Source organism: Desulfosporosinus hippei DSM 8344 (assembly GCF_900100785.1).
Classification (GTDB): Bacteria; Bacillota; Desulfitobacteriia; order Desulfitobacteriales; family Desulfitobacteriaceae; genus Desulfosporosinus; species Desulfosporosinus hippei.
Genome location: NZ_FNCP01000031.1, coordinates 1 through 49846, shown reverse-complemented (window position 1 = coordinate 49846; position 49846 = coordinate 1). Strand labels below are relative to the sequence as shown.

General features: G+C 40.1%; 37 protein-coding genes and 1 pseudogene. 28 read left to right on the top strand and 10 right to left on the bottom strand.

Going from position 1 to position 49846, the window contains the following annotated elements:
- Nucleotides 1-52: 52 nt before the first annotated feature.
- Nucleotides 53-355: pseudogene (locus tag BLS16_RS19950) on the bottom strand (class I SAM-dependent methyltransferase); the annotation flags it as partial.
- A 243-nt stretch (nucleotides 356-598) separates the two neighbouring features.
- Between BLS16_RS19950 and ligD the strand changes: the two are divergent.
- From ligD to BLS16_RS19850, 21 genes are all read left to right on the top strand, one after another.
- On the top strand, nucleotides 599-3055 hold the full coding sequence (gene ligD, locus BLS16_RS19945) for a DNA ligase D (protein WP_092335408.1): 2457 nt from the start codon (nucleotides 599-601) through the stop codon (nucleotides 3053-3055).
- Nucleotides 3056-3134: 79 nt separating this feature from the next.
- Entirely contained in the window at nucleotides 3135-4163 is a 1029-nt protein-coding gene (locus BLS16_RS19940) for a 3-deoxy-7-phosphoheptulonate synthase (protein ID WP_092335407.1), read from the top strand.
- Between the two features lie 67 nt (nucleotides 4164-4230).
- Nucleotides 4231-4806, top strand: a complete 576-nt coding sequence (locus tag BLS16_RS19935) for a GNAT family N-acetyltransferase (protein WP_176786243.1) — start codon at nucleotides 4231-4233, stop codon at nucleotides 4804-4806.
- A gap of 434 nt (nucleotides 4807-5240) precedes the next feature.
- The gene (locus BLS16_RS19930) at nucleotides 5241-5876 is read left to right on the top strand and encodes a hypothetical protein (RefSeq protein WP_092335406.1); all 636 of its coding nucleotides are present in this window, start codon (nucleotides 5241-5243) and stop codon (nucleotides 5874-5876) included.
- A 10-nt stretch (nucleotides 5877-5886) separates the two neighbouring features.
- Nucleotides 5887-7746 carry a sensor domain-containing diguanylate cyclase gene (locus tag BLS16_RS19925; RefSeq protein ID WP_092335405.1) on the top strand — a complete coding sequence of 620 codons (1860 nt, stop codon included), beginning with the start codon at nucleotides 5887-5889 and terminating at the stop codon, nucleotides 7744-7746.
- Nucleotides 7747-7999: 253 nt separating this feature from the next.
- Nucleotides 8000-10648: a translation factor GTPase family protein gene (locus BLS16_RS19920; protein WP_092335404.1), complete on the top strand. Its 2649-nt coding sequence runs from the start codon at nucleotides 8000-8002 to the stop codon at nucleotides 10646-10648.
- A 323-nt stretch (nucleotides 10649-10971) separates the two neighbouring features.
- Entirely contained in the window at nucleotides 10972-11262 is a 291-nt protein-coding gene (locus tag BLS16_RS19915) for a TM1266 family iron-only hydrogenase system putative regulator (protein ID WP_014903740.1), read from the top strand.
- A complete protein-coding gene (gene hydE, locus BLS16_RS19910; RefSeq protein ID WP_176786242.1) occupies nucleotides 11243-12286 on the top strand; it encodes a [FeFe] hydrogenase H-cluster radical SAM maturase HydE in 1044 nt (347 codons plus the stop codon). The genes BLS16_RS19915 and hydE overlap by 20 nt, the downstream gene beginning before the upstream one ends.
- Nucleotides 12287-12344: 58 nt before the next feature.
- Complete coding sequence (gene hydG, locus BLS16_RS19905) at nucleotides 12345-13763, top strand: [FeFe] hydrogenase H-cluster radical SAM maturase HydG (RefSeq protein WP_092335402.1); 1419 nt, start codon at nucleotides 12345-12347, stop codon at nucleotides 13761-13763.
- Between the two features lie 12 nt (nucleotides 13764-13775).
- Nucleotides 13776-14981, top strand: a complete 1206-nt coding sequence (gene hydF, locus BLS16_RS19900) for a [FeFe] hydrogenase H-cluster maturation GTPase HydF (RefSeq protein ID WP_092335401.1) — start codon at nucleotides 13776-13778, stop codon at nucleotides 14979-14981.
- A gap of 4 nt (nucleotides 14982-14985) precedes the next feature.
- The gene (locus tag BLS16_RS19895) at nucleotides 14986-16299 is read left to right on the top strand and encodes an aspartate ammonia-lyase (protein ID WP_092335400.1); all 1314 of its coding nucleotides are present in this window, start codon (nucleotides 14986-14988) and stop codon (nucleotides 16297-16299) included.
- Between the two features lie 716 nt (nucleotides 16300-17015).
- Nucleotides 17016-17588 (top strand): LysM peptidoglycan-binding domain-containing protein, encoded by a 573-nt coding sequence (locus tag BLS16_RS19890; protein ID WP_092335399.1) that lies wholly within the window; start codon nucleotides 17016-17018, stop codon nucleotides 17586-17588.
- 765 nt (nucleotides 17589-18353) lie between these two features.
- Nucleotides 18354-19274, top strand: a complete 921-nt coding sequence (locus BLS16_RS19885; protein WP_092335398.1) for a DUF2935 domain-containing protein — start codon at nucleotides 18354-18356, stop codon at nucleotides 19272-19274.
- A gap of 229 nt (nucleotides 19275-19503) precedes the next feature.
- Nucleotides 19504-20085, top strand: a complete 582-nt coding sequence (locus BLS16_RS19880) for an NAD(P)H-dependent oxidoreductase (RefSeq protein ID WP_092335397.1) — start codon at nucleotides 19504-19506, stop codon at nucleotides 20083-20085.
- 204 nt (nucleotides 20086-20289) lie between these two features.
- A complete protein-coding gene (locus tag BLS16_RS24710) occupies nucleotides 20290-20424 on the top strand; it encodes a hypothetical protein (RefSeq protein ID WP_282433776.1) in 135 nt (44 codons plus the stop codon).
- 118 nt (nucleotides 20425-20542) lie between these two features.
- Nucleotides 20543-21316, top strand: a complete 774-nt coding sequence (locus BLS16_RS19875) for a DUF5714 domain-containing protein (protein ID WP_427846389.1) — start codon at nucleotides 20543-20545, stop codon at nucleotides 21314-21316.
- 97 nt (nucleotides 21317-21413) lie between these two features.
- Nucleotides 21414-23909, top strand: a complete 2496-nt coding sequence (locus BLS16_RS19870; protein ID WP_092335395.1) for an HD domain-containing phosphohydrolase — start codon at nucleotides 21414-21416, stop codon at nucleotides 23907-23909.
- Nucleotides 23910-24015: 106 nt separating this feature from the next.
- Nucleotides 24016-24513, top strand: coding sequence for a CBO0543 family protein (locus BLS16_RS19865; protein ID WP_092335394.1), 498 nt, complete (start codon nucleotides 24016-24018; stop codon nucleotides 24511-24513).
- A 201-nt stretch (nucleotides 24514-24714) separates the two neighbouring features.
- Nucleotides 24715-25563 carry a hypothetical protein gene (locus BLS16_RS19860; RefSeq protein WP_092335393.1) on the top strand — a complete coding sequence of 283 codons (849 nt, stop codon included), beginning with the start codon at nucleotides 24715-24717 and terminating at the stop codon, nucleotides 25561-25563.
- Nucleotides 25564-25642: 79 nt separating this feature from the next.
- Nucleotides 25643-26392 carry an N-acetylmuramoyl-L-alanine amidase gene (locus tag BLS16_RS19855; protein WP_092335392.1) on the top strand — a complete coding sequence of 250 codons (750 nt, stop codon included), beginning with the start codon at nucleotides 25643-25645 and terminating at the stop codon, nucleotides 26390-26392.
- Between the two features lie 204 nt (nucleotides 26393-26596).
- Nucleotides 26597-27361, top strand: coding sequence for a sporulation protein (locus BLS16_RS19850; protein WP_092335391.1), 765 nt, complete (start codon nucleotides 26597-26599; stop codon nucleotides 27359-27361).
- Between the two features lie 165 nt (nucleotides 27362-27526).
- On the opposite strand, the gene BLS16_RS19845 is transcribed toward BLS16_RS19850, so the two are convergent.
- The 4 genes from BLS16_RS19845 to BLS16_RS19830 form a co-directional block, all read right to left on the bottom strand.
- Entirely contained in the window at nucleotides 27527-28492 is a 966-nt protein-coding gene (locus BLS16_RS19845) for an ABC transporter permease (protein ID WP_092335390.1), read from the bottom strand.
- A 3-nt stretch (nucleotides 28493-28495) separates the two neighbouring features.
- The gene (locus BLS16_RS19840; protein WP_092335389.1) at nucleotides 28496-29653 is read right to left on the bottom strand and encodes an ABC transporter permease; all 1158 of its coding nucleotides are present in this window, start codon (nucleotides 29651-29653) and stop codon (nucleotides 28496-28498) included.
- Entirely contained in the window at nucleotides 29643-31190 is a 1548-nt protein-coding gene (locus tag BLS16_RS19835; RefSeq protein ID WP_092335388.1) for an ABC transporter ATP-binding protein, read from the bottom strand. Before BLS16_RS19835 ends, BLS16_RS19840 begins: the two co-directional genes overlap by 11 nt.
- Nucleotides 31191-31325: 135 nt before the next feature.
- Nucleotides 31326-32468, bottom strand: a complete 1143-nt coding sequence (locus BLS16_RS19830) for a BMP family lipoprotein (protein WP_427846388.1) — start codon at nucleotides 32466-32468, stop codon at nucleotides 31326-31328.
- A 281-nt stretch (nucleotides 32469-32749) separates the two neighbouring features.
- Here BLS16_RS19830 and BLS16_RS19825 point away from each other — a divergent pair, with 281 nt between their 5' ends.
- Together BLS16_RS19825 and BLS16_RS19820 are read left to right on the top strand one after the other, a co-directional pair.
- Nucleotides 32750-33481 (top strand): YkgJ family cysteine cluster protein, encoded by a 732-nt coding sequence (locus BLS16_RS19825; RefSeq protein WP_092335386.1) that lies wholly within the window; start codon nucleotides 32750-32752, stop codon nucleotides 33479-33481.
- Between the two features lie 442 nt (nucleotides 33482-33923).
- Entirely contained in the window at nucleotides 33924-36704 is a 2781-nt protein-coding gene (locus BLS16_RS19820; protein WP_092335385.1) for a PAS domain-containing protein, read from the top strand.
- Between the two features lie 151 nt (nucleotides 36705-36855).
- Here BLS16_RS19820 and BLS16_RS19815 read toward each other — a convergent pair whose 3' ends face one another.
- Nucleotides 36856-37311, bottom strand: coding sequence for a hypothetical protein (locus BLS16_RS19815; RefSeq protein WP_092335384.1), 456 nt, complete (start codon nucleotides 37309-37311; stop codon nucleotides 36856-36858).
- A gap of 498 nt (nucleotides 37312-37809) precedes the next feature.
- Between BLS16_RS19815 and BLS16_RS19810 the strand changes: the two genes are divergently transcribed.
- Nucleotides 37810-39195, top strand: coding sequence for an ATP-binding protein (locus BLS16_RS19810; RefSeq protein ID WP_092335383.1), 1386 nt, complete (start codon nucleotides 37810-37812; stop codon nucleotides 39193-39195).
- 191 nt (nucleotides 39196-39386) lie between these two features.
- Nucleotides 39387-42353 (top strand): FAD-binding and (Fe-S)-binding domain-containing protein, encoded by a 2967-nt coding sequence (locus BLS16_RS19805; protein ID WP_092335382.1) that lies wholly within the window; start codon nucleotides 39387-39389, stop codon nucleotides 42351-42353.
- Between the two features lie 153 nt (nucleotides 42354-42506).
- Here BLS16_RS19805 and BLS16_RS19800 read toward each other — a convergent pair whose 3' ends face one another.
- The 3 genes from BLS16_RS19800 to BLS16_RS19790 all read right to left on the bottom strand — a co-directional run bounded on the left by BLS16_RS19800 (nucleotide 42507) and on the right by BLS16_RS19790 (nucleotide 44776).
- Entirely contained in the window at nucleotides 42507-42779 is a 273-nt protein-coding gene (locus BLS16_RS19800; protein ID WP_092335381.1) for a hypothetical protein, read from the bottom strand.
- 184 nt (nucleotides 42780-42963) lie between these two features.
- Nucleotides 42964-43317, bottom strand: coding sequence for a CGGC domain-containing protein (locus tag BLS16_RS19795; RefSeq protein WP_092335380.1), 354 nt, complete (start codon nucleotides 43315-43317; stop codon nucleotides 42964-42966).
- A gap of 205 nt (nucleotides 43318-43522) precedes the next feature.
- The gene (locus BLS16_RS19790; RefSeq protein WP_092335379.1) at nucleotides 43523-44776 is read right to left on the bottom strand and encodes a hypothetical protein; all 1254 of its coding nucleotides are present in this window, start codon (nucleotides 44774-44776) and stop codon (nucleotides 43523-43525) included.
- Between the two features lie 255 nt (nucleotides 44777-45031).
- On the opposite strand from BLS16_RS19790, the gene BLS16_RS19785 reads away from it, so the two are divergent.
- Entirely contained in the window at nucleotides 45032-46438 is a 1407-nt protein-coding gene (locus BLS16_RS19785) for an MFS transporter (protein WP_092335378.1), read from the top strand.
- 87 nt (nucleotides 46439-46525) lie between these two features.
- Here BLS16_RS19785 and BLS16_RS19780 read toward each other — a convergent pair whose 3' ends face one another.
- On the bottom strand, nucleotides 46526-47422 hold the full coding sequence (locus BLS16_RS19780) for a metallophosphoesterase (RefSeq protein WP_092335377.1): 897 nt from the start codon (nucleotides 47420-47422) through the stop codon (nucleotides 46526-46528).
- 607 nt (nucleotides 47423-48029) lie between these two features.
- Here BLS16_RS19780 and BLS16_RS19775 point away from each other — a divergent pair.
- Nucleotides 48030-48248: a hypothetical protein gene (locus BLS16_RS19775; protein ID WP_092335376.1), complete on the top strand. Its 219-nt coding sequence runs from the start codon at nucleotides 48030-48032 to the stop codon at nucleotides 48246-48248.
- Between the two features lie 234 nt (nucleotides 48249-48482).
- The gene (locus BLS16_RS19770; protein WP_242876383.1) at nucleotides 48483-49394 is read left to right on the top strand and encodes an alpha/beta fold hydrolase; all 912 of its coding nucleotides are present in this window, start codon (nucleotides 48483-48485) and stop codon (nucleotides 49392-49394) included.
- The last annotated feature ends 452 nt before the right edge of the window (nucleotides 49395-49846 follow it).

The following is a 49846-nucleotide window of genomic DNA, read 5'->3' as shown; positions in this document are numbered from 1 at the left end:
TGATAAATTTTATATGCCCACCTGTATGTATAAGAAAAACACAACCATCTTAATCTGGATGGTTGTGTTTTTCAGGCCTTAACTTAATGACATTGCCCTCAAGGGATGCTAGTTTCTTTTGGGCCAGAGCCATCATTTCAGCGGAAATATCCACAGCAGTGACTTCATATCCCTCTTGCACAAGCCAGTTGGTATATTGTCCGGTTCCACAGCCGATCTCCAGAACCTTGGTACCCGGTGTCTTAAACATGGACTGGGCCAAGTGACGTTCAACTTGATCAGAGACTGATCCAAGTTCAGTATCATACCAGGAATCATAATGTGCAGCTACCTGGTCAAAAAGTGCTTCCTTCATTAGTAATCACCCTCATATTCAATTTCCTATTCTATATGTAACTTTCGACTTTCTACATTTTGCTCTTTAATTCCTTCTTCACCTTCCTGATATCAATGAATCATTGGACCAGTTTTTATCAAAACTTGAAAAACAGTTCTAGCGGAAAATGTGAAGGAAACAAGGGGATACTTATAATTCAATTGGAAACAATAGCTTGGAGGCTTTTTAAAATCCTAGATGAGAAGGAACCGGCGTGATTAGATGACTGAAAAACTCGACGAGTACAATCAAAAAAGAAATTTCACCAGAACCTCAGAACCGGAAGGGATAACAGAAGTTGCCCAAGAGGGTCTGAGGTATGTGGTTCAGCACCATTTGGCTCGCAGAGATCACTACGACTTCCGACTGGAATGGGAGGGAGCTTTATTGAGCTGGGCGGTGCCCAGGGGCCCTTCCTATGATACCCGTGACAAGAGGCTGGCCATAAAGGTGGAGGAGCATCCCTTGGAATATAGAAACTTTGAGGGGACGATTCCCCAAGGGGAATATGGCGGCGGTGTGGTTATGCTCTGGGATGAAGGGTACTGGGAACCCTCTGGGGATGTGGGTGAGGGACTCCGTGCAGGTGTGCTGAAGTTTGTTCTGAAAGGACGCAGGCTTAAGGGCAAGTGGGCTCTGGTGCGCTTGAAAGGGAATGCGGGAGAGAAGCAGGATAACTGGCTGTTGCTTAAAGAGAAAGATGAGTATGCTAATAATGCCCAGGGGATTTCCGAATTTACCACCAGCATCAGAACCGGACGCACCATGACGGAAATTGAAGAAGGGGAAGAGGAAAAGATCACCAAAAACCCCTTCAGCAGTACCGGTGTACAGTTGGCCCAAATAGTCCACACGCCTCCTAAGGGTGAGGATTGGCTCTATGAGTTGAAATACGATGGCTACAGAATACTGGCCTATATTGAAGGTAACAGTGTCCGGCTGATTACCAGGAACGGCCATGATTATACAAAGAGGTTCCAGGATGTCTCCACTTCCCTTACGGAATGGGCGGTGGGCCGGGCGATGATTCTGGACGGCGAAATGGCCATCACGGATCCAGCTGGTAAGACGGACTTTCAGGCACTGCAGAACTATCTGAAAAATCCCCAGGCCAAAAACCTGACCTATATCGTCTTTGACCTCCTGGCCTTGGATGGAACGGACCTCAGGGGACAACGACTGATTGACAGGAAGGAAAGGTTGGAAGGATTGCTGCAGGATGCCCCTGAAAACCTCCATTACAGCCGGCATGTGAGAGGAAACGGCAAAGAGAGTTTTCGGGCGGCCTGTGAAGGGGATATGGAAGGGATAATCGGAAAAAAAGCCGATTCCGTCTACAGCGGAGGGAGAAACGGCGACTGGATCAAGCTTAAATGCGATAAAAGGCAGGAATTTGTCATCGGAGGCTATACCCTTTCTGATAAAAAAACCAGCGGAATAAGTTCCCTGCTCCTAGGCGTTTATGCAAGGGGGGTATTAGTCTATGCCGGACGGGCCGGCACCGGCTTGAGCGAATCGGATATAAAAAAGCTGGAGGGCGAATTTGCTGGCCTACAGAGAGGAGGGTCCCCTTTCCAATTTGCACCCAAGCCCAGGTCCAATGAAAAAATTACCTGGCTTGAACCTGAATTGGTGGCGGAAATTAAATTTGCCGAGTGGACCGCAGATCATCAGTTAAGACAGGCCAGCTTCAAAGGCCTGCGGAGGGATATGAATCCTAAGGATATTAGAAAAGAAACAGCGGATGAGGATAGAGAGGATGACGAAACACAGTCCCCATCAGCTGTTAAAAAAACGGAGAGCCTTGTGGAAGTAAACACCAATGGGATCATCATCGAAGGAATCAAGATCAGCAACCCGGACAAAGTGATCTTTGCCGACTCGGAAATCACCAAAGTAGATGTGATTCGGTATTACGCTCAGGTGGCAGAGCGTATGCTGCCCTATGTGAGCCATAGGGTTCTCAGCATTGTCCGCTGTCCCAAAGGCATAGCCCAGACTTGCTTTTATAAGAAGCATCCCATTCCGGGAAGCAAAGGAATTGTCACTATCCCTATTTCTACCGGCAGCGGTGAACAAGAGGACTACTTCTATATTGAGACCCCAGCCGGGCTGATCGCCGAAGCACAAATGGGCACCCTGGAGTTTCATATCTGGGGGAGCCGGGTGGACTATCTGGAAAAACCTGACATGATGGTATTTGATCTGGATCCTGACGAAGGGATGGATCTGAGCAGGGTGCGTCAAGGTGTGCTGGATGTGAAAAATATTCTGGCCCAGCTTTCCCTGAACTCCTACCTCAAGACCAGCGGCGGCAAAGGGTACCATGTAGTCGTCCCCTTAAAACCGGCCGTAACCTGGGAGAGGTTTCACGATTTTGCCAGGCGCGTTGCCGAAGTGATGGAACAGAAGTGGCCTGATCGTTATACAAGCAATGTGAGAAAGGCTAAGCGTACCAACAAAATCTTCATCGACTGGATTCGCAACGGCAGAGGTGCTACCAGCATTGCCCCCTATTCTCTGAGAGCTAGGAAGGGAGCCGGAGTGTCTATGCCCATCCCCTGGGCTGAACTGGACACGGTGGCTCCTGACGGGGTCAATATGGCGGAGGCCCTCCGGAGGATCGGCGGCAATGACCCTTGGCAAGATTTTTTCCGGAATAATCAGCAGCTTAAATGAATGCAGGGAGTCCTTTGCAGTTGTGTTTTTCTAGATTTGATTTATACTTTAAGTATTAAATGGGGCGAGGAGCACTGGTATGAGCATGAAATTTATTAAACGAATACCGACTGCTGAAGAAATCATTGAGCAGTTACCGTTAGCTAAAGATATAAGTAGTCTGCGCGACAAACGAGTTGACGAAATGAGAAATGTTTTTGCTAATCAAGATGATCGGTTTATCCTGATTATCGGACCTTGCTCGGCGGATAATGAGGATTCCGTCTGTGATTATATCGAGAAATTGGCTGAAGTTCAGGAAAAGGTGAAAGACCGACTATTAATCATTCCCAGAATTTATACAAACAAGCCTCGTACTACAGGTGAGGGTTATAAAGGTATGGTTCACCAACCCGACCCCGGGAAAAAGCCTGATTTATGTGAGGGTATTAAAGCCATTCGCAGACTGCATATCAGAGCGTTGGCGGAATTTGGTATGCCGGCTGCAGATGAAATGTTATATCCGGAAAACTATAGTTATCTTGCAGATGTTTTAGGTTATATCGCTATAGGGGCACGGTCGGTGGAAAATCAGCAGCATCGCCTGACTGTCAGTGGAATTGACTTGCCGATTGGTATGAAAAACCCAACCAGCGGAGATCTAACTGTTATGTTAAACTCAATTATTGCTGCTCAGAGCAGCCATACCTTTATCTATAACGGCTGGGAAGTCGATACCCAAGGGAATCCATACGCCCATGCCATTTTAAGAGGTGCCGTCGACTTCACTGGACGAAATATCCCCAACTATCACTTTGAAGATCTGATTCATACTGCTGCCGAGTATGAAAAACTAGACCTTAAAAATCCGGCTATTATCGTCGATGTCAACCATGCTAATTCAATGAAACGTTTTTATGAACAGCCGAGAATCGCTCGAGAAGTTTTATTAAGTAGAAAGTACGATGGCTTACTTAAGAAAATGATTAAAGGTTTGATGATTGAAAGCTATTTGGTTGAAGGCAGACAAGGTATCGATGAAAATATCTACGGAAAATCCATTACAGATTCATGCTTGGGTTGGGAGAGTACAGAAAAGCTTATTTACTATATTGCAGAGAACAGTTAAGTTATTCAAAGGCCAAGGTTTGGCCTTTTGTTTTTGGTAGTTTAATTTGTGAAAGGAAGGGCAAAAATTGGAGTCAGACATCACATGGCGTATGGCAACTAAAGAAGATGCCGAAGAAATTTTGGAATTATACGCACCTTATGTTACAGATACCGCTATTACTTTTGAATATGAGGTTCCTTCTGTTCAAGAGTTTGCAGAAAGAATCAGTAATATAACCAAGAAATACCCTTACCTAGTTGCAATAGAAAACAAGCGGATTATTGGTTATGCCTATGCGTCAGCATTTAAAGAGCGGGCAGCATACGATTGGGCAGTGGAGACCAGCGTATATCTAAGGCAGGATTGCCGAGGTAAAGGTGTTGGTAAGAAATTGTATTTAGCTTTGGAAGAAATATTAAGGCAGCAAAATATTCTTAACCTCAATGCTTGCATCGCATATACCACCACCGAGGATGGTTATCTTACCAATGGAAGTACATATTTTCATAATCAATTAGGGTATAAGAAGGTAGGACATTTTACAAAGTGCGGATACAAGTTTAATACTTGGTACGATATGATTTGGATGGAGAAAATGATTGGAGAACATTCTTGCAATCCAGAACCGGTAATTCCAATTACAGATTTGCACGGATTATAAAATGAGGTTTAGCATTCTGATAAAACATTTTCAAAGACCAACTGCATGACGGCGGAACAGGAGTTGGATAGATAAAAGAGGGAAAATCAATTTATCTAAATGAAAATACCCCTCGATTTTTGATATTGAAAATCGGGGGATATCTGTATCTTTAGTCAATCTATTAATTCTGCCGCTATTCACCATTTAGGTTTGGCTCGGAGGTTTTGCCGTTTTATCAATTGAAAAAAAGAATCGAGGTTCCAGGTATAGACCTGATCTTAAATTTTTTTACTTTTTTTCCTATGACTTGGAAGGGAATAACCAAATCATGCGGAAATATTAATGGATAACTCGAGAAATAATGATTGGTGTCTAAAATGAAAGGTAAATTTAACAAAGGGTTGGAGCGGGGCAAAGGTATTTCCAAATAAATTCAAAGGGTGATTAAGATTATGATTAGAGAGATAGCTTACAATGATGTAAAAGACAACCTCAAAACCGGGGATCTGATTTTATTCCATGGTGTTCAAACGACAAGTAAGCTGATTGAATTGATTGAATGGTCATTCTGGTCACACGTTGGTATGGTTGTTTTACCCAAAGACATCGGCATGACCGGCAAAGAACCTCTTTTTTGGGAGTCGACAGCCTCTGGTGACGGCCTGACGGATTACCTGATAGGCAAACCAAAAGAAAACGGCCCCATGCTCGTATCACTGCATGATCGTATCCAGGTAGATGTCAATCAACATTATGATACGCATTTTTTGGTGAAATATTTAAATCGTTCGTTGAAGCAACCGGAGCTGGAACAACTTAAGGATTTCATGTACAAAGTTCATGATTGTGGATTTCCAAATGCTGAAAATGCCTTGAAATACTACATAGAAGGTAGGTCTTTAAATAAACCAGCGCCCGATAAGGAAGTGTTTTGCAGCGAATTAACGGCAGAGACCTTCATGGCGATGGGATTCATCTCTAAACAATACGTAGCAAACGGGTATTGTCCGGATGACTTTAACAAAGGTGACAACATGCCCTCCCTGCAGCCTTTTCACTTTAATGGCGGGGCCAGATTGAATAAGTAGAGATGATATTATGAGAAATAAAATTACTCCTATATTTGTAATTATAGCCCTAATCATCCTTTCAGCAACTACATTTTTTGTAAATAAACGAACTGCCGAGAAACCACCAACGGCAATAAACGGTGTCTTGGATTTAAGCAACTGGTCATTTGAGAAAAATGGAATTATTAGTTTAGAAGGCACGTGGTCATTCTACTTCAATCGGTTTCTGACTCATGAAGACTTTGTGAAGGGTGTTGACGTTATGCCAACACCTATTGAAATACCCAGCACCAAAGAAAGCATGGCACGCTTCAAACCCTTTGCGGAAAACAAATTCTACGGTACGGTGAGGCTCGTTATAAAACTTCCTGAAGGTAGGTCAACATATGGACTAAGGTCAGATATTATACTGACATCCTTTAAACTCTACATTGACGGTAATCTACAGGGTGAAGTGGGAAAAGTCGGAACGAGCCGGGAGAATAGCGTACCTTACTACAATATACTCACCACCTACTTTAACCCGGAAAGTAATGAAGTGGAGCTGATTTATAATACAGCAGATTTTACGGCGGAAGATTGTACCATCGTGGCGCCCAAAATCGGATTAGCCTCCCAGATTTCTCAAGAAGTACAGTTGGGTTTAGGCAGAGATTTGTTCCTTTTTGGTATGCTGCTCATTATGGGAATCTATCATTTTGGTCTGTATATTATGAGGACAAAGGATCGAGCACCACTCTATTTCGGAGTTTTTTGCCTCCTGTTTGCACTTCGTATGTTATTGGTAGGAGAACGTTTTTTACCAAGTCATTTGAATCTCAGTTTTTTTGTTTACGGACGAATGGCTTATCTATCTGTGTTTATTGGTTTTGCAGCTTTGTGTGGATTCTTATACTATACCTTGGATGGCCTATTCCCCAAATGGTTCGTCAGGGTCAGTATCACTCTGGGATCATTGTTTGGTTTGCTCATTCTCTGGATTCCCTATAGTTCAGCTGACAGACTACTGATGATATATGCTGTATTTGGATTTGCCTTATTAGGCTATGCCATGATTCGCCTGGTTATTGGCATATGGCAAAGTGTTCCTTTTGCTAATATTGTATTTCTGGGTTTCGCTTTTTTGGGGATAACCTTTATCAATGATTTTATTTATCAAATCACACTTCGCAATACACCTTCCCTAATTCCCTTCGGCGTTGCTGTATTTACCCTTACCCAGGCCTATACCTTGTCTGCCAGATTCTCCAATGCCTTTACAAGAGCTGAGCAGCTCTCGGCAGAAAATAAGGCTATTTTGTCAGAGCTTAAGCTTTTGAACAGTAATCTTGAATCTTTGGTTAAGGAACGGACTTCCGATTTGCAGAAGGCCTTGGAGGAAATGGAAGTCATGTCTAAAACGGATTACCTTACAAAATTACCTAACAGGAGGTTGGTCTTTGCCAAAATCAAGGAACTTATTGAGCAGAAAAGGAGCTTTTATATTGGCTTAGCTGATATTGATCATTTTAAAGAGATTAACGATCACTACGGGCATGTTATGGGTGACGAAATCCTTGTGCTTTTATCTTCAATCATAAGTACTGCCATTGGCGGCTGTGGTTTTGTTGGTCGATGGGGTGGTGAGGAATTCTTAATAGTACTGGAGATGGATGAGTTTGATTCGATTTTAAAAAAGGCCAATGAGATACGTAGGGCAGTAGCGGAATACCGGCACGGAGACATCGGCAAAAGCATTTCAATAACCATTGGATTATGTCAATACCGGGAAAACACCTCTCTGGACATTTTAATAGCCAGAGCAGATGAGGCTCTTTATCAGGGCAAATTAGCCGGAAGAAACCAGTGTATCTTCAAAGCAGATGAAAAGAGCGAAAACGTGGTATAACTTTGTCTCAAGCATCGTTTATGAAAGCGATGCTTTTTGTATGTATGGTTTAATTATCGATAAAGATTCTCGAGAAAATGTAATTTTTTTTGGGGAAAACACCTTCCATACCATAATCTTTCCCGTTCCCATTCTCTCTATTTCAATTGTTAAACGCTAGGCTTACTGGTATCATAATAAAAGAAGAATCGACATAAACGCCGATACTGCTGTGCTTATTGAAGCAGCTAAACAGAAGGATTTGAAATAGATTATGAGAAAATTAGTTATTGGCATATTGGCACATGTGGATGCGGGCAAGACGACACTATCTGAGAGTCTGCTTTATTTGAGCGGTAAAATTGGCAGATTGGGAAGGGTGGACAATAAGGATGCTTATTTAGATAACTATGAGCTGGAGAGAGCAAGAGGAATCACCATTTTTTCCAAGCAGGCAATGTTTGAAATAGGCGAGACTCAGATTATCTTACTGGATACCCCGGGACATGTAGATTTCTCCGCTGAAATGGAAAGAACACTTCAGGTGCTGGATTATGCAATTTTAGTGATAAGCGGTGCGGACGGTGTGCAAGGGCATACCAAAACATTATGGCGGCTCCTGCACACCTATCGGATACCGGTTTTTCTTTTTATCAATAAAATGGATCAGATTGGGACTGATAAAGACAAGTTGATGAAAGAATTGAAAAAGCAGCTGGATGATGGGTGTATTGAATTCGGGCAAGTACCCACGGAGGATTTCTACGATCAACTGGCCATGTGTGAAGAAATGATGATGGAAACCTTTCTGGTAACGGGGAAGATTGAAACATCACAGATTAAAGGATCTGTCACAGAGCGGAAAGTTTTTCCGTGCTTTTTTGGTTCCGCCTTAAAATTAGAGGGTGTTGAGCAATTTATGCAGGGTATTGTGCAGTATGCCCTGATACCAGCCTACCCCGAGGAATTCGGGGCTAAAATATTTAAAATAGCAAGAGATGAGCAAGGGAACCGCCTTACCTACCTGAAGATTACCGGCGGAAGACTTAAAGTGAAAGATGTCTTAACCAATAGCCTTTGGAGTGAGAAAGTTAATCAAATTCGGGTTTATTCCGGACAGAAATTCGAGCAAGTGAACGAGGTAGAGGCGGGTTCTGTCTGTGCAGTAACAGGGCTTAGCCAAACCAGACCGGGAGAAGGCTTAGGGATAGAGGCAGCTTCAGATACACCGGTCTTGGAACCCGTTCTGTCTTATCAGATTATTCTGCCGGAAGGCTGTGACCCAAGGGTAATTCTCCCTAAGTTGCGCCAAATTGAAGAAGAAGAGCCGGAACTTCAGATTGTCTGGGATGAGCTGTTACAGGAAATTCAGGCGCAAATTATGGGGGAGGTGCAGATTGAAATCCTCCAGAGCCTTATCCAAAGTCGTTTTGGTGTGGCTGTAGACTTCGACGCAGGAAGGATTGTCTATAAGGAGACCATAACTAATGTAGTAGAAGGGGTAGGGCACTTTGAGCCACTCAGACATTATGCGGAGGTACACCTGTTACTCACGCCGGGAGAGCCGGGAAGCGGTCTGCAGTTGGGGGCAGAATGCAGTGAGGATAGCTTAAGTAAAAGCTGGCAAAGACTTATATTATCTCATCTGGAAGAAAAAGCTCATAAAGGAGTCCTGACCGGGTCAGCCATTACAGATCTGAAAATCACTTTAGTCTCAGGTCGGGTCCACAATAAACATACCCAAGGCGGTGACTTTAGAGAGGCTACCTTTCGTGCAGTCCGTCAGGGTCTAAAGGAAGCAGAATCCATAGTGCTGGAGCCTTATTATGCCTTTCAGCTGGAACTGCCTGAGAAAATGGTAGGCAGAGCCATGACAGATATAGAGAAGATGCATGGCACCTGCGCGATATCCGAGACCAATGGCGAGACGGCAGTTCTGGTGGGGAGCGCCCCTGTTGTTACCATGAGGAATTATCAGCAAGAAGTAATGGCCTACACCAAAGGACTCGGCAGGCTGTTTTGCAGCCTGAAAGGGTACGAGCCGTGCCACAATTCCGAAGAGGTTATACAAAATAGCGGCTATGATTCGGAAAGAGACCTGGTAAATCCGACGGGTTCGGTATTCTGCGCTCATGGTACGGGTTTTTTGGTGGAATGGTATGCCGTCAAGGATTACATGCATGTTGAAAGCTATCTTCAGCAAAAAAGCTCGATGAGAGAAGCAGTCCCCAATCAGGCCTCATACTCAGAGGAGCGTTCCATCAGTTTAGAGGAGATTGACCAAATTATTAACAACACCTTTTATGCCAACCAAGGGAAAAAGTCCGTCTGGAAAAGACGCAAAACAGCCAGGGACAGTTATTATGAACTAGATTCCTATGGGGACAGACAGAAGGAAAACAAAGAAGAGTACCTCCTGGTGGACGGTTATAATATCATCCATGCCTGGCCTGAACTGAAAGAGCTTACCGAGGACAATATGGATGGGGCCAGAATGAAATTGCTGGATACTCTAAGCAATTATCAGGGGATACGGAGATGTCAGATCATTGTTGTTTTTGATGCATACCGTGTTCAAGGGCATTTTGAAGAAGTTATTGACTATCATAATATTCATACGGTCTTTACCAGGGAGGCTCAAACAGCGGATCAGTATATTGAAAAATTCGCCCATGACAATCAGAAAAAATATGATATCACCGTGGCAACTTCAGACGGACTGCAGCAGCTCATTATCAGAGGAGCAGGAGCTGCTTTATTATCTGCTAGGGAACTGAAGGTTGAGATCGAAAGGGCTAACGAAAGAATTAGAAAAGAATATCAGGAATTAAAGGGAATAAATCGTAATTACCTAGTCGATGTATTGTCTCCTGGGGCGAAACAGCAGATGAAAGAAATAGTTATCAAAGATAAAGAACAATAAAAAACAAAAAATATATTCTGGAGGGATTTTCAAATGGAAAAGGAAAAAATGGAATCTTTAAGCTGCTGTGATTGTGGAACAGCAAACTATTTTCATAAGGGATTGCCCAAGAGATTTTATTACGAATATTGAAAAAAATATAAAAACGTATTACAATGTACCTAACTAAGTCAAAGGGATGTCCCGATGACAAAGTGAAAACAATAATTTGTTACTGACGCCAAATACAAGTTATAAGGCGAAAGGCATTGCAACGCTTCATATTATCATGAAATTTTTGCGCCTTTCCGGCGCATTTTTTATTTTACAAGGGAGGTACTTATATGGAGACAAGAGTTGCGATTATTGGAATCATCGTCGAGGATGTTGAGTCTGTTGATAAACTAAATAATATTTTACATAATTACGGGCAGTACATTATTGGCAGAATGGGTATTCCCTATCGTGAAAAAGGTATCAATATAATTAGCCTGGCAGTGGATGCACCCCAAGATATCATCAGTGCACTTTCGGGAAAGCTGGGTAAACTCCCCGGGGTCAGCACTAAGGCGGTCTATTCAAAGTTAAAAGATAAGGCAGAAAATGAGGGATCTAATGAAACAACTGATCGATAAGCTTCATAAGACCAGGGAGCTGGAACCTGCAGAATTTAAAGAACTCATCGAAAACCGCTGCGCTGAGCTTTCGGAATACCTTTTTGCCAAAGCAAGGGCAGTACAAATTGAAAACTACGGGAACAATGTATATATTAGGGGTCTCATTGAATTCACGAATTATTGCAAGAATGATTGTTACTATTGCGGGATCCGGAAAAGCAACTCCACAGCGGAGCGGTACCGTTTAACCAAGGAGCAGATTCTCCAATGTTGTGATACGGGGTATGAACTGGGTTTTCGTACCTATGTGTTGCAGGGTGGCGAAGACGGGTACTACACCGATGAAAAGATGGTCGATATTATCCAGTCCATTAAAAACAATTATCCCGACTGTGCTGTTACACTTTCCATGGGCGAAAAAAGCTTTGAAACCTACCAAGCTTTTTTTGAGGCTGGAGCTGACCGCTATCTGCTGCGGCATGAAACTGCCAACGAGGAACATTATGGCCGACTGCACCCCCATAATCTGCTTCTCAAAAACAGAATACAGTGCTTATCTGACTTGAAGAAGATAGGCTATCAGGTGGGATGCGGTTTTATGGTGGGTTCGCCCTTTCAGAATACCGATTGTCTGGTTGAGGACTTGTTGTTTATCAAAGAATTTAATCCTCATATGGTTGGGATCGGTCCCTTTATTCCTCATCATGAGACGCCCTTTGCTAAAGAGAAAGCAGGAGAGCTGGAACTGGTCTTGTTTTTGCTGGGAATTGTCCGTTTGATGCTTCCTGCGGTACTGATGCCGGCTACCACAGCCTTGGGTACAATCCACCCTCAAGGGCGGGAACTGGGGATACTTTCTGGGGCAAATGTAGTGATGCCCAATCTCTCACCCACTGATGTAAGAGGGAAATATCTGCTCTATGACAATAAAATTTGCACCGGAGATGAAGCTGCGGAATGTCGGAATTGTCTGCAAGGCCGAATAGAAAAAATCGGCTACAAAATCGCTGTCACCCGCGGTGATCATAAATCCAAACTTTGAAAAAATATTAATACTGAAGGGAAAGACATGTCTGACCCGCTAAGAAAGGAATTTTGTTATGTATAATGCAAAATCAGCTAAAGCAGAGGAATTTATTGCCCATGAAGAAGTTCTTAGCACCCTGGAGTATGCTGAAAAGAACAAAAATAATCTCGAATTGATCGACAGCATCATCCAAAAAGCAAAATTACGCCAAGGACTTTCTCACAGAGAGGCTGCAGTCTTGTTGGACTGTGATATCGAAGAAAAAAACCAAGAAATTTATGCCTTGGCCGAGCAAATTAAAAAAGATTTTTATGGCAATCGTATTGTAATGTTTGCCCCCCTCTATCTGTCCAATTACTGTGTCAATGGCTGTCTGTACTGTCCTTATCATTTGAAAAATAAGCATATCGCCAGGAAGAAAATGACCCAGGAGGAAGTCCGCAGAGAAGTTATAGCTCTTCAAGATATGGGTCATAAGCGCTTGGCCCTGGAAGCAGGGGAAGACCCTGTGAACAATCCCATTGAATACATACTGGAATGTATTGATACCATTTATAGCATCAAACATAAAAATGGCGCTATCCGTCGGGTTAATGTAAATATCGCGGCAACCACGGTTGAAAATTATCAAAAACTGAAGGATGCCGGGATTGGAACCTATATTCTATTTCAGGAAACCTACCATAAGGACAGCTATGAAAAATTACATCCCACCGGGCCCAAGCACAACTATGCCTATCATACTGAAGCCATGGATAGGGCTATGCAGGGAGGTATCGATGATGTTGGCTTGGGAGTATTGTTTGGACTTGAATTATATCGCTACGAATTTGCGGGCTTACTGATGCATGCGGAGCACCTGGAGGAAGTATTTGGTGTAGGTCCTCATACCATCAGTGTCCCCAGAATACGTCAGGCTGATGATATTGATCCCTCGACCTTTGCTAATGGAATCAATGATGATATTTTTGCTAAAATTGTGGCCTGTATTCGCGTAGCTGTCCCCTACACAGGGATGATTGTCTCGACGAGAGAAAGCAAGGAATGTCGGGAACGGGTGCTTCATTTAGGAGTTTCGCAAATCAGCGGAGGTTCCAAGACAAGTGTCGGGGGATATGCCCAGCCTGAAGCGGAAGAGGACAATTCCCAACAATTTGAGGTCAGCGACACCAGAACCCTGGATGAAGTGGTTAAATGGCTCATGGACTTAGGCTTTATTCCCAGCTTTTGCACTGCCTGCTATAGGGAAGGGAGAACCGGTGACAGGTTTATGACTCTTTTGAAGAGCGGACAGATTCAGAACTGCTGCCACCCTAATGCCCTGATGACCCTTAAGGAATATCTGGAGGATTACGCTTTGCCAGAAACAAAAAACGCCGGTGAAGCTGTTATTCAAAAGGAAATCGGAAATATTCCCAAGGAAAAAGTAAGAGAGATTGCTAAGGAGAATCTGATAAAAATAAGTAATGGCAGCCGGGATTTCAGGTTTTAGGAGGGGATGAACATGGGATTGAATGAAACACCATCTGCAAACCGGGTTCACATTGGATTTTTCGGCAAGAGAAACGCCGGAAAATCCAGCCTCGTCAATGCTGTTACAGGACAAGATCTGGCTGTTGTATCCAATGTAAAAGGTACAACGACAGATCCCGTCTCTAAAGCCATGGAACTGCTTCCTTTGGGTCCGGTCATGATCATTGATACCCCCGGAATTGATGATGAAGGCGACCTGGGAGAACTGCGGGTTAGGAAAAGCCGCCAGGTGCTTAACAAAACTGATGTTGCTGTCTTGGTCATCGATTCAACCGGTGGCAAAACCTCGGAGGATGAAGAACTAATTGCGCTATTCGCTGAGAAGAAGATCAACTATGTTGTTGCCTACAATAAAGCGGATCTGGCCGGAGAGGAAATACCGGAATCGGAGCATGAACTATCTGTCAGCGCAGAAACCGGGCATAATATTGAAAAGCTGAAGGAAAAAATTGCGGCTTTGGCTGTTACTGAGGAACCCAAGCTAAAAATTGTGGGAGACCTGATTAATCCCTCAGATTTTGTGGTACTGGTAACCCCTATTGACAAGGCCGCTCCTAAGGGCAGGCTGATTCTGCCCCAGCAGCAGACTATCCGAGATATTCTGGAAGCCGATGCCACGGCTATTGTCGTTAAAGAATTCGAGCTGCGGGAAACCCTGGAAAGTCTCGGAAAAAAGCCGAAACTTGTAATTACCGACAGTCAAGTCTTTGCCAAGGTGTCGGCAGATACACCTCAGGATATTTTTCTAACCTCATTTTCCATTCTTTTTGCCAGATACAAAGGCACTCTGGAATCGGCTGTTAAGGGAGCAAAAGCCCTGGACTCCCTACAGGAGGGTGAGAGCATTCTCATTTCCGAGGGATGCACCCATCACAGACAGTGTGACGATATCGGCACGGTAAAGCTGCCCCGCTGGATTAAAAACTATACCCAAAAGCAGATTAACCTAGAATTCACCTCAGGGACGGAATTTCCCGACAATCTGTCCAAATACAAACTGATTGTTCACTGCGGCGGTTGCATGCTCAACGAAAGAGAAATGAAATATCGTCAAAAATGTGCCGCGGATCAGCAAGTACCTTTTACCAACTACGGTATTCTTATTGCTTATATGCAGGGGATATTAAAGCGAAGCATTGCCATGTTTCCTAACATTCTAGCAGAATTTGAGGACTAGAGTTATGCGTAGTGAAAGAGACAAGATCGGAGAAATCCTCTTGGAAGATGAAAAGCTGTACGGTATCCAAACCGCCCGGGCAATGGATAATTTCAAACTTGAGCATAAAAAAACAAGTTTACAGTTGATATATGCTCTTGTCACCATCAAGAAAGCTGCTGCCATGACCTACCAGAAGCTTGGTGTGGGCAAGGATGGAGTTTATGCTGGGATTTCCCAAGTCTGCGATATGATTCTGCAGGGAAAACTGGATGATGCCTTTGTAACTGAAGCACTCCAGGGCGGGGCCGGAACCTCAACGAATATGAATGTTAATGAAGTGATTGCTAATCTTACACTTTTGAAGTTGGGATTCAAAAAAGGAAGTTACGATATCGTTCATCCATTAGACGATGTGAACCGCGGACAGTCCACCAATGATGTCTACCCTACGGCTCTGCGCATAGCTGCCATTCAGATGTTGAGAAAGTTAAGCGAAGCCTGTGCCCAACTTCAGCAAGCACTGCAAACAAAGGAGAATGAGTTCGACAGCATTTTGAAGCTTGGCAGAACGGAGCTGATGGATGCGGTGCCTATTACCTTGGGACAGGAATTCGGTTCCTATGCCCAGGCTGTTGCCAGGGACCGCTGGCGACTGTATAAAGTTGAAGAGCGGCTGCGGCAGGTAAACATGGGTGGAACTGCGGTTGGTATCGGAAACAATGCTGAAAGAAAGTATCGCTTCGGAGTCATTGAAGTACTCAGAGAATTAACCGGAATAGGCCTGGCCACAGCCGAGTATCCCATGGATATTACTCAGAACAATGATGTATTTGTCGAGGTATCGGGGTTACTCAAGGCCCTGGCAGTAAATCTGATGAAAATTTCCAATGACTTGCGGCTCATGAATTCAGGACCAAGAGGAGGATTGTCGGAAATAACCTTGGCACCACTGCAAATGGGCAGTACTATCATGCCTGGCAAGGTGAATCCGGTTATTCCTGAAATGGTGATGCAGGTTTCCATGAGAGTCATGGCTAACGACGTAGCCATCTCAACCGCCGCCGCCCACGGAGAGTTTGAACTCAACGCTTTTTTGCCTCTGATTGCCGATTCTCTACTGGAAAGCATGGGCCTTTTACTGAATGCTGCTGAGCTGTTTCGAACTAAGTGTATTGAGCAAATTAAACCAAATCCAGAGAGATGCAGGGAGTTGCTTGAATTATCCTATGCCTTTACAGCCGCCTATACACCCTTTTTAGGTTATGATAAAGTCCGTGAAATAATCGAAAAATCCAGCGGCGATCCACAAAAGGCCAAAGAAATGCTGGATGAGTGATCTTCTGCAAAACCTTTTAGGCTCATTTTCAACCACGAATTACTTTGATGTCTCTCAGATTTAACTGACAAGACCTAAGGTTATATAAAATTTGGTTCTCTAGAATGAAGATGAGATAAATAATTGGCTAGCAGAAAAAAGGAGAGCTATTAATGCTCTCCCGAAAATTTTGTTCTTCCATTTCGAATAAATCCGTCTTGCTTGTAAATGGGAATTAGAAAATTACAGCCAAAGCAATAAGAATCAAAATAGCAATTGCAATGATTCCAGCACCGACATAGTTTGCCCCGCCGGATCCGCCACAAGCGCCGCCATAACCCGTTCCGTACATATTATTTCCTCCTTTCAATTAGAATACAATTCCCATTGCGATGAGCAAGAGAATAATGACGACAACCGCAGCAATACCTGCGCCAAGGCCATGCCCTGTACCTATAGTTGTTCCGCCACCGAATGCCATGAGCGTTCCCTCCTTTTTTAAGAGATACATTATGTTATGCATAATATGGAAAATGTGAGACAATTTGTAAAATGGGCATAGAGGATTCTATTTACCTCCTAAGGATTAGATAAACTAGAGGATCGGTTAGATAAGTTACAGCCCCTAAAAATGGTTTATCCATTTACCATACACGTAATAAGGTGTAAAAATGTAATTTTCACTTTGTTATTCCTCTGCATATGCTGAATTACAACATATGCGAGGAGGCTCTATAATGACGGATAATAAATATGACAATAGTATGATAGTTTCTGCTACCCGCGAGGAAGTTCCGTGTCCGGGCAGTTGTCAAGGTATGCGATATACTGTTCAAGCAGGGGATACTCTATATTTTATCGCTCGTCGATTCAATGTAACAGTCCAGCAGATTCGAGATGCAAATCCACAAATAGTTAATCCAAATCTTATCTTTCTCGGACAGGTAATTTGCATTCCAACTATACCTCAGCCGGATAGTCAATTGAAAGTCCTAACTCTGCGATTCTTGACAGAAACAGGCCAACAGCTCCCCATAGTGGATGGAGCGGTTCAGCTTACAAATAGGGTTATTGTCCGGGCAACGTTTAATCGACCTGTTTCACGTGCCTTCTTCTTTCTAGAACCTACTGGTACAGATACTTGTGAATTCGCACGCCTAATAGGTATTGACTGCCCAAGTACAGTTACCGGTGTTGCAGAGATTTTTTGGCAGGTGCCGCCAGGAACTCTAGGGCGAGTTTATGTAATTGCTTGTATCAACAGTATTTGTACGAAATCAGATGATGTTCTGGTTATTCTTAATGATTAATATAGCTTGATAGCCGCTCCTATGAGCGGCTATTTTTTGCGCAAATTTGAGCAAAAAAAGGGCCTAGGCGTTTATTGCCTAGGCAAATTCTTTATGCTGGTGTAAGTGTTGGGATTTTTCTGGAAAATTCAAACAACCAAGTAATGATTCTCCACAGTGCAACGAGAACACGCAAAAAACCTGAAAGCATTTATCTCACCTCCTCATTGGGGGAAATGCCTAATTAAAATGGCCCAGGCTACTACCTGGGCCAAAGGCTTTAACTCGCAGCAGGTACTGCGATTCTTGCTCCTCCAAGCCATAACCATGGAAAAATTAAAATCAATAATGCAATTAAAAACGCTAAAAACCCTAATAATCCAAATAGACCTATAAACATTCCTATGCACCTCCTTATTTGGAATCCTATAAGATCAGGATTCTGATATATATTATGCAACATGTCCACAATTGTTAATTTAGAGATTACTAAATTAATAGGCATTATGACACAACTTTCAAATCTACATTTCGAATGATAAACTGAGTATATAGAAAGATATGGATCTATGGCTCAATTGTCAGGAATAACGATTACCGTTTATCTTGGCTCGCTTTTTAATCGTTTAAATTATTATGTGGATAAATATGCTCATACCTTTATGGAGAGATCTGTAGTTTTTTAGTGATTAAATATGTTTCCCAGGAGATATAGTTTTTTAGACAGACTCAAAAAAATCGACTGTGAAATAAGATGAAATATATTTTTATTTTGGAGGCAATACCATGGTTAGCAACAATTTTGTGCGTTCTTCGCTTGAAGTTAACCTGTTTTTCCTTAGAATTATGAAAGAACATCTAATTTTTATTGAAGCAGATTTGTCGCATAGGGATATTCATCTAAGTCATAAAATAACTGCCCTTAGAAATGAAGCCACTAACCTGCTTAGGACTACGATAGCCTTAGCAAACGGTATTGGTCTTCAAGCCGTTGGTTCAGGTGAATTTATCACAGACTATACAATAAATGCTGAACAGGCAACCGAGTTTTTCACGGGTATTGTGATAGATAGGGATGTAAGTACATCCGTGCTTACAATCGGCAGTATTGAAAGTTCCACCTATTCCTCGGCCTTAGTAGATCAGGTCGCTGTATTAAACAACAATGCAATTGCGGTAACCCAAGCTATATCTAATTTCAAAGTAAGTATCTTAAAAGATGTACTGAGTTGTCGTGCTTTTTCTCACAGTTACCCTCTGCTACTGGATCATATAAACAGAGAAGCTCAGTTCTATCTAAAAACCCTTCAGAAGCTTCAAAATAAAGTGCCTTTCAACTTAGTACGTGAAGCAGTAGAGCAAGAAGCATTCTGGAATCGCATCATGGGCGAACATGCTAAATTTGTTCGTGGTCTGTTAGATCCAACGGAGGAGTTGTTATTTGATAAAGCCCATCGGTTTGGCAAAGAATTTGATCGACTAACTGCTGAGGCAATATCTCTTAGTGAAGACATTAATAAATTACCTGAAGCAACTAAGAATAGCATAAGAGCCACGACCTCTATCAGGAACTTCAAACGCTCTGGGGTAGAAGGGATTTTAGGCTGTAAGATAAAAATTGTAGCACTTCCACTACTCGCCGACCATATCCTAAGGGAAGCTAACCATTATCTTCGGATGCTTAAAGCGTTCAATCAAGTAAGATAATATTTAGGACCTAGCTAAGCTAAGCTAACTTAACTTAACTAGGTCCTAATGATTTAACTATATGCTTTTATATTTACAAATTATGTTATCCTTAACATTTGTTACTCCTAAGGTTAGGAATACTGCCACTAAGAAACCCTTACCATTGTCATGGTTTAACTTGAATAGTCAATCGGCTGAATAATTTCTTTTTTTAATAGAATACTAAATTAAAAGGAGGCAGGAATAATTGAAAAAATTAATTGTTTTCGCCCATCAACATCAGGAGAGTTTTAATCGTGCAATTTTAGATCAGGTGGAGTCCAGTTTAAGAGAAAAGGGACAAGAAGTTATCGTTCGTGATTTGTACAAAACTAACTTTCAACCTGTGTTAAAACCTGAAGATACAGATTCAATGAAAGTTGGAAAAATTCCACAAGACATTAAAATAGAACAAGACTTTATTTCTGAGTCGGATGTCATCATTTTCATTTATCCCATCTGGTGGTCAAATATGCCCGCTATTTTAAAGGGGTATTTAGATCGGGTGTTTTCGTTCGGTTTTGCTTATACCATGGGGGATCAAGGTGCCGTTCCCTTATTAAAGGGAAAGAAAGGCCTGATTATTAATACCTATGGTGCATCTGAGGAACAATATGAATCTATAGGTATGAATAGAGCCTTTAAAACCACAATGGATGTAGGCGTTTTTGGTTTTACTGGAATTGAACCAGTGGATCATTTGTTGTTTGGATCGGTAACTACTGTAGATGATCTTGCCCGTAAAAAAATGCTAGGGAAGGTTAAAGAAACCTTGAATAAACATTTTTAATAAAGTTATTTGCGCAATAGATATGTACATAAAAGACACAAAAAAATAGAAACGCTAAAGCTACGCCATTAGGCTTGATTTAGCGTTTTTTTAGCTCTAAACATACCTATACTCTTTATAAGGTTCTACGATAGGAGTTCAGGGAGCCAAAACCGATCCAATTACTGTAAAAGAGATTTATTAACTACTTGAAAACTAAAAGTCATGGAACTAGAAGTGATAACAGTGATGAAACGGATCAAATCAGTTTTTCTGAAACTTAAAGTTATAAAGATAAAAAGGGATGCAGATGTAAATGTGGATCTTGGAGTAAAGCTTGCGGCTTTGCAGGGGGCTTGAAAATATTTTTAGGTTGGATAGGATTTCGGATTGGACGCGCAGAATTGTAAAATAGCCCTGTATGTCAGTTGAAAAGTCAGGTAAGGAGGATATAGAATTGATAAATCTAAATCAGAATATGATCAATAAAAAGGCTACAACAAATTGTTGAGAACCAGCTGTAAGTGCTGGTCAGCACAATGGAACAAGCACTGAGAACTGTCAAATTTGCCACGGACAATTGGAGTATTTTAATCTAGGCCGGGAATTATCATGTTTTCGATGTGGCATAAAGGAAATCGCTAACATTGCATGTCCTAATGGACACTATATATGTGATAAGTGTCACGGGGAAGGCCTATTTGATAATGTGAAAGATTTTGTCTTAAAGAGTAAATCGTTAAATCCTATAGAAATTGCTGAATACTTGATGGATCAGGATAATGTTCCGATGCTCGGTTGTGAAAATGCTTGGATAGCAGCGGCAGCTTTGATGGCAGCTCTTAAGAATGAAGGAACCGCTAAAGTTACAGATGAACTAATTGTCGAAGTACTGAATAGGACGAAGAAACAAGCAATCGGAGGATACTGTGGTCTAACAGGGGTATGTGGGATTGTTCCTGCAATTGGAGCATGCTTTAGTGTCATCCTTGGCGCATCCTGTTCAAAGGACAGAGAAACTGCAATCGTTATGAGCGTAGCAGGTAGAATTATTGGAACAATTGCCAAGGAAACAGGGCCCTGTTGTTGTAAGAATTTCCTCCGAAAATCATTGGACGAATCGGTTAAAATGGTTAAAGAGCATTTGTGTATTTCCTTAACAATTGTCAGGGAAGACAATGTTTGTAAGTATGTTGATAGACATCCTCATGGATGCAGAAAAGAAAAGTGTTCATATTACAAAAAAACGTAATGGTAGCAGCAATTCACTCGACCATTTTTTTGGCTTGTGAACATCATCGATTATGATATAATCTAGAGATATCATAAATATTGAGGTAGAAAGTGGTATGGGTACAGAGAGTTTGTTTTCGGTAGTATCATTAGTTTCGGTTGCTATATATGCTTACATTGGTATTTATACCTTCACCCAAAATCCGAAATCTCTTGTCCATAAAGTATTTTTGCTTTTATGTTCAAGCTACGCGATCTGGTCTTTTGCTTATTCCTTCGCCTACATTGCACATGACAAAATTAGTTTTTCCTTTTGGAACAAGATATCTGCTATTGGGTGGTGTAGTTTCAGTGCTCTTACGTTATATTTAGTCCTTTTAATCACAGAAAATCCAATTCTAAAATATCGAGTGGCCAAGGTTTTAATTTTTTTGCCAGCAGGAATTTTCTTTTACATGGCAATTTTTTTATTTGGCGAAGGTATTGAGACTTCAAAAGTTACTACCAATATTTTTTATGTTGGAAATTTTTTGTACAATTTTTTATTTTTATTGATTAGTATACTTACCTTACTATTTTGGGGCTTAAAAACTAGCAATGTCAGAATCAAAAAGCAATCTTTTATATTAGTAACTTGTAGTGGGATTCCTTTTATTTTGAATCTATTGACCCAAGACATACTTCCGCTGGTTGTAAGAATACAATTTCCTCTAATGGGACAATTGTATTCCATTATTATGATCTTAGGTACTTATAGAGTGATTACTAAATATAAGTTTCTAAGGCTTCCGGAGCGCTACATATTTGAAGAAGTTGTTAAGGAAATTATGGATATGGTCATATTGTTGGATGCAAAAGGAATGATTATAAAAATATCTCAGCATACTTTGAGTTTACTTGAATTTAAAGAGGATGAACTGATAAATCAGGATATTGATGTTATTTTAGAAGAAAAAAGAAGACGAATATTAATAGACTCTTTGAAAGATAGCAGTAAATTAAATGATATAAATTTATTGAAAAAAAGTGGCGAAAGAATTCCAGTTAATATATCCTACAAACAAATCATAGATGATAAACTACATGATCTGCTAGGTGTAATTCTTGTAATTCAAGATATTAGGTTATTGTATGATTTGCGGAGAAAAAATGAAGAACTTCATGCTTATGTACAACAAGTAGAGGCTAGTGAATACACCTTTCGAAAGCTTTTTGAAGGCTCTTCTGATTCAATTTTAATAATGGAAGAAAATAAGATTATCGATTGTAATCCAGCAACGACAAGATTATTAGGAACTGATTCTAAAGAGATTTTAATTGGTAAAAATTTATGGGAGCTTTCACCTGAATACCAACCTGATGGGATTCTTTCTGAAGAAAAGGCCCAAGCAATGAATAAACAGGCCAAGACTACCGGTGAAGCTAAATTTGAATGGTGGCATAAAAAAGAGAATGGGATCGAGTTCCCTGTCGAAATCATGTTGACTTCTATTCTACTCAACGGCAAACAAGTTTTTCATGGTTTGTTGAGAGATGTGACTGAGCATAAACAATTGGAAAATAGACTAGAGTATTTAAGCTACAACGACGTACTAACTGGGCTATACAATAGAAGATTTTTTGAAGAGGAATTGAAGCGGCTGGATGTACCAAGGAATCTTCCTCTAACCATAGTTATGGCAGATGTGAACGGGTTAAAGCTTATCAATGATTCATTCGGACATATCATGGGAGATGAGCTCTTGCAAAAGGTAAGTTCAGCAATAGCAAAAGGCTGTCGATCAGGCGATATTATAGCTAGGCTTGGTGGAGATGAATTTGTTATCCTGTTACCTAAGACAGGTGTTAAGGAAACAGAACAACTTGTTAAAGGTATAAAAGCTTACTCTAAAAATGAACAAGTAGGCTCTATTGAACTATCCATTTCATTTGGTTGGGAAACTAAACACAATCCGGAGGAAAATATTTTAGAAGTATTTAAAAAAGCTGAGGATCGAATGTATAAGAAAAAGCTTTTTGAAAGTCCCAGTATGAGAGGAAAGACCATTAAAGCTATCATTAGCACTCTTCATGAAAAAAACAAAAGAGAGGAACAGCACTCCTATAGAGTTTCGGAATTGTGCAAAAATATCGGAAAAGCCCTTAGTTTGTCGGAAGGAGATATCGAGGAGCTAAAAACAGTCGGGTTGCTTCATGATATAGGAAAAATTGCGATAGAGGAAGCCACTCTCAATAAGCCGGGGAAATTGACTGAGCTGGAGTGGGAAGAAATAAAGCGTCATCCGGAGATAGGCTATAGAATACTTAGCACAGTGAATGATATGGCAGAAATTGCAGAATACGTTCTATGTCATCATGAAAAATGGAATGGTATGGGGTATCCCAAAGGCTTAAAGGGGGAAGAAATACCGCTGCAAGCGAGAATTATCGCCATAGCTGATGCTTATGATGCAATGACTAGTCAAAGGAGTTATCGAAGTGCATTACCGGAAGTTATTGCTCTTGAAGAGCTACAAAACAATGCAGGTATCCAGTTTGACCCAATGATCTTAAACGTATTTATTGAAACCGTATTAAACAAACTTTCCAGGAATGACAGTCAGGCCGGATAAATCGGTTTCGAGTGCCAAAGGATAAATTTATTACAGATAGGGTATTAGGACAATTGTGAGTGGGGATAATTTACATTAGCCAAGCTTTCTTCTAAAGGAGGTTACAATGGAAGATCCTCTACTCACAATAATTGTTTTAGCAATTACTTGGCAATGGGGCGATTGGAGGCACTGGAAAGATTACTACTCAACAATTCTGTTTTGGGCGCTAGGTAATTTCATCTACCTCTATCTTACTATTAATAAACCTCTTTGGAAATTTACAACGATAGTACCTTCATCCCTAGCTGATATGCTAATGAGTCTTGTGCTTTTTCCATGTTTCGGCTTGTTGTTTTTAGCATATTTTCCCTCGAAAAATATCCCTAAGAAATTCATATACATAATCACTTGGGTGCTTTTGTTTTCGTTAATAGAGTTGTGGGCTTTAAAAATTAATCATTTTGCTTATCTAAATGGTTGGAAATTTACGTATTCGGTTATTTTCAATTTATTCATGTTTCCCTTACTCCGCATACATTACATAAAACCACAGTGGGCTTGGCTAATTTCGTTGGTTGCTGGGGTTATGATCATGATAGTTTTTAAAATACCACTTAATTAAATAGGCAGAAAACACACATGACTAGGATGCCAGGTTTGTTTTCTAGAAATCAGAAGGTGGCTACTACCAAATTATTTGATGGTAGCCACTTTTACGATAGCAGCCTCACGGTATGTTATCTTTAATTTTTTCTAATACTAGAGAAGGTATATTAAGAATCCCTAATTGGCAACTATTGTTTTAGTAAAGGAAAGTATTTCAATGAATTATTTTTGGTCAAATACGATTTGGTATATGCTATTAGGTATTTCGACTATCAGTACAGTAATTTACTCAATAAGCAAAGCTAAGCGGCGTAAGTTTGCTTTTGCCTTTTATATGACTTTAGTAGGACTGGTTCTTTTCTTCGAAACAATGATACTTATTGTGTTTAAATCATACAACTATTATCCGATGATTATTCATACTTCGCCTTTTGATGATGTTCTTGCAGGAAACCTTTTCTCACAGTTTTCCGTCGCAGCTACTGCCCTGTTAGTAGCGGTTTTAAATTTAAAGAACTATTGGATATTAATTCTATCTGGAATATACGGACTAATTGAAGAACTATTTTTGGCTTTAGGTATCTATTCGCATAACTGGTACCGAACTTGGATGACTCTTGTGGGGTTGATTATTTATTTCTGGTGGGCAAAAAAGAATTACATAAAAGGGTTGGTGAGGGGTATTAAACCCCTTAGATTGTATTTTTACATATTTATGGGATTATTTCCCCTCGACGTAATTACCTTGTTATGGGGGTTTATTTTGTCTGGATATCAAAACTATACAAGAAACCTTATTCCTGACTCGGTAAGAAGTCCGTATCTAGCATCATTTTTGTATTATACATTTGTTACAATTATTATAATTTCAATCTATTTTCTGAGGCTTAAATGGCGCTGGAAGTCCGGAGTTATTTTGGCGATTTACGGCATAAATTTCATTGCCTATAAGCTGCATATCCTTTACTTTTATAATATGTTTTGGTATGTGGTTTTTTCGACAATATCAATTTTCTCAATTTATCTATCAATTGTATTGCTAGATTACTTCTACAAAGACAAGTAAATTTGAAAAGTGGGAAGGCCTAATATGTAGTGACATCATTGGTGCTCCGCTCATAGTATGTCTAGAGAGGGGAGTGAAAATGGATAAACCAACGATTAAATGGATCGGATCGCCTAACTTCAGTAGCCCGATGGGGTATAAAATAATTGCGATTGTAAATCACATCATGGAAGGTACATTGGTAGGTACAGACTCATGGTTTGCGAAGCCGGAGAGTAAAGTTAGTTCTCATTTTGGAGTCGGTAAAAATGGAGAGATACATCAGTATGTGGATCTGAAAAACCATGCTTGGGCAAACGGAAGTGTGAATCAACCGAATTGGTCGTTGCTTATTTCAGGAGTTAATCCGAATTATTACACCGTCTCAATTGAACACGAAGGCCTAAGCGGGAGTAAGATGCCTGAAACACAGTACCAGGCAACTCTTGCCTTACATCGCTGGTTAATTGAGATTTTAGGGATTCCTGTATCCAGAGATAATATCATTGGGCATAACCGGATCGACTCTGTTAATAGAGCTAGCTGTCCTGGAACAGAATTTCCCTGGGATCGGCTCTTTAAGGATTTGCAAGGAGGAAGCGAAGTGTTAAAAGTGGCAGTCTTATTGTTCACGAAGGAGGATTTTTGGGCGGGTTACGATGTCGCATCGAAGCATGGCAACTGCGCTATCTTTGTAAGACCTGCAGATTTATCAGTACCTGTTGAGGCCCAAAGTGCCGAAAAATTGATAGTCGTAGGGGGTCCGACGACCAAACATCCAGCTGAAGTTCTGTTGAGTGGAAATGACAAATATCAAACAGCGGCTGCTGTGGCCAAATATTTAGGGTGAATAATGGAAGGTAGTATATTAAGCAGGTTAAGCAGAGCCTGCTTTTTTTTGAGTAAATAGAGAAGATAGTTATAAATGACACTAAATCTCGGTGATGCATCTGCAGCAGCATTTAGGGCATTTCCCGAGGTTCCTTTGTGTGTTATAGTTTGAAAAGGGAAAAGGTTGTGGACATTAGATAACTATAAGGACGGAGGTATCGATATGTTTAAAAAAATACTGGCTGGTTTAGGAATTGATGGTGCCAAGGTAAATTTTCAACTTGATAATAATGTGGTCGAACTTGGTGGTATAGTAAGCGGAAAAGTCTATGTAAGTGGTGGGGCAATAGATCAGGTAATATCGGAAATATCAATTGCCTTAGAGGTTTCTTCAAGATACAAAGCAGGAGATGATCTAAGGCAGGTCCATCAGGAAATTGCCGGTGCAATCGTGGCGAGCCAATTGATGATAAAGGCAAACTCACCGGAAATAAGCATCCCGCTTGAATTTAAGCTTCCATATAATATCCCAATATCTACGCCCAGCACTAGATACCAGTTCAGAACAAACTTAGATATACCAGGCGCCATTGATGCTACGGACATCGATGAGATCGTCATAAAACCAAACCATTCTGTCCAGTGCTTACTGGATGCCTTAGCTTCTCTTGGCTTTAGGTCTAAAGCGGAGTCAGGTTCCTTTAATGGGAGATTCCAGCAGTTCGAGTATGTGCCGATGCAGTTTCTCAGAGGAAAACTTGATGAACTTGAAGTTTACTTCGAGGCCCGAGAAGATAGTATTCATATTGTGCTTCAGATTGATAAGAAGGTAAGAGGTTTTTTTGCGAGTGCAATTGATGATCTGGATCTTGATGAGAGGCATGTGAACTTTTACCTTACCAATGATCAGTTAAGGGCATCTGGACAAACTGCTGAAATCCTGGCCGGGATTATTCAACAGGAATACGACAAAATTGGTAGATATTAATTACTTAAGTAGGTGCTTATAGAGAAAGACCTTATCGAGAAGGGGATGCAAACTTCACTCGATAAGGTCTTTCTTTCAAGGGTATGTGTTATAAGGTTAGAGATAGAGGCAAGGTAAGGGGCACTGACATATAGAGATAGATCCAGGTAAGGGGCTTGCTATATATTACCTAAGTCCTTTATCGTAGGGTATGCCTTCGGCTTTAGGAGCCCTTGATTTTTTTGATGTAAAGGCCAAAACAACCATCGTTGCTAAATATGGAAGCATCTTGTAATAAGTTTGATTGATGTTTAAAGCATCTAAGAAGGGGATTAGGGCAATGGAATAGGCCACAGTACGCAGGAAGGCGAAGAATAAGGCTGCGAGCAGGATCTTAAAAGGCTTCCATTGTCCGAAGATCATAACGGCAAGTGCCAGGAAGCCAAATCCTGCAACCCCTGTATGACCGTTGGTGTTGCCATTCATAACACCAACGGCGTAGAAGAATCCGCCAATTCCCCCCAGGATACCGGAAAGGCTCACCCCTGCATAGCGCATGAAATAGACGTTTATTCCGACAGAGTCGGCAGCGTGAGGATGTTCGCCACAGGCGCGAAGGCGCAAACCAAACTTCGTTTTATAAAATACGATTGCCGATAGGACCAGTAGAAAAATACCAATGTAGACAGTAATATACGTGTTTTGGAAAAATAACTTTCCGAGCACTGGTACTTCACTTAACAAGGGAACTTCTTTAATATAGAAGTTCTTGTTTGTTGTTATGCCGTCACTGTTGAAAAACATTTTGGAAAACAAGAGAATAGCTGCGGGAATCAACATATTAAGTGCGGTACCTGTAATGGTCTGGTCTGCTTTCATAGTTACTGCTGCCAGGGATAATAAAAGTGAATAGAGAAATCCCGCACCTGCTGCAACGAGCATACCCAGAAGCAATATACCCTGGGCGTCAAGAGAGGTACTTTGGACAAAGTAAACGAAAAGGCAGCCGAAAAATGCACCAACCAGCATGATTCCTTCAAGGGCAATGTTAATAACACCACTGCGTTCACTGAACATACCGCCCAGGGCCACCAAAAGCAGGGGTATAGCAACGGGAAGGGTATTCTGAATTAAATAATAGAAGGTATCCATAATTTACGCCCCCTCCTTTGAATCAGCAGACGGGAGTTTTGCTGACTGTTTTTTGCTGTAACGCTTCTTTATAAGGTTAGCCACGGTTGAGTTCATGAGCATGGCAAAGGCTGAAAAGTAAATAATAACTGCGATCACAACATCGATGATTTCCGGCTTATAGCCGTAGAGGCTGGCCAGTGTGCCACCCCTTTGAATATGGGAAATAAACACTGCAGAAAAGATAATTCCGATGGGGTTGGAGTTACCCAGAAGGGCCACGGCTATACCATTAAATCCGTTGGCGGCAATAACGCTGACCGGCTCATAGGTCATACTGCTCCCAGCGATGGTCGACGGTGCTAAAATAGCGAATGCTCCCCCTAGTCCCGCCATGGCCCCGGCAATGACCAGGGTGAGAATAATATTGCGCTTGTCGTTCATGCCGGCATAGGCGCTGGCAAATTTGTTAAAACCCGTTGCTTTGAGTTCATAGCCAAAGGTGGTTTTGTTTAAAACGATAAATAATATAAGTGCTAAAGTAATGGCCAGAATAATAGAGATATTGACACTGGAATGAGGGATTCCAAGAGTGGGCAACTGAGCTGAGGCCGGAAGATAGGCCGTTCTGGTTTTTGAGGAAATATACATGGCTGCGTTTCCTTGAATAAGCATATCTACCAGGTACATGCCGATATAGTTGAACATGATGGAGGTAATAACTTCGTTAACGTTCAGGAATGCCTTAAATATCCCGGGAATCAAACCCCAAAGCATACCTCCGACCATACCCGCCAGTATACAGACGATCCAATGAATGCTATCCGGCAGCTTCCACATAAACCCAACATACAAGGCAAAGAACATGCCCATGGTATACTGGCCTGAGGCCCCAATGTTAAATAAGCCCATTTTGAAGGCAAAGCCCACAGCCAAACCTGTCATTAAGATGGGAGTTGCAAAATAAAACACATCACCTATACGTTTGAAACCGCCGATCAGCAGCATCTGAAAGCCTAAGAAGGAGTTGGCCGGACTTGCAATCCTCATAATAAGATAGCCGAAAATAAGGCCCAGCAATATTGCCAGCAGAGCGGCGGTGAAAGCAGAAAAGCCTTTGCTTTTTCCAACTTTTTTTAGATTATCAAAAGCTTTTGAAGATGAAACCGTCTTATCCTGCATTTTCATTCTCCTTTGTAATGCTGCGTTTGGCACCTGACATGTAAAGGCCAAGTTCTTGAACAGTGGTCGCCTTGGCGTCCAGCTCACCAACGATTTCCCCTTCATACATAACAAGAATTCGGTCGCTTAAATTCATGACCTCCTCCAGCTCTAAGGATACCAACAAGACAGCTTTTCCGGCGTCGCGCCTGGCAACGAGCTGTTTATGGATATACTCGATAGCGCCGACATCGAGACCTCGGGTAGGTTGTACGGCAATTATCAGCTCATGTTCCTTGTCAATCTCCCGGGCAAGAATGGCTTTTTGCTGGTTGCCGCCGGACATGCTTCGGACTGGAGTGATGGGTCCTTGCCCGCTGCGCACATCATATTGCTTAATCAACCTATCGGCATAAGAGCGTACGGCTTTGGTTTTGATAAATCCGAAGGTCTGAAATTCAGGCTGCCAATAACGCTGCAGGACGAGATTTTTTTCCAAGGAATAATCAAGGACGAGACCGTACTTATGGCGATCTTCTGGAATGTGGCTTATACCAGACATTGAACGGGTGCGTATGTTAGCCTTGGTAATGTTCTTGCCGCCAAGGGTGATACTTCCGCTGCTTATTTTTTCAAGTCCTGTAAGGGCCGAGACCAGCTCAGTTTGTCCGTTTCCGTCGATACCGGCAAGACATACGATTTCACCTGCCCGCACATTGAAACTTACATTTTTCACAGCATTGTTTTTATGAATCTTGGAGGAAACGGTAATATTATGAGCGGAAAGAACAACATCCCCGAGCTCCTTAGTCTTTTTATGTACCTTGAAGTTCACATCTCGTCCCACCATCATCCGGGACAGTTCTTCCTTAGTAGTATCCTTTATTGCAACGTTACCAATGTATTTACCTTTGCGCAGTACTGTGCAACGATCGGCAACAGCCATAATCTCATTTAATTTATGGGTTATAAATAATATAGATTTACCTTCTCTGGCGAATTCCCGCATTATTTCCATAAGCTCATCTATTTCCTGGGGGGTTAAAACTGCGGTGGGCTCGTCAAAAATCAGAATATCATTGTCACGGTATAACATTTTTAGAATCTCAACACGCTGCTGCATGCCGACGGAAATCTTTTCAATTAATGCATCAGGGTTTACCTCAAGTCCGTACTGTTTACTAAGTTTAAGTACCTTTTCCCGGGCTTGTTTTTTTTGCAAGAAGCCCAGCTTATTGGGCTCAACTCCTAAAATGATATTTTCAAGAACTGTAAAAATATCAATGAGTTTAAAGTGTTGGTGCACCATGCCAATCCCCAAATCGTTGGCATCATTGGGATTGTTAATTTTAACAACTTTACCATTCTTCTTAATTTCGCCCTTTTCGGGCTGGTATAAGCCAAAAAGAACGCTCATTAGGGTGGATTTTCCGGCACCGTTTTCCCCTAACAGGGCATGAATTTCTCCCTTTTTTAAACGGAGAGTTATATTATCATTGGCAATAATGCCCGGAAATTCTTTCGTTATATTAAGCATTTCGATAATATAGTTTTCCATTAATAAACCCCTCTTTAACAAGTTAAGTACATATAAAGGGGAAAGGAACTTTTGCCTTTCCCCTTTATCTTTAAAGGGCTTCTACTGGCGTCAGGCTCAGGCCTAAATACTCAGCAGAGTTACAATAATTATTTGTTATCTAACTTGAACAGTAACTTTGGAAAGTTTTAGGCCAGTAACAAGCTCTTTAGCTGTTGCATAACCGTTAGTATCTTCAACCTTTAGGGTGCGGACAGGATCGATGGAGCTATCAGCCAGTGAAGCATAAATAGCGTCATAATCTTTTTTGCTGAAGGATTTAAAACGGTCAAAGGCATTGCCATCTTGTTTGCCAATAATCGTTGTTGGCAGACCTACGCCATTATTAGATGCATTGAAATAGGTAGATTTCCCTGCGTAGGTGCTCCATTTGTCAGTTTTATAGATAGACTCAAGAACCTGGATAACCGAAGCGCCAAGTCCTTTGGTTGCAGAAGTGATAACAGTCTCGCTGTCATATCTTTGGTCCACGTCAACCCCGATAACCTTTTTCCCTGCTTCTGCAGCAGCGGACATAACACTCTTACCTACGGAACCGCCGCAAGCAAAAATAACCTCAGCACCTTCCTGATACATGGTTTTTGCTGTGGCCTTATTGGTATCGGTTTCTGCAAAATCCCCTGTATAGTGGTATGTAACAGAAATTGCACCTGCAGGAAGGCTCAATTTTTCAGCAGCAGCCTCAGCTCCCTGTAAATATCCATAACCAAATGCTTGAACAGCTGGAACAGCCATACCACCCATGAAGCCAAGTTTCTTCATGCCGTCTAAAACTGCTGCATAACCAGCCAGATAGCCGGGCTCTTCTTCAGAGTACAGAATGCTTGCTACATTATCATTAGTTTTAAAGGTTTTGTAATCAGCTGTATGAGGAGTTCCATCCAAAAGGATGAATTTCACCACAGGGTACTTTGACTGTGCCTCGTAAATAGGAACCTCAAAGAGGAAACCGGGTGTAACAATCACCTTAGCGCCACCTGTGACTGCCAGATCGATAGCAGCAAGATAGCCTGCATCAGATGCTTCCTCAGGTTTATAATACTTGTGGCTAATTTTGTTTGCCTCAGCAAAGGCAACGACCCCTTCCCAGGAACCTTGGTTAAAGGACTTATCATCGATATTGCCTTTGTCGGTAATGAGAGCGATTTCGAAGCCTTTGCTTGTTGCATCACCTTGGCTAGTTGAACTGCCACAGCCAGTAATCACCGAGAAACATAACAAAACAAGAACTAATAGCATTGACGAAAACCTTTTCAATTATACTCCCCCTCCGATTTTAATAATATTTTTTATAAAAGTATTGTATCATCCTTATCTGAATTTACAACTATTATCCAATGCTAACGGATAAATTCATCGACTTAATAAAAGATTGGAAATATAAATTCTTTATTAACGATTAAAAAACCTAGTTTTTAACGTTAAACCGTACAGCTAAAGATAATGGAGAACCGGTTAAATCACTATCTTATCCTCAAGAGATAATTTATAATAGTAAAGGATTGAAGGGGGGCAATTTTATGAATCACCGACATTTAGTTCTAAATGAAGACAGTAAGTTTGCATTCCATTGTCACGATGGACTGGAGTGCTTTAAGACATGTTGCCGGGACATCAATATTTATCTCTCTCCATATGATGTTCTCCGGATGAAAAATTTCCTCAACCTTTCTTCAGAAGATTTTCTGAAGGAGTACACACTTAAGGTACAAGTGCCTAATACTGGCTTGACCATTGTACAAATAGACATGTCCAAGGACAATAAACTAAGATGTCCTTTCATAACACCTAAAGGATGTCAAGTCTATCAAGAGAGACCTTGGTCCTGCCGTATGGCACCTGTGGACATGCTGGGGGGTGGAAAGTATTCTTTTATTTTTGAAAGTTCGCATTGCCACGGCCTAAATGAGACAAAGACACAAACCGTAAAGGATTGGCTCCAAGACCAGGGGTTAGGGATTTACGAAGAAACTGAACAAGGGTTTAATGAAATACCCAACCACTTAAAACTTACCGGTAACCCGGAAACTGACGAAAAGCTTAAACAGCTTTTCTTTATGGCTTGCTATGATCTGGACAGATTTAGAACGTTATTGCTGAATAACCCTTCCCTATTTGAAGAATTGAGTTTGGACCAAGAGGCAATAGATGAGATCAAGCATAACGATGTTCAGCTAATGAAATTTGGTTTTAAACTTTTATGTTTAGGTTCCAAGCCCTTGACAAACCTAACAATTAACGGCATAAATTAAATAAGGCTGGAAAGTCATCCTGCTTAAAGGAATGATAGTATCGTAAAACTACCCCTCCCCATAAAGGAGAAGGGTAGTTTTTTTGTTGGCTAGATTAGAATACAATGCCCAACGCGATGAGCATAAGAATAGCAATTGATACAATAGCAATGCCACAACCAAAGATTAACATTATCATATCCTCCTTTTGCCATATATACCATGATATTCCCAATAACCCCGCCTGACACAAAGAAATAATGGAATATCAGAGTTGCACTAAAGGGCTATAATTATGCTTCCATTTTCAGAGATAGTACTTAGTTTCCTAAAGAACCTTGAGTCTACAGGAAGGATATTTGTAGATCGAAGTAGAATAATGGGAATATCGGAAGAATAAAAAGATTTTTGTGGTGATACATAAAATAAACTTGGGATTTGTAGTAGAAAATAGAATGTATAAATGAATCGTGTCGAAAAGCAATTAGATAAAGTAGGGAATTTGCTGATGAGGTATAAAAATGACAGACAATCTTTATTAAATGAACTCGAGATACGGCCATGCTTAATAACAATCAACGCTAAAGTTGTTAAAGTAGGAAAGGCCTTTTTAGCATTAACTGATTTCTCGAAAGAGGATCTTTTAGATAAAACAATATCCCAGGTACTTTACGAGTTATTAAGGATTAATACTGAAACGTATGACGTGTGTAAGGGTCTAAATCAAATAGAATGCTTTATTTTCACAAAAAGCTATCAGTCCAAAGAGGTAACACTGGAAATACATCAAGGATCAACAACAGAAGAGAAAATTTATATATTTCAGGAAAAGGCTAATTCAAGACTCGACGATAAGGTATTATTCTTAAGTAAGTTCTTTCTGGACAATAAAGTTGGGATTGGGATTTATTCTGCTCTGAACTTTACACTGCTCAAAGCCAATAATAAGTACCAGGACTATATCTTAGAAACCATTAAACCTGTTGCAAATCCTTCTGAATTACCGAGAGTTGATTATAGGAAAAAGCATTGTTTATTAGGGCTGAGAATCATGGACTTTTTACCGGATTTTCAAGGCCGTAAGCTTGAGTTATCGTGGAAAAATGTGGTGGATTCAAATAACAGCTTACATATCACTGAAAGGAAAGGATTGCTTGGATCAGCTGATCAGCGTTATTGGGATAATACCTTAATGCCCATCGAAGAAAATGGCGAAGTTAAGTATATTATTTCCATACTGGAAGATGTAACCGAGAGAGTCCTTAGTAAAATAGAAAACAAGGAATATCAGCAAGCTATAGAAAAGCAAGCCAAGGAATTACAGAAAACTAAGGAACAATTGCTGGAAGCACAAGAGTTTGCTCATTTGGGATATTGGGAGTTCGATCCTATTACCGGAGAATATCCTTGGTCGGATGAGTTGTTTAGAATCTTTGGCTATAAGCCACAGGAGTTTATACCTACTATTGCTGACGGCATTGAGCTGATTTATCCCGACGACAGAGCTATAGTACTAAACGTGTTGAAGGAGCCTCCTCCCGGCAACGAATTTAAATTAGACCTCAGGATAGTTAGAAAAGATAACGAAGTTAGATGGATTCATGAAAAGGTAAAGTATGATAAGGATACCTCGGGAAAACTTGTTCGGTGGTATGGGGTTGTGCAAGATATTACGGAGCGAAAACTAAATGAAATTAGACTCAAAGAGAGTGAGGAAAGGTTCAAAGAGCTCGCTGAAAATTTAGGACAAGTTATTTGGATTAGCGAAGGCAAGCAATTTGTTTATATAAATCAAGCGTATGAGAGTGTATACGAAAGAAGTTGCCAAAGCTTATATGAGAACCCTCGATCTTTTATCCAAGTCATACACCCTGATGATAGAGATATAGTTCTAAAAGCCTTTGTAGAACAAAACGAAAATTCTAATTATGTATTCGATGAACAACACAGAATTATCCGATCCGATGGATCAATTTGCTGGATTTGGGCCAGGACATTTCCAATATTTGATGAAAATAATGGAATTAAACGGAGAGTTGGCATTGCTGAGGATATAACAAAGATCAAAACTTATGAGGAATCATTACGACAGGCTAAGGAAGACGCTGAGAAAGCCAACAAAGCAAAAAGCCAGTTCCTGGCAAACATGAGTCATGAAATAAGAACACCGATGAGTGGTGTTCTTGGAATGGCCCAACTGTTAATTATGGATCTAGAAGGTAAACAAAAGGAAATGGCCAAAATAATTAAAACCTGCGGCGATAACCTGTTGAACATTATCAATGATATCCTTGATCTTTCACGAATAGAAGCTGGAAAAATTAACCTGTGTCTTGAAGATTTTAACTTTAGGCAGTTAATCCGTGAAGTAAATGATATAATTCAACCTTTAGCTTTACGTAAAGGACTTAATTATTCATTTTTCCTAGATAATGAAATAAATAGTCGGCTATTAGGTGATACAGGTAGGCTGAAGCAAATTCTCTTTAATCTTTTGGGAAATGCCATTAAGTTTACTGAACATGGAAGTATTGAGCTATCTATTCTAAAAGAAAAAGTATGTAAGGACAGAGTGCAGCTGCTCTTTTCCATTAAAGATACGGGTATGGGAGTAGAAGAGGATAAAATTGGTCAGTTATTTACCTATTTTACACAAGGTGATGATTCAGTTACTAAGAAATATGGAGGTACAGGGTTAGGTCTGGCGATTTCTAAACAGCTCATTAATATGATGAATGGAGAAATTAGTGTGGAAAGCCAGGCTGGAGTTGGGAGTAATTTTTCATTTAGTGTAATCTTGACACAAACCCAAAATGTTGAAAGGTTTGACAATTATAGCCCTAATGATAATCCCCTAAGTCCAATTTATTCCTCAGCCTTATTAGTTGAAGATGATTATGTAAGCGGAGTTCTAATAAAAAAGCTCTGTGAACGAAAGAATATCAGTTTGATGATTGCCAAAAGTGGAACTGAAGCAATTGAGACTTTGAAAAGCCAATGTTTTGATTTAATATTAATGGATATTCAAATGCCTGATATAAGTGGTTTTGAGACTACAAAAATAATCAGAGCTATGGAAAAAACATTAAATAAGCATACGCCGATAATAGCTACGACTGCTTTCGCTCTGGTTGGTGATAGAGAAAAATGTCTTAGTGCTGGAATGGATGATTATTTAGTAAAACCAATTGATGCGGAAGCATTTTATAAAATTGTGGAGAAATGGATCAGCATCAAAAACTAGAGTGCCTAATGTCTTATGAAAAGTGATGTACCTGAATTAGGTACATCATTTTTTGATTCGCGAAAGTTGCTCATTTGAGAATAACCAAATTGTTTTGGTATGGTTTAATGCTCCAAATATTATTCATATTCTTGTGATAAATCTTTGGCGCTTAGAGCAAGTGCATTCTTTTATCAATGAACTTTAGGGTAAAAGAAACCATTAGCCCATAGATTAGCGCAGTAGAAAGTGTTGAGTATGCTACGTTAAGGGGCATATTTATAAAAAGAGGAAGCTTTAGTAATGTACCAAATGTGTTAAGTAATAACCAAATAGCTAAACTGTATCCTAAACCTTTTAGATATAAATAATTACTTGAAGTAAACAATAATAAATAGGCGAAGACTACACCAAGCATCATACACACAGCTCCATGGCTAATTATCGATAGGACTAGACCCAAAAAACCTTGCTTGGAATATATCTGATTTGTAAGTACAATTGTAGCGTAATCGTTGAAAGCCCTATCAGTCCAGCCTAATGCTTTATAAGTAATCCCGACTAAATCACAGGTAACACTGGCTACAAATCCTGCAATCCCTCCAGCAACAAACCTATCTTTCTTCATTTGCTTAATTCTCCCTTTTTACGATTCGCAATTAAAGTATGCCGTAAAATTTAAATTTTTATTTAATAAAGGGAGAATAAGAATTTTTGAAACTCCACTAGGGTTCGTTTTTGGTACCAAGATGAGTTCTAAAGAGTATATATAGTTATATAGAAAACTTAAAACTACTACATTAAGCTAAAATCTACATACCTAGTGGTTATGGATTGATTAAGGGTTTATATATTTAGTTCTCTAAGTTTACAAATTGTGACAAAGATTTCGCTTTATCTATACCCTTTCTTGGATTACAATAATATGGTCTGATTTAATATGAAAATTCAAAATAGTCAGGTATATTGGGAGGAGAGAATATGACTGCACAAGAAAAGCATGTAATTGAAACTATTCTAGCCGATATAGGACTTGAGCCTTTGTTCATTGGCGACAATGATTGTGATAAACCTGAAAGAGTCGTTAAAACAACCTGAATTTTGTTGGTAGATAGGAGCTCATTGCATGGGTCTGTTTCAACTACAACCTCTTGATAAGAATGCGGAAACTGCTATTGATGGAATCATAAGTTGCGATAACTATAATCGAACCAGACAATTTGCTATTATCTTATTCTTAGCTAATCTCATTTTTCTTATGATTGATTTTAATAACAGAGCAAAAGGCCTCTGGGCAATTAGTGATGGCTATTATTATGTGTTTTACAGCCATATTGTTTTAGGTTTCGTGACGCTCATGTCTATTTTAGTTACTTACAAGGTCACTGCTCACTCTACAAGCGAGATAACTTTATTTCATAAATTGTATGTCATACTTTTTGCTTTTTTTGCATTGAATTATTCAGCAGTTATATCTGGTTGGGTATCATTGGAGATCAATAGACCCAATAATGTATACCTCATTGCATGCTATTCAGTTGCCATATTGTATAATTTAAAGTCAAAGATTGCTGCATTTTTGTATGGACTGTCCTGTATTAATTTCATGATATGCTTAACCATTAGTCAAGAGGATCCTTATTTAAGCTTTGGTCATTATCTAGATGTTTTTTTATTAGTTGTGATTGCTTATTTTTTATCGACTGTGCTTCTTAAATATAAGCTACGGAATTTGCTGCAAAACCATTATCTTGAGGATTTGGTCCTAGAGCGGACAAGGGAAATGCAAGTTGCTAATGATTTGCTTAAAAAGGAAATCATTGAACGTAAACGTACTGAGTCCGAGATGGCACGACTTGAAAAGTTGAATTTAATTGGTGAAATGGCGGCTAGTATCAGTCATGAAGTAAGAAATCCAATGACTACCGTCAAAGGCTTTCTGCAACTGCTTAAGGATAAACAAGGATCAAGAGACAAGGAATTCTTCAATATCATGATAGAAGAACTAGATCGTGCCAATTCCATTCTCACAGAGTTTCTTTCCATAACTCGTAACAAACCAACTGCGTTGGAATGCCACAATATTAATGACATAGTTATCTCGACATTACCCCTTCTTCAGGCGGACGCACAAAATAATGACAAATTACTGAATGCCGAGCTCAATGATGTCTCGGATTTACAACTCGATGTACAGGAAATTCGCCAATTGTTATTAAATCTTGTTCGAAATGGATTCGAGGCAATGTCTAGTGGCGGACAGGTTAGCATTAGAACATATTCTTCAAACGGTGAAGTAGTCCTAGTTGTATCCGATGAAGGTACAGGTATTGAAGAAATTGTGCTTAAAAAACTAGGTACACCATTTTATACAACGAAAGAAAAAGGCACAGGTTTAGGATTAGCTGTATGTTACGGCATAGTTTCTCGACACAATGGAAGGATAAGTGTTGAAACCAGTCCTTCTGGTTCTACCTTTTATGTTTACTTTAAATTAGATGATCGGAATTAGAAATGAGTGAGTAAGCAATAGGGATAGTAATAGAGATAGTAATAGAGCTCAAGTCTTGATTTCAACAGATAGCAGTCCTGCTTCATACAGGCTGCTATCTGTTTTTTTGCCTAAGAAAATGCTGATGAAGAATTGGACGTCTTAAGTTTGCAAAGACTAGAAAATAAACTTGTCTGAAAGGAGTGACTGATTTGACTCATCGACGTAGCGGCACACGACAAATATTATATCCTTTAAATCCTAAAGACCCACGCAATCTTTCCTATAAACAAGAGGATCTGGGCTCGCTTCCTAAAGCTTATCAAGAGTTTTACCGAGAAATAACCCGGTTCATTCCCTACCAGCGGGTCTTTATTGATCCACTTTATACTTTAGGGTTTGGCATTGACGCCAGTTTTTATCGGTTAATTCCTAAAGTTGTGGTTAAGGTTCTTAATAATGATGAAATGTCGGCAATTTTAAAGATTGCGCAGAATCTTAACACACCAGTTACTTTTAGATGTGCAGGGACTAGTTTATCGGGGCAAGCTCTAACCGATTCTGTCTTACTCATGGTTCAAGGAGCGTGGCGGCACTATGATGTTTTGGAAGAAGGAAAGAAAATCACCCTCGAACCGGGGATTCTCGGAGTAGAGGCAAACCGGTACTTAAAATCATATGGCAGGAAGATAGGCCCGGATCCGGCGTCCATCGATCATTGCATGATAGGTGGGATAGCCGCCAATAATGCCAGCGGTATGTGCTGTGGTACTGCAGATAATAGCTATAAAACAGTTGAAGATATGCGCATCATTTTTGACGATGGAACGATTCTTGATACAGCAGATCCTAATTCTCGTAAAGCCTTTCTTCAGAGCAAGCCGGAGCTTATCCTACAAATAGAGAGCATTCGGGATGAGCTTAAGGCTGACCCGGAGCTAACTATGATGATTGAAAAAAAGTATAAGATTAAGAATACTACAGGCTATAGTCTAAATGCCTTTGTTGACTATGAGGATCCTATTGAGATTATTAAGCATGTTATGATTGGTTCGGAAGGAACTTTAGGGTTTATCTCTCAAATAACCTATAAAACAGTTATTGAACATGATCATAAAGCATCTGCCTTAATTATATATCCTGATATGGATCATGCCTGTCGAGCTGTAATGAAGCTGAATCGGGATCTGGTGTCGGCTGCTGAGATGATGGACAGAGCTTCCCTTAAAACCATGGAAGAGGAGCCGGGTATGCCCAATTACTTGAGAACTCTTTCGGAAACGGCAACCGCACTCCTAGTGGAGGTTCGTGCAGAAAATCGGGAGGTTCTTGAAAAACGGATTGGCGAAGTTAAAGAACGTCTTAAGGTAATTACAACAGTTTTGCCGATTGACTTTACAACCATAAAATCTGAGTATGAAACTTATTGGAAGATTCGCAAAGGGATTTTCCCTGCAGTGGGTGGAGTACGAGAACAAGGTACAGCGGTAATTATTGAAGATGTAGCTTTTCCTTTGGAAAGATTAGCCGAGGCCACACTGGATCTAAGAAATATTCTTAACAAATTTGGCTATGTGGATGCTATTATTTACGGTCATGCTTTAGATGGGAATTGGCATTTTATTTTCACACCAAAGTTTGAGACGAAAGAAGAAATTGACCGATATGCAGGACTCATGAACGAGGTCAATGAACTGGTTGTCAAAAAATATGATGGCTCATTGAAGGCCGAACATGGCACCGGTCGGAATATGGCGCCTTTTGTGGAGCTGGAATGGGGGAGTAAGGCATATCAGCTCATGAAACGGATAAAATCCGCCTTTGATCCTCGTGGTTTGTTAAATCCCGGAGTGGTTATCAATGATAATCAGAACGTATATCTGGAAGACCTAAAAATGATGCCAGAGTCTCATGAAACTATTGATCGCTGTACAAACTGTGGTTTTTGTCAAGATATCTGCCCCTCAAAGAATATTACGACAACCCCGCGAATGAGGATTATCCTGCAACGTGAAATATCCTTTCTGAAACGGACAGGAAAAGAACCCCAGCGTTTAATGCGTTTACTTAAGGATTATGACTACGCCGGCAATGCAACCTGTGCTACAGACGGACTCTGTGCCAAAGCATGTCCCCTTTCCATTAATACCGGAGATAATTCTAAATACCTGCGTTCACAGGCCATTACGCCCACCGCTCGCTATATCGCCCAACGTCTGTCCAAAAATATGAATGGGGTTACTACTTTTATGCGCTTTGGACTTGGTGCCGTAGATGTTGCCCATTCACTACTGGGAACTGGATTGATGGATACACTGGCAACAAAGGCTCACACCCTCACAAAGAATCGAATTCCCAACTGGAACCCTTGGATGCCTGGCCGGGGCTCTAATCCCAAGATGCCAGCCGGCAATTCAACACGGGGTATGAACTCGTCTGGAACGGCTTCGATGAACCCAGACCTCTTAAAGGTAGTCTATTTTCCGAGCTGTATTAGCCGCTCTATGGGTCCTGCTCGTAAGGATAGGGATCAAAGACCTCTTCACGAAGTGATGAGTTCTATATTGGACAAAGCTGGATATGAAGTTATCTACCCACCAAACATGGATAACCTGTGCTGTGGTATGCCCTGGGAAAGTAAAGGTTTCTTCGATATTGCTGATGAGAAAAGTGAGGAGCTTGAGAAAGTACTGCTCCAAGCCAGTGAAAATGGAAAATACCCCATTCTTTGCGACACCAGCCCCTGTCTCTATCGGATGAAACGAGCTTTTAAATCTGGAATTGAGCTGCATGATTCCGTAGAGTTTACCCATGATTTCTTGCTTAATCGCTTGAAATTAAGAAAGCTTCCTGAGACTGTGGCTGTTCATGTAACCTGTAGTTCCGTAAAAATGCATCTCAGTGACAAATTTAAAGCCATAGCAGAGGCCTGTGCAGAAAAAGTAGTGATGCCGGATGATGTGCATTGTTGCGGATTTGCAGGGGATAAGGGATTCTCATACCCTGAACTGAATCGTTCCGCCTTGGCTGGGCTTAAACCCTCACTTCCGAAGGGCTGTACTTCAGGTTATTCTAATAGCAGAACATGTGAGATAGGGCTATCGTTACATAGCGGAATAAGCTATCAATCGTTAATGTATCTTGTGGATCGTTCTTCGACACCACTACCTTTACATTAACGGTTGAATAATCCAGAGATTAAAAGTATTTAGCATGTAAGAGTGAAGAAAGATATGGAGCTCGTAATGCTGTTCATAAGCAGCATATGAGCTCCAATTATAAGTGATCATTACCCTAGGAAATTAGGCTGAAACTCTAAAATTGAGAGTCTATTACCTTGAATAGTTTTCTAAATCATTATTAACTCCGTATTGAAGCTGGATTTCATTGACTCGCGGTATCCACTGAATTAACCGCTCCTGAACTTCCGTATCTTTTACCTTGTCGACCAGCAGTACTTGGTTTTCGCTTAACTGTACAGCAATCTTATATTGATTATTCTCTGTATCAAGGCTTACCATAATGCCCTCATATGGCTCTTTAGCATAGGGGGCATTATTTAGGAAGGCGTCTTTGGTCATTATTTTGCCATATAATTTATTCATTTTTAATCACCTCACTATTAATGTTTCCAGGTGTAATGGTTCTATGTAAGCGAAGCTCCATATAAAAAATATAAATGCGTTGGTTAAGAAGAAAATTTCTCGTACCAACGCATTATGTATAGTTCGTAGTTCTTTAAATATGGCAACTATACTATATTTAATTTTCTCAGGGTGATGTTGTCATCTAATAATTATGAGTGCCTATAACTACTGGTTTTCCGTATTTCCCTTCTAGTTTCACCTTGATACTATCTATATCGATGGGACAGGCAGCTGTGCTTCCTGCTCGAACCACACAGGTACCAATATGAATAGCATCAATATCCTGATATAAATAATCAGCCATTTCCATAACTAAGCCAACCTTAGGCATAACTAGGCCAGGGCAATCACCACAACCACTGAGTCCCGCAATTTGAACTGTGTCATACTTAGCAAATTCACCATCTTTTAGAGCAGCTGCCTTAAAACATTTTAAGCAAGCAATACAACTCACATCACGGATTTTAGAACAGGAAACAATTAAAATATTAGCCATAGGGTTCATCCTCCTTGTAAGTATTTATATGGAAATGTTCTACAAAGAAGATAAATAATCCTATGTAATTTGGATGGTTTAGAAAATTTAGAAAAGAAATTTCATAACACTGGAATGGAGGTTAAATAAATAGCCTATTAATGTGAACAAGCTTTTTAAGTTAGGCAGGCTTGGAGGAGTTCGCTATATTTCTTGGAGATGATTTTTAATTAAGAATAAGTTTCCTAACCCCAAGAGCATGGTTCTGCCACAGCAAGTCTTTAACGACTTCCAATTGGTGTTCCTCACATTTAATTATTAATACAACCTCTGGTGACCGCTGTTTTTTCTGTCTGCCAGCGACGTCCTTTGTAATTATGAGCCTTATAATTAAGCCGACCGTAAATCCAACGATGATACCGATTATTCCCCAGAGAATTGGTCCCCAGGTTAATAAGAAACCATAGATACTTCCAAAGAGACATAATAAGGTTGCTAGAATTATGGGTAAATCAAATAGGCTTAAACCATCTGAGGAATGAATAGAATCAAAAAGCTTTCTCTCCTCGTCGCGTTTATCCATTGATACACCAAGAATGTTCTCTTTAGGAACTCCTTTCATTTGTATAGCCGTTATAGCCAATTCCAGATAAGTTGAATGATCAAATGTTGAGACAATATACATGTTTTTCCCTCTTTCATCGCCTTTGCAAAAAGGCATGAGGAATTCTTTAGATTGATAATTGTTTTTTAAGTATTTAGCCTGTTCCCAATCAAAGAGCTTATTGAGATAAACAGTTTTAGCATAGGCATCATAAATGGAGTAAAAATAAATACTTGGTAAGTTTAAGAACCATTGTGGATCGATAACATCTTTAGCAGAGTTAAACTGTCCCATTAAAGTGTAATGTATGGCCGGCAATAGCTCGGACTGAATTACAATAAATATTGACCAAATTGTTATAAAGAAAGCGGATGGGAGCCGATTTAAGGCTTGCCCTAGTCCCGGCATGAATACTGACCACATAGCTGAATGCCAGGGTATCTTTTTGTCGAGGAAATTAATATCAAATAGGCCAATGTTAAATGACTTCACTTGAGCATCTTCTCTAGCCCCTAGAATATATTGTTGATTCAAGGCGACTGTACTTCGATAACTATCCCATACTGTGAAAAGGTAAGTCGGAATATATAAGAGTACCCATTGAATATTCAGAATGTCTTTTGCCATTTGGAATTGTCCAGTAAAGGAATACAGCAAGGCTAGGTTAATATGGGCACAGTAATTAATTGTAATTTCCCAACAAAACAAAAAATATCCCCTAAGGTATTTGCATATCATTATATGACCTAAGCCGGGGAAGGCAAGGGACCACCAAGCTATTACATAGGGATTCTTTAATTGAAGTTGAGTAATACCATAAGGGCTAACATAGGCTATATACCGACGAACTTTAGAATATAATTCTGGTCGGTCCATGGGCAACCTCCAAATACATTTGCCTTAGTATACCCTTTTCTTGAGAGAAAATTATGACAATATTAGTGTTGATTGACAGGGGTTGCGCATATAATGTCGGTGGTTTTTGAAAATTGGTTACTATTATAATAACCAGATCAAAACTGAACTGGTTGTCGATTTATCATCGAATAATTCTATTGATATCTGAAGGACATTGAAGAAGGATGTGGAAGATATTAAATGATTTAATGCATATTTAAGGAGGGGAATGACATGGATCAGAATCCATCACTTGTAAAGATAACTATGATTATCGTTATGATTACATCTTTTATAGCACCATTTACTGGAAATGCCGTAAATCTTGGAATTCCTCAGATTGGCTTGGAATATGGCGTCGACCAATCCGGTCTAAATTGGGTTGTCACCAGTTATCTCCTAGCAAGTGCCGCTTTTTTACTGCCATTCGGACGTCTGGGAGATATTATTGGCAGAAAGAAAGTATTTCTCATGGGAATGTTCTTTTTTGCAGTAACTTCATTAGGGTGTGGGCTAGCATTTTCTTTCCCTGTTTTAATTATCTTCAGAGTTTTACAAGGAATCGCCAGTGCCATGATTTTTGGGACTTCCATGGCTATTCTAACCTCAGTTGTACCACCAAAAGAACGCGGAAGGGCAATGGGCTTAAGTGCAGCTACCACCTATATTGGTCTTTCACTTGGCCCCGTTTTAGGTGGAGTAATATGCAGTACTATAAGTTGGCGGGGGATATTTTATTTCAATTTTTTAATAGCGTTACTAGTGTTTGGCTTAACTCTTGCCAAGCTCTCAGGGGAGTGGGTCGGAGCTGACAACGAACAATTTGATACAAAAGGCAGTGTTTTTTGGACATTTGGGATACTGTTGTTTCTCTATGGATTATCGGATATCAGTGAAGGATCCCAATACACCGCTGCCTTTATTACAGGTATCGTCTTATTGACTGCCTTTGTACTTTACGAAAATAAAACTTCATTCCCATTACTGCCTGTTCGGATGTTTTCTGAAAATCGAGCCTTTTCCTTTTCCAATTTAGCAGCCCTAATAAACTATAGCGCTACATTTGCCTTAATCTATTTGATGTCAATCTATCTTCAAAATGTTCAAAAGATAGATACATCACAATCGGGTTTGATTCTCCTTTCACAGCCCATTATTATGGCCGTTCTTTCACCTTTAGCAGGCCGTTTATCTGATAAAATTAATTCTAAGATTCTTGCTTCTTTAGGAATTGGTATAACAACAATAGGACTATTCTTATTTATCTTTTTAACAGAAGTAACTTCCATTACGTTTATCATAATTAACCTTGCTTTCATCGGGCTTGGCTTTGCTCTGTTTTCTTCGCCCAATACAAACGCAGTTATGAGTTCTGTTGAACGGCCGCTTTATGGTGTAGCTTCTTCTACCCTAGCTACGATGAGACTTATTGGTCAAACTCTGAGTATGACTATTGTGGCCCTTATTACTTCGTTTGATATGAAAAGCTTAACCCTTGATTCACCATATTATGTTGAGAGTTTCCTCAGAAGCTCTAGAACCAGCTTTATTGTTTTTACCATTCTTTGTTTTATTGGTGTTTTTGCATCTTTAGCAAGAGGGCACAAGGCCAGTATAACCAGGCATAACGTCAAGCCATGAAGGCCATCGTAAAAACCAAACCTTACAAATGGTGATGGAAGCCTTGAATATCAAGATTATGCCGAATATCGGCATAATCAATTTTTTTTATTCTACATTATGATAATCACTTAGTTTTCTTGGACCGGCAAGAATTTCTCTGCCTATGAACAAGGTGCCGTCGTCTTTGGTTTTGACATTCCATTTAACCAAGGTAATATTTCCGCTATCAATTTCAATTGCTGTTATACTTCGAGGGTGGACACTGCTTCCGTCATTAAAATAAGGAGGTTCACCTACTTCAGGAAACATAGGCCTATGGGTGTGACCGGCTATAAGCATGTGTTTTTCTCTGATTACCCACTCCGAAAGTTTTAGTTCAACTGCATCTTTCTTGGCATAGTTCTTGGCTGTACTTGTAGGGTCGTTTACCCCAAACAATTCAAGTGGCCTCCAAAAATATCTTACGAGAAATCTCGAAAATCTCCACAGTTCATAATCCAGGAAACTCACCTGGTGACCGTGAATAAGGAGAATTTTTTGATTTGTAACAGTGTGCTTTAAAACTAGCCCTTCATGGACGTGGATTTTTTCAAATAGGGGAACATATTTTTTTTCCTTTTCATTATAAGATTCACATAAATTTTTTTGAACAAATTTATTTTTGCTTTTGATCATATCGTGATTTCCGAAGATTAAATGTAACCGTCCTTCATTATAAAATTTAGAAAGAAGCCAGAAAGCATTGCTATGAACATACATAATGTCTGAGAGCCTTTTGTTTTTCCAAAGCTCGTCGCCATCCCCGATCTCAATGTAAGTATAGTTTTCATTGTAGTAATAAGTTAAGGCTGCAAAATATAAGTTTTGGTTTTTTAAAAAGTCATCAGCCCAGCTTCCGTCACCCCTATGGACGTCGCTCATTAGGATGAATCTGGAGGAATCGTCGAAAGGAATTACTTCTGCCGATTCGAAGACGTTGGATATGCGTTTTAATTTATTCATCCTTACCCCCTGCAAAAAGAAAACATTGAAACAAGGTCTTTAAGATGCTAGTTAAGATTAATTGCACAAGCTATCCCTTGAAACTGTCGCTAAGTCATTATATTGAATTAAGATAAAAAAAGTGCTTTGTTGAGGGCTCTAAAAACACCCCCCCAAGTTTTGAAACTCAAATCAAAGCTTGGGGGGGTGTTTATGCTCCGTGTTTATACATTTAGTCTCTGAACTTCAGATGATCTTTTTAAATCACTCAAAGTAATTCTATTAGAAGCATTTAAATTGTACCTGGGTACTAACCGGATAAAAAATTTTCGTTTTGAGCACAGTGGTATTGAAATTCGTAGGTATTTCGATATAATGAGAACATAAGTTCGTATGATATCAAATACATGTACTGCGAGGTGAGCTTAATGACTGACTTGTGTCTGAAATGCAATCGACAGCCTTATTGTATCGAACCCTGCGAACAGTGGTTAATCTGGCACAACAAATGCCCGGTATGTCAGAATAGACTTATTCATATTGGAGGTTGTACCGAGTGTATTACCGGGGATTGGTCAATGTGTGGGTAAGAATGTCTGTTTGGTTATATTTGATGGAGGTGTGAAAAATGCCAAGCATAACTACAATTTGCTATTTTTTGTCTCTGCTGTTTTACGGAATGGGGTATTCGAAGAACTTGCTCATAAAGAACTATACAACCTATATAAGTGCATCCGATTACACTTTTCTTGTATCATTAACAACGGGTTACTTTGTCTTAGCAATTTTCTTTGCGGTATCAGGCTCTTTTTATCTTTTTGTTAATCTTCGTCGTGACTTATTGTAATTATTTTTAACTAGCTATAGCCAAGTTAAAGGGGATCAACTATTATATCTTTGATAGTTCTTTTAGCTTTAAAACGGAGGTGTCTTTCATATAGAAAGGAAGTTTGGCAAAATCCTATTAGCTATCTTAGTAATAGGTTTACTATTTCCCACCTGGACGCCTTCAATAAGAGGTCACGAGAATAGTATTAGTATTTTAAAACAGATTGAGATTAATGGAAGCAAACATGAGGTCATGATACGAGGATATGATAGAAGAAATCCTATTGTAATATTTGTGCACGGTGGTCCGGGCTGTCCCGAAATTCCATATGTGAAAAAGTATCAAGAATCACTGGAAAAGAATTTTACAATCGTTCAATATGACCAACGAGGAGCAGGGAAATCCTATCATTTTTTTGAGGACTATACCAATCTGTCCATTAATTTATTAGTGGATGACTTAATTGCCCTTACCGATTATATTAACAAGGAATATGGGCCGGAAAAGGTAATTCTAGTGGGACATTCATTTGGAACAGTAGTAGGTATTAAAGCTGCAGATCGAGCTCCGGAAAAATATCTTTGCTACATAGGAATTGGTCAAGTCGGAGATTTCTGGACAGGAGAACTGGAGGCTTTAGAATATTGTCTAAGGCAGGCTATTGACCAGAGAGACTTTTTAGATGCTAAAAGAATAGAGGTATGTCGGGAAAACATAATTAACCACAATGAATCATTTAAAAGGAATTTTGTATGGAAATATGGGGGAGCAGTACGTCTTATTAATGAAAAGAAGGACATCTTAGCAGGACTCCTATTAAATCCAGAATATAATTTGCTGGATGCAGTTCGATATGTTGTTGGTTTAGGCGTTTCTGATAATTTACTATGGAAAGAAATTAAAGAAAGTAATATTCCTCTAGAAGTGCCGGAATTAGTAATTCCTTGTTATTTTATTGCTGGGAAATTTGATTATTTAACACCTATAGAGACTGCTCGCAGCTACTATAATTCCATTCTTGCCCCTAAGAAAGGGTTTGTTGTATTTGATCAATCCGCCCATTTTCCACAGTTTGAACAGAATGAGGATTTTGCTAAATTACTTAATGAGATAAATAGGGATTTACAGAAAGACACTTATGCAGATAAGAATAATAATATGTAATTTTTAACTAGCAATTAATGAATAAATGAAAAAGGTATAATTTGGATAAAAATTATAGTTTACAGCATGCAAAAAAAATGGTATCTTAATTGAGCGGCAAATAAGGCCTTTTATGGAATGCTAAATGCTAAATTAATCATAAGTTAGATCTTGACAACAATGATTTATGATGCTATTATGTAATTCCGGCCAGATGGGGCCGAGGAAAAAATGGTCTTTGGTCACCTCGCGCCATCCTGCAAGATGGTTAATACGTGCGAAGACAATGTCTTCGGGCTCCGGTGACACCCAGACCGTCCATGGTCTTTGAAAACTAAACAACAAGGACAGCCAATGAGAGAAACTCGCAAGAGTTTTAAAATAAATCATGAGTCAATCATCTTCTTCTAATGAGAAGTTTGAAATAACTTTTTTTGGAGAGTTTGATCCTGGCTCAGGACGAACGCTGGCGG

Coding starts and splice junctions, on each gene's coding strand:
- BLS16_RS19780 (WP_092335377.1), bottom strand. CDS start 47,422: ATGAATAAATTAAAACGCATATCCAACGTCTTCGAATCGGCAGAAGTA.
- BLS16_RS19825 (WP_092335386.1), top strand. CDS start 32,750: ATGAATCACCGACATTTAGTTCTAAATGAAGACAGTAAGTTTGCATTC.
- BLS16_RS19930 (WP_092335406.1), top strand. CDS start 5,241: ATGATTAGAGAGATAGCTTACAATGATGTAAAAGACAACCTCAAAACC.
- BLS16_RS19925 (WP_092335405.1), top strand. CDS start 5,887: ATGAGAAATAAAATTACTCCTATATTTGTAATTATAGCCCTAATCATC.
- BLS16_RS19815 (WP_092335384.1), bottom strand. CDS start 37,311: ATGAAGAAAGATAGGTTTGTTGCTGGAGGGATTGCAGGATTTGTAGCC.
- ligD (WP_092335408.1), top strand. CDS start 599: ATGACTGAAAAACTCGACGAGTACAATCAAAAAAGAAATTTCACCAGA.
- BLS16_RS19845 (WP_092335390.1), bottom strand. CDS start 28,492: ATGGATACCTTCTATTATTTAATTCAGAATACCCTTCCCGTTGCTATA.
- BLS16_RS19800 (WP_092335381.1), bottom strand. CDS start 42,779: ATGAATAAATTATATGGCAAAATAATGACCAAAGACGCCTTCCTAAAT.
- BLS16_RS19885 (WP_092335398.1), top strand. CDS start 18,354: ATGGTTAGCAACAATTTTGTGCGTTCTTCGCTTGAAGTTAACCTGTTT.
- BLS16_RS19775 (WP_092335376.1), top strand. CDS start 48,030: ATGCCAAGCATAACTACAATTTGCTATTTTTTGTCTCTGCTGTTTTAC.
- hydE (WP_176786242.1), top strand. CDS start 11,243: ATGAAACAACTGATCGATAAGCTTCATAAGACCAGGGAGCTGGAACCT.
- BLS16_RS19895 (WP_092335400.1), top strand. CDS start 14,986: ATGCGTAGTGAAAGAGACAAGATCGGAGAAATCCTCTTGGAAGATGAA.
- BLS16_RS19830 (WP_427846388.1), bottom strand. CDS start 32,468: ATGCTATTAGTTCTTGTTTTGTTATGTTTCTCGGTGATTACTGGCTGT.
- hydG (WP_092335402.1), top strand. CDS start 12,345: ATGTATAATGCAAAATCAGCTAAAGCAGAGGAATTTATTGCCCATGAA.
- BLS16_RS19865 (WP_092335394.1), top strand. CDS start 24,016: ATGGAAGATCCTCTACTCACAATAATTGTTTTAGCAATTACTTGGCAA.
- BLS16_RS19920 (WP_092335404.1), top strand. CDS start 8,000: ATGAGAAAATTAGTTATTGGCATATTGGCACATGTGGATGCGGGCAAG.
- BLS16_RS19870 (WP_092335395.1), top strand. CDS start 21,414: ATGGGTACAGAGAGTTTGTTTTCGGTAGTATCATTAGTTTCGGTTGCT.
- BLS16_RS19915 (WP_014903740.1), top strand. CDS start 10,972: ATGGAGACAAGAGTTGCGATTATTGGAATCATCGTCGAGGATGTTGAG.
- BLS16_RS19850 (WP_092335391.1), top strand. CDS start 26,597: ATGTTTAAAAAAATACTGGCTGGTTTAGGAATTGATGGTGCCAAGGTA.
- BLS16_RS19770 (WP_242876383.1), top strand. CDS start 48,483: ATGATACGAGGATATGATAGAAGAAATCCTATTGTAATATTTGTGCAC.
- BLS16_RS24710 (WP_282433776.1), top strand. CDS start 20,290: ATGGAACTAGAAGTGATAACAGTGATGAAACGGATCAAATCAGTTTTT.
- BLS16_RS19820 (WP_092335385.1), top strand. CDS start 33,924: ATGAATCGTGTCGAAAAGCAATTAGATAAAGTAGGGAATTTGCTGATG.
- BLS16_RS19855 (WP_092335392.1), top strand. CDS start 25,643: ATGGATAAACCAACGATTAAATGGATCGGATCGCCTAACTTCAGTAGC.
- BLS16_RS19790 (WP_092335379.1), bottom strand. CDS start 44,776: ATGGACCGACCAGAATTATATTCTAAAGTTCGTCGGTATATAGCCTAT.
- BLS16_RS19785 (WP_092335378.1), top strand. CDS start 45,032: ATGGATCAGAATCCATCACTTGTAAAGATAACTATGATTATCGTTATG.
- BLS16_RS19840 (WP_092335389.1), bottom strand. CDS start 29,653: ATGCAGGATAAGACGGTTTCATCTTCAAAAGCTTTTGATAATCTAAAA.
- hydF (WP_092335401.1), top strand. CDS start 13,776: ATGGGATTGAATGAAACACCATCTGCAAACCGGGTTCACATTGGATTT.
- BLS16_RS19835 (WP_092335388.1), bottom strand. CDS start 31,190: ATGGAAAACTATATTATCGAAATGCTTAATATAACGAAAGAATTTCCG.
- BLS16_RS19860 (WP_092335393.1), top strand. CDS start 24,715: ATGAATTATTTTTGGTCAAATACGATTTGGTATATGCTATTAGGTATT.
- BLS16_RS19795 (WP_092335380.1), bottom strand. CDS start 43,317: ATGGCTAATATTTTAATTGTTTCCTGTTCTAAAATCCGTGATGTGAGT.
- BLS16_RS19940 (WP_092335407.1), top strand. CDS start 3,135: ATGAGCATGAAATTTATTAAACGAATACCGACTGCTGAAGAAATCATT.
- BLS16_RS19890 (WP_092335399.1), top strand. CDS start 17,016: ATGACGGATAATAAATATGACAATAGTATGATAGTTTCTGCTACCCGC.
- BLS16_RS19810 (WP_092335383.1), top strand. CDS start 37,810: ATGGGTCTGTTTCAACTACAACCTCTTGATAAGAATGCGGAAACTGCT.